The 57,671-nt window shown below is 50.7% G+C and carries 51 protein-coding genes (2 of these 51 cut by a window edge); 27 read left to right on the forward strand and 24 right to left on the reverse strand.

Annotation, left to right across the window (positions count from 1 at the left end):
- Both ACJJI1_RS09515 and ACJJI1_RS09520 read right to left on the reverse strand, forming a co-directional pair.
- On the reverse strand, nucleotides 1-150 hold the 5' end (the start) of the coding sequence (locus ACJJI1_RS09515) for an aldolase (protein ID WP_444911975.1). 645 nt of this gene lie to the left of the window's left edge; 150 of the gene's 795 nt are visible here — the first part of the coding sequence; its start codon is at nucleotides 148-150; its stop codon lies off the left edge, out of view.
- A 202-nt stretch (nucleotides 151-352) separates the two neighbouring features.
- Nucleotides 353-1,063: an iron-containing redox enzyme family protein gene (locus tag ACJJI1_RS09520; RefSeq protein ID WP_444918856.1), complete on the reverse strand. Its 711-nt coding sequence runs from the start codon at nucleotides 1,061-1,063 to the stop codon at nucleotides 353-355.
- Nucleotides 1,064-2,064: 1,001 nt separating this feature from the next.
- On the opposite strand from ACJJI1_RS09520, the gene epmB reads away from it, so the two are divergent.
- On the forward strand, nucleotides 2,065-3,105 hold the full coding sequence (gene epmB, locus ACJJI1_RS09525; protein WP_444959182.1) for an EF-P beta-lysylation protein EpmB: 1,041 nt from the start codon (nucleotides 2,065-2,067) through the stop codon (nucleotides 3,103-3,105).
- A gap of 381 nt (nucleotides 3,106-3,486) precedes the next feature.
- Nucleotides 3,487-5,574 (forward strand): GGDEF/EAL domain-containing response regulator, encoded by a 2,088-nt coding sequence (locus ACJJI1_RS09530; RefSeq protein ID WP_444959183.1) that lies wholly within the window; start codon nucleotides 3,487-3,489, stop codon nucleotides 5,572-5,574.
- Between the two features lie 69 nt (nucleotides 5,575-5,643).
- Here ACJJI1_RS09530 and ACJJI1_RS09535 read toward each other — a convergent pair whose 3' ends face one another.
- A complete protein-coding gene (locus ACJJI1_RS09535; RefSeq protein ID WP_444959184.1) occupies nucleotides 5,644-7,305 on the reverse strand; it encodes an alkaline phosphatase D family protein in 1,662 nt (553 codons plus the stop codon).
- Nucleotides 7,306-7,616: 311 nt separating this feature from the next.
- Between ACJJI1_RS09535 and ACJJI1_RS09540 the strand changes: the two genes are divergently transcribed.
- Nucleotides 7,617-9,560 carry a M1 family metallopeptidase gene (locus ACJJI1_RS09540; RefSeq protein ID WP_444959185.1) on the forward strand — a complete coding sequence of 648 codons (1,944 nt, stop codon included), beginning with the start codon at nucleotides 7,617-7,619 and terminating at the stop codon, nucleotides 9,558-9,560.
- Between the two features lie 427 nt (nucleotides 9,561-9,987).
- Here the strand turns inward: ACJJI1_RS09540 and serB are convergent, their stop codons facing one another.
- The gene (gene serB, locus ACJJI1_RS09545; RefSeq protein ID WP_444959186.1) at nucleotides 9,988-11,097 is read right to left on the reverse strand and encodes a phosphoserine phosphatase SerB; all 1,110 of its coding nucleotides are present in this window, start codon (nucleotides 11,095-11,097) and stop codon (nucleotides 9,988-9,990) included.
- Between the two features lie 310 nt (nucleotides 11,098-11,407).
- Here serB and ACJJI1_RS09550 point away from each other — a divergent pair, with 310 nt between their 5' ends.
- The 7 genes from ACJJI1_RS09550 (at nucleotide 11,408) to ACJJI1_RS09580 (ending at nucleotide 19,816) form a co-directional block, all read left to right on the forward strand.
- Nucleotides 11,408-12,520, forward strand: a complete 1,113-nt coding sequence (locus ACJJI1_RS09550) for a hypothetical protein (protein WP_444959187.1) — start codon at nucleotides 11,408-11,410, stop codon at nucleotides 12,518-12,520.
- A gap of 98 nt (nucleotides 12,521-12,618) precedes the next feature.
- Nucleotides 12,619-13,035, forward strand: coding sequence for a MerR family transcriptional regulator (locus ACJJI1_RS09555; protein WP_444959188.1), 417 nt, complete (start codon nucleotides 12,619-12,621; stop codon nucleotides 13,033-13,035).
- A gap of 110 nt (nucleotides 13,036-13,145) precedes the next feature.
- A complete protein-coding gene (locus ACJJI1_RS09560; RefSeq protein WP_108731530.1) occupies nucleotides 13,146-14,315 on the forward strand; it encodes an isovaleryl-CoA dehydrogenase in 1,170 nt (389 codons plus the stop codon).
- Nucleotides 14,316-14,433: 118 nt separating this feature from the next.
- The gene (locus ACJJI1_RS09565; protein ID WP_444959189.1) at nucleotides 14,434-16,041 is read left to right on the forward strand and encodes a carboxyl transferase domain-containing protein; all 1,608 of its coding nucleotides are present in this window, start codon (nucleotides 14,434-14,436) and stop codon (nucleotides 16,039-16,041) included.
- 72 nt (nucleotides 16,042-16,113) lie between these two features.
- Complete coding sequence (locus ACJJI1_RS09570; RefSeq protein ID WP_282934596.1) at nucleotides 16,114-16,911, forward strand: enoyl-CoA hydratase/isomerase family protein; 798 nt, start codon at nucleotides 16,114-16,116, stop codon at nucleotides 16,909-16,911.
- A 5-nt stretch (nucleotides 16,912-16,916) separates the two neighbouring features.
- The gene (locus ACJJI1_RS09575; protein ID WP_444959190.1) at nucleotides 16,917-18,917 is read left to right on the forward strand and encodes an acetyl/propionyl/methylcrotonyl-CoA carboxylase subunit alpha; all 2,001 of its coding nucleotides are present in this window, start codon (nucleotides 16,917-16,919) and stop codon (nucleotides 18,915-18,917) included.
- Nucleotides 18,917-19,816, forward strand: a complete 900-nt coding sequence (locus ACJJI1_RS09580; protein ID WP_444959191.1) for a hydroxymethylglutaryl-CoA lyase — start codon at nucleotides 18,917-18,919, stop codon at nucleotides 19,814-19,816. Before ACJJI1_RS09575 ends, ACJJI1_RS09580 begins: the two co-directional genes overlap by 1 nt.
- Before the next feature lie 50 nt (nucleotides 19,817-19,866).
- Here the strand turns inward: ACJJI1_RS09580 and ACJJI1_RS09585 are convergent, their stop codons facing one another.
- The 5 genes from ACJJI1_RS09585 to ACJJI1_RS09605 form a co-directional block, all read right to left on the reverse strand.
- Nucleotides 19,867-20,235 carry a hypothetical protein gene (locus ACJJI1_RS09585; protein WP_444959192.1) on the reverse strand — a complete coding sequence of 123 codons (369 nt, stop codon included), beginning with the start codon at nucleotides 20,233-20,235 and terminating at the stop codon, nucleotides 19,867-19,869.
- Nucleotides 20,236-20,359: 124 nt separating this feature from the next.
- Nucleotides 20,360-20,686 (reverse strand): hypothetical protein, encoded by a 327-nt coding sequence (locus ACJJI1_RS09590; protein WP_444959193.1) that lies wholly within the window; start codon nucleotides 20,684-20,686, stop codon nucleotides 20,360-20,362.
- Nucleotides 20,687-20,738: 52 nt separating this feature from the next.
- The gene (locus ACJJI1_RS09595; RefSeq protein ID WP_444959194.1) at nucleotides 20,739-21,047 is read right to left on the reverse strand and encodes a hypothetical protein; all 309 of its coding nucleotides are present in this window, start codon (nucleotides 21,045-21,047) and stop codon (nucleotides 20,739-20,741) included.
- Nucleotides 21,048-21,259: 212 nt separating this feature from the next.
- Nucleotides 21,260-23,167, reverse strand: coding sequence for a multicopper oxidase family protein (locus tag ACJJI1_RS09600; RefSeq protein ID WP_444959195.1), 1,908 nt, complete (start codon nucleotides 23,165-23,167; stop codon nucleotides 21,260-21,262).
- A gap of 116 nt (nucleotides 23,168-23,283) precedes the next feature.
- Nucleotides 23,284-24,198 (reverse strand): SDR family NAD(P)-dependent oxidoreductase, encoded by a 915-nt coding sequence (locus ACJJI1_RS09605; protein WP_444959196.1) that lies wholly within the window; start codon nucleotides 24,196-24,198, stop codon nucleotides 23,284-23,286.
- 209 nt (nucleotides 24,199-24,407) lie between these two features.
- Here ACJJI1_RS09605 and ACJJI1_RS09610 point away from each other — a divergent pair, with 209 nt between their 5' ends.
- From ACJJI1_RS09610 to ACJJI1_RS09620, 3 genes are all read left to right on the forward strand, one after another.
- Nucleotides 24,408-24,839, forward strand: a complete 432-nt coding sequence (locus ACJJI1_RS09610; protein ID WP_444959197.1) for a DUF4345 domain-containing protein — start codon at nucleotides 24,408-24,410, stop codon at nucleotides 24,837-24,839.
- A gap of 58 nt (nucleotides 24,840-24,897) precedes the next feature.
- The gene (locus ACJJI1_RS09615; RefSeq protein WP_444911992.1) at nucleotides 24,898-25,200 is read left to right on the forward strand and encodes a DUF1330 domain-containing protein; all 303 of its coding nucleotides are present in this window, start codon (nucleotides 24,898-24,900) and stop codon (nucleotides 25,198-25,200) included.
- Between the two features lie 80 nt (nucleotides 25,201-25,280).
- Nucleotides 25,281-26,135 carry an AraC family transcriptional regulator gene (locus tag ACJJI1_RS09620; protein WP_444959198.1) on the forward strand — a complete coding sequence of 285 codons (855 nt, stop codon included), beginning with the start codon at nucleotides 25,281-25,283 and terminating at the stop codon, nucleotides 26,133-26,135.
- A gap of 27 nt (nucleotides 26,136-26,162) precedes the next feature.
- Here the strand turns inward: ACJJI1_RS09620 and ACJJI1_RS09625 are convergent, their stop codons facing one another.
- From ACJJI1_RS09625 to ACJJI1_RS09635, 3 genes are all read right to left on the reverse strand, one after another.
- On the reverse strand, nucleotides 26,163-26,762 hold the full coding sequence (locus ACJJI1_RS09625) for a DUF1287 domain-containing protein (RefSeq protein WP_444959199.1): 600 nt from the start codon (nucleotides 26,760-26,762) through the stop codon (nucleotides 26,163-26,165).
- Between the two features lie 47 nt (nucleotides 26,763-26,809).
- The gene (locus tag ACJJI1_RS09630; protein WP_444959200.1) at nucleotides 26,810-27,748 is read right to left on the reverse strand and encodes an NADP-dependent oxidoreductase; all 939 of its coding nucleotides are present in this window, start codon (nucleotides 27,746-27,748) and stop codon (nucleotides 26,810-26,812) included.
- Between the two features lie 134 nt (nucleotides 27,749-27,882).
- Nucleotides 27,883-28,269, reverse strand: a complete 387-nt coding sequence (locus ACJJI1_RS09635; protein WP_444940161.1) for a hypothetical protein — start codon at nucleotides 28,267-28,269, stop codon at nucleotides 27,883-27,885.
- 680 nt (nucleotides 28,270-28,949) lie between these two features.
- On the opposite strand from ACJJI1_RS09635, the gene ACJJI1_RS09640 reads away from it, so the two are divergent.
- Nucleotides 28,950-30,194, forward strand: coding sequence for a DUF945 family protein (locus tag ACJJI1_RS09640; RefSeq protein ID WP_444959201.1), 1,245 nt, complete (start codon nucleotides 28,950-28,952; stop codon nucleotides 30,192-30,194).
- Between the two features lie 71 nt (nucleotides 30,195-30,265).
- Here ACJJI1_RS09640 and ppc read toward each other — a convergent pair whose 3' ends face one another.
- A complete protein-coding gene (ppc, locus tag ACJJI1_RS09645) occupies nucleotides 30,266-32,929 on the reverse strand; it encodes a phosphoenolpyruvate carboxylase (protein ID WP_444959202.1) in 2,664 nt (887 codons plus the stop codon).
- Nucleotides 32,930-33,251: 322 nt separating this feature from the next.
- On the opposite strand from ppc, the gene ACJJI1_RS09650 reads away from it, so the two are divergent.
- Nucleotides 33,252-35,126, forward strand: coding sequence for an MFS transporter (locus tag ACJJI1_RS09650; protein ID WP_444959203.1), 1,875 nt, complete (start codon nucleotides 33,252-33,254; stop codon nucleotides 35,124-35,126).
- 1,161 nt (nucleotides 35,127-36,287) lie between these two features.
- Nucleotides 36,288-37,595: an NAD(P)/FAD-dependent oxidoreductase gene (locus ACJJI1_RS09655; RefSeq protein ID WP_444959204.1), complete on the forward strand. Its 1,308-nt coding sequence runs from the start codon at nucleotides 36,288-36,290 to the stop codon at nucleotides 37,593-37,595.
- A gap of 562 nt (nucleotides 37,596-38,157) precedes the next feature.
- On the opposite strand, the gene ACJJI1_RS09660 is transcribed toward ACJJI1_RS09655, so the two are convergent.
- The 3 genes from ACJJI1_RS09660 to ACJJI1_RS09670 form a co-directional block, all read right to left on the reverse strand.
- Nucleotides 38,158-38,877: a cysteine hydrolase family protein gene (locus tag ACJJI1_RS09660; protein ID WP_413664181.1), complete on the reverse strand. Its 720-nt coding sequence runs from the start codon at nucleotides 38,875-38,877 to the stop codon at nucleotides 38,158-38,160.
- Between the two features lie 381 nt (nucleotides 38,878-39,258).
- A complete protein-coding gene (locus ACJJI1_RS09665; RefSeq protein WP_444959205.1) occupies nucleotides 39,259-39,612 on the reverse strand; it encodes a DUF4870 family protein in 354 nt (117 codons plus the stop codon).
- Between the two features lie 168 nt (nucleotides 39,613-39,780).
- Nucleotides 39,781-41,154 carry a response regulator gene (locus ACJJI1_RS09670; protein WP_444959206.1) on the reverse strand — a complete coding sequence of 458 codons (1,374 nt, stop codon included), beginning with the start codon at nucleotides 41,152-41,154 and terminating at the stop codon, nucleotides 39,781-39,783.
- A gap of 393 nt (nucleotides 41,155-41,547) precedes the next feature.
- On the opposite strand from ACJJI1_RS09670, the gene ACJJI1_RS09675 reads away from it, so the two are divergent.
- The 4 genes from ACJJI1_RS09675 (at nucleotide 41,548) to ACJJI1_RS09690 (ending at nucleotide 43,247) form a co-directional block, all read left to right on the forward strand.
- Nucleotides 41,548-41,763, forward strand: coding sequence for a hypothetical protein (locus ACJJI1_RS09675; protein WP_444959207.1), 216 nt, complete (start codon nucleotides 41,548-41,550; stop codon nucleotides 41,761-41,763).
- 56 nt (nucleotides 41,764-41,819) lie between these two features.
- The gene (locus tag ACJJI1_RS09680; protein WP_444959208.1) at nucleotides 41,820-42,275 is read left to right on the forward strand and encodes a hypothetical protein; all 456 of its coding nucleotides are present in this window, start codon (nucleotides 41,820-41,822) and stop codon (nucleotides 42,273-42,275) included.
- Between the two features lie 60 nt (nucleotides 42,276-42,335).
- Entirely contained in the window at nucleotides 42,336-42,506 is a 171-nt protein-coding gene (locus tag ACJJI1_RS09685; RefSeq protein WP_444959209.1) for a DUF5615 family PIN-like protein, read from the forward strand.
- Between the two features lie 297 nt (nucleotides 42,507-42,803).
- Nucleotides 42,804-43,247, forward strand: coding sequence for a hypothetical protein (locus tag ACJJI1_RS09690; RefSeq protein WP_444959210.1), 444 nt, complete (start codon nucleotides 42,804-42,806; stop codon nucleotides 43,245-43,247).
- 51 nt (nucleotides 43,248-43,298) lie between these two features.
- Here ACJJI1_RS09690 and ACJJI1_RS09695 read toward each other — a convergent pair whose 3' ends face one another.
- From ACJJI1_RS09695 to alaE, 4 genes are all read right to left on the reverse strand, one after another.
- Nucleotides 43,299-44,282: a PKD domain-containing protein gene (locus ACJJI1_RS09695; protein WP_444959211.1), complete on the reverse strand. Its 984-nt coding sequence runs from the start codon at nucleotides 44,280-44,282 to the stop codon at nucleotides 43,299-43,301.
- 452 nt (nucleotides 44,283-44,734) lie between these two features.
- A complete protein-coding gene (locus tag ACJJI1_RS09700; RefSeq protein ID WP_444959212.1) occupies nucleotides 44,735-45,547 on the reverse strand; it encodes a hypothetical protein in 813 nt (270 codons plus the stop codon).
- 462 nt (nucleotides 45,548-46,009) lie between these two features.
- Nucleotides 46,010-46,711 carry an aspartate/glutamate racemase family protein gene (locus tag ACJJI1_RS09705; protein ID WP_413664184.1) on the reverse strand — a complete coding sequence of 234 codons (702 nt, stop codon included), beginning with the start codon at nucleotides 46,709-46,711 and terminating at the stop codon, nucleotides 46,010-46,012.
- A 40-nt stretch (nucleotides 46,712-46,751) separates the two neighbouring features.
- Complete coding sequence (alaE, locus tag ACJJI1_RS09710) at nucleotides 46,752-47,249, reverse strand: L-alanine exporter AlaE (RefSeq protein ID WP_413664185.1); 498 nt, start codon at nucleotides 47,247-47,249, stop codon at nucleotides 46,752-46,754.
- A gap of 242 nt (nucleotides 47,250-47,491) precedes the next feature.
- Here alaE and ACJJI1_RS09715 point away from each other — a divergent pair, with 242 nt between their 5' ends.
- Nucleotides 47,492-48,037: a PadR family transcriptional regulator gene (locus ACJJI1_RS09715; protein WP_413664186.1), complete on the forward strand. Its 546-nt coding sequence runs from the start codon at nucleotides 47,492-47,494 to the stop codon at nucleotides 48,035-48,037.
- A gap of 96 nt (nucleotides 48,038-48,133) precedes the next feature.
- A complete protein-coding gene (locus tag ACJJI1_RS09720; protein WP_413664187.1) occupies nucleotides 48,134-48,622 on the forward strand; it encodes a DUF1203 domain-containing protein in 489 nt (162 codons plus the stop codon).
- 135 nt (nucleotides 48,623-48,757) lie between these two features.
- Here the strand turns inward: ACJJI1_RS09720 and ACJJI1_RS09725 are convergent, their stop codons facing one another.
- Nucleotides 48,758-49,903 carry a beta-ketoacyl-ACP synthase III gene (locus tag ACJJI1_RS09725; RefSeq protein ID WP_413664188.1) on the reverse strand — a complete coding sequence of 382 codons (1,146 nt, stop codon included), beginning with the start codon at nucleotides 49,901-49,903 and terminating at the stop codon, nucleotides 48,758-48,760.
- 159 nt (nucleotides 49,904-50,062) lie between these two features.
- Nucleotides 50,063-50,755 carry a ComFC family protein gene (locus tag ACJJI1_RS09730; protein WP_444959213.1) on the reverse strand — a complete coding sequence of 231 codons (693 nt, stop codon included), beginning with the start codon at nucleotides 50,753-50,755 and terminating at the stop codon, nucleotides 50,063-50,065.
- 180 nt (nucleotides 50,756-50,935) lie between these two features.
- On the opposite strand from ACJJI1_RS09730, the gene bioB reads away from it, so the two are divergent.
- The 3 genes from bioB to bioC are packed head-to-tail and all read left to right on the forward strand — an operon-like array spanning nucleotide 50,936 to nucleotide 54,716.
- Nucleotides 50,936-51,985 (forward strand): biotin synthase BioB, encoded by a 1,050-nt coding sequence (gene bioB / locus ACJJI1_RS09735; protein WP_413665834.1) that lies wholly within the window; start codon nucleotides 50,936-50,938, stop codon nucleotides 51,983-51,985.
- The gene (bioF, locus tag ACJJI1_RS09740; RefSeq protein ID WP_413664190.1) at nucleotides 51,982-53,175 is read left to right on the forward strand and encodes an 8-amino-7-oxononanoate synthase; all 1,194 of its coding nucleotides are present in this window, start codon (nucleotides 51,982-51,984) and stop codon (nucleotides 53,173-53,175) included. Before bioB ends, bioF begins: the two co-directional genes overlap by 4 nt.
- Nucleotides 53,172-54,716: a malonyl-ACP O-methyltransferase BioC gene (gene bioC / locus ACJJI1_RS09745; RefSeq protein ID WP_413664191.1), complete on the forward strand. Its 1,545-nt coding sequence runs from the start codon at nucleotides 53,172-53,174 to the stop codon at nucleotides 54,714-54,716. Before bioF ends, bioC begins: the two co-directional genes overlap by 4 nt.
- A 46-nt stretch (nucleotides 54,717-54,762) precedes the next feature.
- On the opposite strand, the gene ACJJI1_RS09750 is transcribed toward bioC, so the two are convergent.
- A complete protein-coding gene (locus ACJJI1_RS09750) occupies nucleotides 54,763-55,302 on the reverse strand; it encodes a L,D-transpeptidase family protein (protein WP_413664192.1) in 540 nt (179 codons plus the stop codon).
- Nucleotides 55,303-55,483: 181 nt separating this feature from the next.
- Between ACJJI1_RS09750 and bioD the strand changes: the two genes are divergently transcribed.
- On the forward strand, nucleotides 55,484-56,182 hold the full coding sequence (bioD, locus tag ACJJI1_RS09755) for a dethiobiotin synthase (protein ID WP_413664193.1): 699 nt from the start codon (nucleotides 55,484-55,486) through the stop codon (nucleotides 56,180-56,182).
- A gap of 65 nt (nucleotides 56,183-56,247) precedes the next feature.
- Here bioD and ACJJI1_RS09760 read toward each other — a convergent pair whose 3' ends face one another.
- On the reverse strand, nucleotides 56,248-56,847 hold the full coding sequence (locus ACJJI1_RS09760) for a 3'-5' exonuclease (RefSeq protein WP_413664194.1): 600 nt from the start codon (nucleotides 56,845-56,847) through the stop codon (nucleotides 56,248-56,250).
- 212 nt (nucleotides 56,848-57,059) lie between these two features.
- On the opposite strand from ACJJI1_RS09760, the gene ACJJI1_RS09765 reads away from it, so the two are divergent.
- Nucleotides 57,060-57,671 carry the 5' portion of an amino acid--tRNA ligase-related protein gene (locus ACJJI1_RS09765; protein ID WP_413664195.1) on the forward strand. It continues 420 nt past the right edge of the window, so 612 of the gene's 1,032 nt are visible here — the first part of the coding sequence; the start codon lies at nucleotides 57,060-57,062; the stop codon falls past the right edge of the window.

The raw sequence follows: 57,671 nt of genomic DNA on the forward strand, positions 1-57,671 counted from the left end.
GCCGGAGTCGTGGCCATCGTTAAATAAAATTCGGCAAGTCAGCGCAAGCTTTTCTCTCAGAGACCACTCGGGGGTGCTGAGGTGCTGTTTCATTGCTTCACTGGCTCGTTCAACCAGTTCGTTTTTTGCCAGTGATAGTGTTTCAGCCATTGTTATCTCCAATTCTCACAGCAAGTCATATTAATTCTGCGATATTTAATAAATTTTCCTTTTTTATTTTCTTATCGCAGAATAATTTTTAAAAACCTAACTCAAAATGATTCGATCTCTGTCGAATTTATGTTGGTGGCATTTCCCTATGCCCGTGCTTTCTCCAACAACACCTGTGAGTGGGTTGATAAGTGCTTGCTCATTAAGCTGTAACAGCTTCAGCTTTTTTATGTTTAGTGGAGTGGTAGGCGGTTTCAATAGAATCGAAGAATTGTAAGCGGGCCTCTACGAGGTGGCGCCCGGCTTCGAGCATTATGTCCAGTTGGCTGGGATCCTTGGAGCCGATATCTACCATAATATCGCGAATGGTTTCTGCATGGCCGTCATCACATTCAATATGCAGCAGGAAAAATTGCATTTCTGCATCGGTTACGCCGCAAGAGCGGAATCCGGCAACAATATCTGTATATAAATCGGGTACCAGGGCTTCGGCTCCCAGGCATAGGGCTCCCAATCCTGCGCTGGCCCTGAGGTCCCGACAGTTTTTGAACATGGTATCGATCAGGTGCTGAGTGCCTGGTAAAACTTCTGCGTTTTCCAGGGTCAAACCAAAATGCTCGAGGGTTTCGCGATAGATTTCTGCGTGGGGTTTGGGGCTGTCTGGCTCCAGGCCCAGCTCTTCCATTAGATTTTCGGCAAGCTCCAGGACTTCGTGGTTACTCGGGAGGTTTGCCATCATTGCACAGAGATATCTAACAAAGAATCCACTGTAGATACCTTGTTGAACCAAAAATATTTTTAATTCGTCCAGCGTAATGGAGCCTTCACGGCAACGCTTCAAGAAAGGATGTGCGCGAGTTTGCTCAATCAGTAGGTCTTTATTGGCTTCAAGCAATTCAAGCTGCATTTCCATTGGGTAATTCCTTTTTGTAATTCTAAACTTACTGTTTTAACACCTTTTAGGTGTTTTATTTATTTCTTGATAGTGCCCGCCTTTGGCGGGGTCGACAAAATGGTTTTCTTTGCCGGCGTTTAAATTAACACCGAATTATCCCTATTGTGAATAAGGGAATTATGAATTTTTTGATATTTGTTGATGGTTTTTGGAAGATGTTTTTTCTAGTGATAAAAATTTTATTAATAAATAATTTTTGCTTTGCTTTATCCTTGTTGGATTTATCAAAGAAAATGTTTTTTGCTCCCTGAATTCACTGTGGAAATGTCGACTGTGTAGATTTTCTTTATTGCAGTGGAGTGTTTTGTGGGGTAGGGGTTTTTATTGGTAGGTAGAGTGAATACTTGCTTCGCCGATAATGAGTCTACTCCTAAATTCAGGTAAAGAAGAGTTAAGGAGCCTCTGAATAACTCCATGATACCTCTGGCATGCAGAGCGGTTCACAATCAAGGCGCGGCTTCGCAGGAATGTCTAGACCTTTCAAGAAGTCGCAACGCGGAGTGTGAATCGCTCTGCAAGCCCTGAAGGCCACAGCTGCTGCGTTGCAGCTCTTGCAAAGGGCTACGGCCATTCGCGGCGAGCTGCGCCTAACATCTGCAGCCTTCAAGACCCGCAGAGGCATTACGGAGTTATTCAGAGGCTCCTTAAGGCTCTGGTTGCTTAAAGATACAGTCCAACTATCCGATATTTTTTCACAGAAGATTGGTGAAGATTTTTTGATTATGTTTATAGGGTTTCTGCAAAAATAAATTCAGTTTATGTAATTCCCTAGGGAATCGATTTGAGGGTTCAACTAACTCACTAGATAGGGTCTGAAACAGATGCCATTTCTCTAATGGGTTTGTACGAATTCCCATGTCTACCTGGTCACGGCACCCTTTGTGGGGCATCACTGTCAGTGGTGGCGGGAGATTGCAGTGGGGGATCTGATACAATCTCTTATTTTGTAGTGTATCTCCATGATGGCGTCATCATCGGCCCCCGGTATAGAGCTTATCGACACACAGGAATCCCGCTGTTGGCAGGATGAGTTGTCTGATCTGGTCACTGATCCGGCAGAGTTGATTCAATTACTACAGCTAGACCCGCGTAAGCTCCCGAAGGCCTTGCAAGCAGCTTCTGGCTTTTCCCTGCGCGTGCCGCGCCCCTTTGTCCGGCGCATGCGTTGCGGCGATCCCGAAGACCCATTGTTGTTACAGGTTTTACCCGGTGCGGATGAGTTGGAGAAAGTGCCGGGATTTAGTTCAGACCCTCTTGAAGAGGCAGAAGCTAACCCTCTGCCTGGAGTTGTTCACAAATACCACGGGCGCCTACTGCTGATCACTGCGGGCCAGTGTGCGGTCAATTGTCGTTACTGTTTCCGACGTGAATTCCCCTACGGTGACAACCACCTAACTCGCAGACAGAGCCTGGCAGCTCTAGACTACATTCGCGCGCGCACTGAGCTGCGCGAAGTGATTCTGAGCGGCGGTGATCCTTTGGTAATGAGTGACCGTCAACTGGCCTGGCTCACCGATGAGCTGGCCGAGATTCCCCATGTGGATAAGCTGCGAATTCACAGCCGCCTCCCGATAGTTACTCCCAGCCGGGTAAACCAGAAAATGTTGGATTGGTTTACCGGTTCCCGCTTGAAGCCCGTGCTGGTGTTGCACTGCAACCACGCCAATGAAATTGATAGTGAGGTGCGGGAGTCTCTGCAAAAGTTGCGAAGCGCAGGGGTCACCCTGCTCAACCAGGCGGTGCTATTAAAAGGCGTCAATGATAGTCGCGAGGCGCTGGGTGCGTTGAGCGAATCCCTCTTTGCAGCAGGAGTACTTCCGTACTATTTGCATCAGCTGGATCGGGTAAATGGTGCCGCACATTTTGAAGTCTCTGATGCGAAAGCGCTGGAGCTAATCGAACATCTCCGCCAGCAGTTACCCGGTTATCTGGTGCCAAAACTGGTGCGTGAAATCCCCGGCGTCCCATCAAAATCCCCGATAGTTGCTGAACATAGCTAAACCTCAGCTGATAGCTGTATGGGTTATCTTTGTGTATTCGACAGGGATTTTCATAAAGAGAGATAGGTTGGACGAATAAATACCGCCAAATTGATCTAGGCTAACCCCGTAACGCCAGTGCCAGATATAGTTGTCCGGTCGACCTATTCAGCAGCTGCTATTTCGCTTTATAGCGCTGTATTCAGGGGCTTCTTAGGTTGGGAAAGTTTGATTAGCGGCTGTGGTTTCGCAAATGGGAAAGGCGGAAGCTTTTATAGGGGAGCGTTGTGTGATTTAGATCACAGGTACCAGTTTGATCTACCCTTGTATGCCATCCTTGACGCCCCCTAAAATTACCGCCAGCGGTAGCTGTGTGCCGCCATTAAAAAAATAGAGCAAATAATGAGTAGCAACGACACAATACGACTTCTCCTGATTCACGATACCCCGTCGGAAGCCCAGCGCCTTGTGAGTATGCTGCACAACGCAGGCCGTCCCAACCGAGCACAGCATGTGGCCAGCGAGGCTGTGTTTAACCGCCTGCTCCAGGATAAAACCTGGGATTTAGTGATCGCGGCTGAAAGCAGTACTCAGGTGCCCCCCTCAGTGGCGTTGCGCACCATCAGCAAGCTGCAAAAAGATGTCCCGGTAATTATGCTGACCGAGCGCACCGGTGCCCAACCCGTGGTGGAAGGTTTGAAGCTCGGAGCCCGCGATGTCGTAGTGGTGGATGAAGACCAACACCTTCTCTTTGTGATACAGCGGGAGCTGGGGGCGCTCGCCAATCGCCGTCAGGCTCGCCTACACGACCGCCGCTATCACGCGACCCTTAACCGTGCCAAGGAGCTACTCGATAGCTCCAAAGATGCCATCGCTTATATATCTGATGGCTTGATCGTCTACGCCAATGACTCCCTTGCAGAGCGCTTTGGTTACGACTCTGGCGAGGACATCGAATACCAGCCACTGATTGATATGCTGGCTGAAAATGAGCAGGAAGAGGGGCGTGAATTCCTCAAAAGCTGCGCTATCGACAACAATGAGCTGGAGGCGAAAGAGTGGAAATTTACCGCTAAGACCGCCTCTGGCGAATCCCTGCCCACACGCGCAGAAGTACTCAGTACCACCTACGACGATGAGCGTTGTCTGCAGGTGCGTATTGCTTCGCGCCGGGGTGATACGGAGCAATTGGAAGCGCAGCTCAGCGATATCAAGAATCGCGATCCGCTGACCGGGCTTTTCAACCGTCAGCACTTCCTGCAGGTACTGGATTCCAGCATCAAATCTGCAGCGGACTCCCACAATACTGGCGGTCTGATGCTGATAGAAGTGGATCGCTTTGAAGATGAAGTGTTGAAAGTTGTTGGAGTGGCAGGTGCCGATGCTCTGCAAAAAGGCATGGGGGAATTACTCAAGTCCTGCCAACGCAGTGGCGATACCCTGGCCCGGTACAGTGAAGATGCCTTTTGCCTGCTCAGCCCGAATACAACTCCGGACAGCATCGAGCAACGCGCGCAGGATATATTAAAGAAGATTTCCGACACCATCTTCGATGCAGATGGCAAAACCCTGCAAATTACTGCCTCTATCGGTATTTCCCTGATGAGTGAGGCCTCCAGCGGTGCGCAACAAGTGCTGGACCAAGCGCTATCTGCTCACAAGCAGGCTCTGGGTGAAGAAAAGAAAGGTGGGAATTTTGCGCTCTACGAGCCGGATACTGAAGGTGGTGCCGACGCCGATACCTATCATCGTGCACGGGTGGTTCAGGCCCTGGAGGCCGGCAGCCTGAAGCTGCTTTATCAGCCAATTCTCAGTTTGCAGGGAACTGGCGAGCAACTGTACGAAGTATTGGTGCGTATGCTCGATGACAAGGAAGAGCTGGCGCCGCTGGCCTTCCTGCAGGAACTCGGCGATGCGGGCCTGTCGGCGAAAATGGATCGCTGGGTAATTATTACCGCGATCAAGGCCGCCGCAGCCGCCAGGGCTGAGGGCAAGAATATTTCTTTGATGCTGCATATCACCACTGCTTCACTGGTGGACAGCAGCTTACCCGGCTGGTTGGGGGTTGCCTTCAAAGCTGCCAAGGTGGCGCCGGGAACGGTGATCTTCCAGTTGCGTCAGGAGGATATCAACAGCAACCTGCATGCGGCCCGGGACTTTACCACTCAGGTCCAGCAATTGGGTTGTCGCGTTTCGGTCTGTCATTTCGGCACCGGACTCAATCCGTTCAAGGCTCTTGAGCATGTGAAAGTGGATATCGCCAAGATCGATCCTTCCTTCGTGCGTGAGGTCCAGGATGAAGGCGAGAGCAGTGACTCCCTGGCAGGATTGGTACAGCGCTTGGGTGAGGCGGATACCAAGGTGATAGTGCCCCATATTGAGCAGGCCAGTATGCTGCCGACTTTGTGGCAGACCGGTACTGATTATATTCAGGGGTACTATGTGCAGGCGCCGGCGGAGGATATGAACTTCGATTTCAGTCTCGAATAATTTCTCTCTGTAAGCTTTTTAAAAAACCGCACCGCCTTAACAGGGGTGCGGTTTTTTATTGTCTGCAAATCAGGCGTTGTAGCGGCTGCGTAGGGCGGCGATGGTATTGCGCGCCAGGGCGCCGTACTGCGGTGCCGGTGCCGGTACCAACTCATCAGCTGTGCTTTCACTCCAGGCACGCTGGATATGGTTTTGCCCCGCTTCCTGCTTATAGATCCTTGCCAGGCTGGCGTTGTAATTCTGACTGGTGACTGTATCCACGTGATACCAGTGGGCCTTGGCGCGGGAGTGGGAAACATCCATCAACAGGTAACCGCGCTGGGTGATCTCCACCCACTTGAGGTGTGGTATTAACCCGTCCATAGCAATCGCTGCAACATCCGTCAGGTGGGATTTGTCCAGGAAGCTGGAGGTTACTCCGGGGGTGACAAATTCTCCGCCGAGGGCGCCGCGTCCGGTCAGGCGCCCGTATTTCAAAATACTGAAAGGATTGCTGACCAGGTCCCAGGCCCAGGAGCTGTGGATATCTCCAGTGAGGACGACAAAATTGTCGATATTATTGTCGGCAATGTGGTCGAACAGGCGCTCGCGGGATGCGGTGTAACCATCCCACTGGTCCATATTCACAGACAAATCCCGAGCCAGGGTGAGTTGCGCCATCATTACTTGTTGCCCTAATACCCGCCAGCGTACGCCATCCGACTGGGACTGGGTCAGGCTACTGTGCAGCCATTGTTCCTGCTGGGTACCGAGGATGCTGCGCTCCGGGTCGTCGGCGGTCTGCTGATCGAACCAGTTGGCCTGCTCGGAGCGCGCGGCGATGCGGGTATCCAGCATCATCAGGTCCATCAGATTGCCGAAGCGGAAGCTGCGGTAGATGGCCCTGTCACCAAATAGATCAAAGATGCCGTTATCGCGGATGGGCATCCACTCGAAGTAGGCCTGGTTGGCTACCGAGCGGCGTACAAACCAGTCGCCCTCGCCATCTTGGACATTGTGGTTCTCAGCACCGCCAGCCCATGCGTTGTTAGTGGTTTCATGGTCGTCCCATACACAGATAAATGGGTGTTGGCGGTGTACCTCCTGTAAATCCGGGTCGGAGCGGTACTGGGCGTAGCGCAGGCGGTAATCCTGGATATCCACCATTTCCTTGGCGGGGATTGGCTCTCGCCCCAGGCCCGTGCCGGTACCGTAGCCACCGGGTCCGTACTCGTAAATGTAATCTCCCAGGTGCAGTACCACATCCAGGTCTGCACGCAGGGCAATTTCCCGGTAAACATTGAAGTAACCCATGGGATAGTTGGAGCAGCTGGTCACCGCAAAGCGCAGCTTATCCACATGGCCGATGGGCAGTGTGCGGGTGCGGCCTATGGGCGAGTCGATACCGTTAGAGTAGAAGCGGTAATAGTAACTGGTGCCGGGTTGCAGACCGCTGGCATCCACTTTGATGGTGTAGTCCACATCGGGCCCGGTAATACCGCTGCCGCTATTGACCACCATGGCCATTTCCGGGTCCAGAGCGACCTGCCAGGTGTAGGGCACCATGGACTGGAATTCTGGATCGGCGGACGGAGTGATACGGGTCCAGAGAATTACGCGATCTGCCAGGGGGTCACCGCTGGCTACGCCATGCTGGAAGGGCTCCTGGCCGGAACCGTAGGCTTTCAGTAGGGGCAGGGCCGCCAGGCTTGCGCCGGAAAATTGTAGAAACCGCCTCCGGGACAGAGACATGGGGTTCTCCTTATAGTGCTTGTTATAAAAGAGCCGCAGTCTGAATCTGGAAAGTGAACGATGTATTAATTCCCGGTCAGTATTTTTCTTCCCTCGCTGCTATTAGTCATGAAATTCGTCCTAAGGCGACGAAAGTGAGACATTAATCTGGTTTATTGGCAAAACGCGGCATGACCGTCGGTAGCTGTGGCTCGAGCGGGGGATCGGTGTGCCCGCTTACGGCGGGTGCAGAGTCCCCTATCGTTTCTCATCTGCGCTCTGTCAGGTATCCTGTGGCGCAAATTGAAAAGCTGAACTCAGGGAGTAGACCCATGTTGCCCCGTTTACTGTGTACCAGTCTGATCGTTGGCGGCCTTGCCGTTGCCGGTGGCTGTTCCAAGTCGGAGCCTTCCAAGGCCGAATTAGACAGTGCGAGCGCGCCGATGAAGGCGTCCGCTGTGATCGAGAAGAAGCCGGGTGTTGAAAAAGCGCCCCAGTCCGGAGTGGATTACCACTCTTTTGCCAACAGCAATGATTACCAGGTTCAGCACCTGGATCTGGACCTGACTGTCGACTTCTCCCGCAAGGTTCTTGAAGGTGAAGCCAAGTTGGACTTCAAGCGTCTCAACGACAAGAACCTGCCGATGGTACTGGATACCCGCGAACTGGAAGTGGTTTCTGTATCCGCTAATGGCGCGCCAGTAAAATTCTCCATGGGCGAGAAAGACAGTCACCTGGGCACTCCGCTGAATATTGAGCTGCCGGAAGATGCCGACAGCATTACTATCCGCTACCGTACAGCGCCGGGCGCCTCCGGCGTTCAGTGGCTGGAGCCTCAGCAAACTGCGGGTAAAAAGCATCCGTTCCTGTTTACCCAGGCCCAGGCGATTCACGCGCGCAGTTTTATTCCACTGCAGGACTCCCCGAAAGTTCGTATCACTTACAACGCCACTGTACGCACTCCGAAAGAACTGCGCGCAGTCATGAGTGCGAACAATGACCCGCAGGCGGCCAAAGATGGCGTCTATGAGTTTGAGATGCCCCAGCGCATTCCCTCCTACCTGATTGCCCTGGCGGTTGGTGACCTGAAGTTCAAGCCCATGGGCGAGCGCACTGGTGTCTATGCCGAGCCTTCCATGCTGGAATCTGCAGCGGCGGAGTTTGCCGATACCGAATCCATGCTGGAAGTGACTGAAAAGGCTTATGGCCCCTACCACTGGGATCGTTACGACCTGCTGATTCTGCCACCCAGCTTCCCCTTCGGTGGTATGGAAAACCCGCGGCTTAGCTTTATCACTCCGACGGTGATCGCCGGTGATAAGAGCCTGGTAGCCCTGATTGCCCACGAACTGGCCCACTCCTGGTCCGGCAACCTGGTGACCAATGCCAGCTGGCGCGACCTTTGGCTGAATGAAGGTTTCACCACCTACCTGACTAACCGCATTATGCAGTTCGTCTACGGTGATGAGCGCTACCAGATGGAAATGGCCCTGGGCTATGACGATCTGCAAGCGGATCTGGCTGATAAAGAGCCCCGCGATGAGATTATGGCGATCGACCTGCGCGGACGTGACCCCGATGAAGTCTTCTCCAATATTCCCTACGAGAAAGGCTCCCTATTCCTGTATGAGCTGGAGCAGAAAGTAGGTCGCGAAGCGTTTGACCGCTTCCTGATGGAGTACTTCAACCACTTCTCCTTCCAGAGCATCACCACCGAGGACTTCGTCAAGTATCTCGACAAGACCCTGTTGGTTGAGCACGCTGACAAGCTGGACCGCGATCGTATCCTTCAGTGGATCTTCGATCCGGGTATTCCCGAAGGTGCGCCGCATCCGCAATCCGATGCCTTCACTAAATTGGATCCAGTGCGTCAACAGTGGTTGGACGGCAAACTGGCGGCGAAGGATATCGATACCAAAGGTTGGACTTTCCACCAGTGGAAGTACTTCCTCGATGGTATGCCGGAGAAACTGACGGAAGCGCAGTTGAAGGAATTGGACGGCGCCTTTGGCCTGACCGAATCCCGCAATAACGAAGTGGCTTTCAGCTGGCTGATGATCGCAGTGCGCAACGACTACGAGCCGGCCTTCGAGCGCCTTGAGAATTTCCTCTCCAGTATCGGCCGCAACAAGTTCCTGCGCCCGCTATATCGCAATATGGTTGAGACCGGTAAAAAAGACGTGGCTGCGCGCATTTTTGAGCGCGCCAAGGTGGGTTATCACCCGCTGACGGTAAAAGTAAATAGCCTGGTTATTTACGGTAAGAAAGAGAGTTAATCGCTCTCTTTTCCCAGTTGTCGCAATTCCCATAGGTCAATATGAGAGTTGCGACAACTCTACCCTTTCTTTTTCCTTTCTACTTTGGCTAATGCTAAAGTTTGCTCCACAAAATATTTTTTATGGGCATTCTTTCAGTTTATTTTTATGGCTAAGTGAACTGGTACGATAGCGTGATTAATACGCCAGATTTCTGGCATAAAAATCATTAAACGGCTGTTCAAATGGATTGCCTTTGCGTACTCTGCTGCCCAGAGATTTTACTCAGGAAGGGAGGCACCTATGTATAAACGGGCTTTACTAATAGTTGTCCTGGGGCTTTTTCTTGCCAGTTGTGGGCAGAAACCCGGGCCCAGTGCTTGCACGGATCACAACAAGCGGCCGAGTTTCCCTTTTCCTCACGCGATGCTTTAAGAGCTAAGCCGGGTTATACCCCGAGCTTGGCAATTTGTTGGTCATTGAGACCAAATAAGTAGAGGGCGGCGTCCAGGCCAAACAGATTGATGGCCTGGGGGGCCTGTAGCCTCACCTTGGGCTTGGGGTGAATGGCGATACCCAGCTCCCCTAAATTCAACATGGGAATATCGTTGGCGCCGTCACCCATAGCAACCACACTTTCCAGTGCCAAATCTAAGCTTCCGGCAATTTCCTGCAGTAACTTGCGTTTGCGATCGCCATCAATAATGGGTTCCACTACTTCGCCGGTGAGGGCCCCTTCGGCAAATGTCAGTTCATTGGCATGGATATAATCCAGGGGCAGGCGCTCTCGCTGCAGGAATTTCGCGAAGTAGGTAAAGCCACCGGAAAGCAGTGCCGTTTTGCAGCCCAGTGCGCGCAAGGCTGCCAGCAATTCATAGGCCCCTTCTTTTAACGGCAATTCCCGAGCAATTTCTGCCAAACGCTGCTCTGAAAACCCTTTTAGCAGGGCCATACGCCGTTTAAAACTCTCGCAGAAATCCATGTCACCGGCCATTGTGGCCTGAGTAATGGCGGCGACCTGATCACCGATACCGGTAATTTTTGCCAGTTCATCGATAACCTCGGCATCGATGAGGGTTGAATCCATATCAAAGCCCGCCAGCTTTGGCACCCTCTGGGTAACAGAAGCCTGGATTGTCAGGTCTACTCCCAACTCATCGGCCACTCCAAGGCAGGCCAGGCGCGCGCTGTCAAAATCGAGGTCGCCATCAATTTGGAAGCGGATAACGGTGCGATCGCGTCTTTGTGCCAAAGTATCAGCGGCGAATAGGCTCCACTGTTGTTCATCAAAAAATCGCAGAAGGTATTGGAGTTGGGATAGGGAGGCAGAGGGGCTCAGCAGGGTGATACACCAAATGGCTTCAAGTGCACTCGGTTCTTCGGGGGGCGGGGTAAAGTCCGTAGCCTCACCGGGAAAAGGGGCTATACCGGAATACTCCAGGCCGAGCTTGGCGACTTGATCTCGATAGCTCAGGTAGCGCAGGGTGCCACTTCCTGAAGCCTGGGAAATCTGTTTCAGGGAGAGGTGGAATTCCTGTGAATTTATTTGATCACCCATAAGCTCTGTCCCGATTGAATTAAATGTCCGGCGCATTATAGCTCTTATGAGATTCTTCGCTAAAATTGCCGGGCTTTAATTTCATTGATTGCCGGTCAGCAGGGTTTTTAATGGGCTCAGTTCGAATGGGGAGTAAAATTCCTTTTCGAATTGTGCGAGTTGAATTGAACTATTTCGCCGTCTGCTTTACCAATCGCTCAGGAATTAATTGGGTATGCACAATTTTGGTGCCTATCGTTAAAATGCTCGCTGCTCCAAAACAGCTGGGGCAATAGTAAAAAAACAATACGCAAGATGTCTGCCGCCGTTTATGTCAGTTTCCATTGTATCTATTCTTCGCAAAATACCGGCTCAATTAGCACAGTTGTCCAAACGCGCCCGCCAGCGTTTATTGGCATTGGTTATCTGGCTAACACTGGCAATATTCTGTGCGGCGGCACTGGGGCATTTTTATGGTCAGCAGCGCACCGGCCAGATAGAGCGAGACAGAGTTACCGCGAAGGCGGCAGCGACTATTCTCGCGGGGCAGAGCCTGGAGAGTATTGTGGCCGGGGATCGTATCAGCTTACAGCTGATCGCTCGCCAACTGCTGGAGCTTCCAATGGTTTCCGGCATTTTAATTGAGGATGTGGAATCGAATTCCCTGGCCGAAGTGGGGGACCTGAAAGAGGGGGAGACGATCACCGAGCCAGTGGTCTTGCACGATAGTATTGCCGGCAATATTACCGTAGCGTTTGAGCCCGGTAATTCCGTTACCTTCCCTTGGGCCAGCTTGTTGCTGACCCTCGTTTTTGCCCTGCCATTTAGTGCAGCTGCGGCCCTTCTTACCGGTAGCTTGTCCCGGGAGCGCAAATTGCCCGCACAAGTTACTGAGTCTGCTCAAGCTGTAGCTGAAGTTACCGAGCCCTGCGTTGGGCTTTATCTTCGCCCCCTCAACTGGGCGCAGTTGGGCAACCAGTTAAGTCGCAGCGCCCTGGAGGGTTTGCAGCGGGAGCTAGATGGACGTATGCGTTTGCTGCAGCGCATATACGGTGCCACCCCCCTGAGTTGCGCCGGGCCACAGATCGGCCTGGATTTCTCTGGAACTGATGCGGCCTTCCGCGCAGTCTGCTGTGGTTTATTGCTGCGGGAGATGCAGAGCGTTAGCCGTGCGACCGGTTTGAAGCTGGCTCTGGCGGTAGTCCCATCCCAGCCACAGAGTCCGGATTTCTGTGCCGATCAGCTACTCAACCAGTCCCGCGGCTTGTTTTTGCACCCGGAACTTCTTGAGGACAGTTCCCTGGTGGGGCGAATTGAGCACCACGGTGCCGGTTGGGCATTGGAGGTGACCGGCCTAACCCCTTCCTATCAAAAACTTCTCAACAATCAGCTACAACAGCTGCTCGGCGCTGAGTCTACTCCCCACAGGACCCCCGTAGGCTAAGTGACTGGAAGTCCCTTAGGGTTCTTTTTTGGCGCGTGCTTTACGTTTACGTTAACGTAAACTCTTGCTAGGCTTGATGGCATCTTGAGGAAGTCGTTATGAAAGCAGAAGCAAGCCAAATTGAGCCCCATAGTTACAGCATTTCCGAGCTGGCGCGGGAGTTCGATATCACTACTCGCGCCATCCGCTTCTATGAGGACAAGGGCCTGCTCAATCCGGAGCGTCGCGGCCAGACTCGCGTCTATAGTCCCGAAGAGCGTGTGCGCCTGAAGCTGATCCTGCGCGGAAAGCGGCTGGGATTCTCCCTGGATGAGAGCCGCGAAATTATCGATATGTACGACCCGGCCCACGGCAATGTGGAGCAGTTGCACCGTCTATTGGAGCGGATCGCGCAAAAGCGTCTGCAGTTACAACAGCAACTGCGGGATATCGAAAGCCTGATGGAAGAGTTGGATGAAGCTGAATCCAGGGCCCGTGAGTCCCTGGCGCAAAGCGATGACAGCAGCGCTTCCTGAACAGATTTCGGCACTGCGCCAAGAGTGGCGCAGTTGCCTCATGTGGTATTGAACAGCCGCCAAGGCGGTTATTTGAATTAAAGACATTTTTAAATATCAGTGGAGCCGTTATGAACACCTCCTACCCAACCCTGAATTTCGGTCTCGGTGAAGACATCGATATGCTCCGTGACATGGTTTACAAGTTCTGCCAGGCGGAGCTGGCCCCGCGCGCGGCGCAGATCGATGAAGACAACTTGTTCCCAGCGGATATGTGGAAAAAGTTTGGCGAGCTGGGTCTGCTGGGCATGACCGTGGAAGAGGAGTTCGGCGGTTCCAATATGGGTTACCTGGCACACGCTGTGGCCATGGAAGAGATTTCCCGCGCCTCTGCTTCTGTGGGCTTGTCCTACGGTGCCCACTCCAACCTGTGCGTAAACCAGATCCGTAAAAATGGTACCCGCGAGCAGAAGCTCAAGTACCTGCCCAAGCTGTGTTCCGGTGAACATGTAGGCGCCTTGGCCATGAGTGAACCCAACTCCGGTTCCGACGTGGTAAGTCTGCAACTGCGCGCCGAGAAGCGCGGTGATCGCTTTATTTTGAATGGCAATAAAATGTGGATCACCAACGGTCCCGATGCCGATACCTACGTGATCTACGCTCGCACTGAGCCGGGTATCAGCTCCGGTGGTATCACTGCATTTATCGTTGAGCGCGGTTTCGCCGGCTTCTCCCAGGCGCAAAAGCTCGACAAGCTGGGCATGCGCGGTTCCAACACCTGTGAGCTGGTGTTCGAAGACTGTGAAGTGCCGGAAGAAAATATCCTCGGTGAACTGAACGGCGGTGTACGCGTATTGATGAGCGGTCTCGACTACGAGCGCACGATTCTCTCTGGAGGCCCTGTCGGAATTATGCAGGCCTGCCTGGATGTGGTGGTTCCCTATATTCACGAGCGCAAGCAGTTCGGCAAGGCCATCGGTGAGTTCCAGCTGATGCAGGGTAAGATCGCCGATATGTACGCTGACCTGAATGCCAGCCGCTCTTACCTGTACGCTGTGGCCCGGGCTTGTGATCGCGGTGAGGACTCGCGCAAGGACGCCGCCGCTGTAATCCTGTTTACTGCGGAGCGCGCAACACAGATGGCCCTGCAGGCTATCCAGACACTGGGCGGCAATGGCTACATCAACGAGTACGCCACTGGTCGTCTGCTGCGCGATGCCAAGCTCTACGAAATCGGCGCGGGCACTTCTGAAGTGCGCCGTATGCTGATTGGTCGCGAGCTGTTTAAAGAGACCCGCTAAGGCTGGGCATTTCTTCTCGCCGCCGGCGCCTGCCGGCGGCAGCTGTCTCCAGCCGGGCACTGCGGCAAAAAGCTGCGCCCTGTGGAGGTCTTTTCTCCGGGAAAGTGAATCGGACTTTATGAATCAGTTGCAGAGCAAAATAAACACGCGCGATACCACCTTTAGCGAAAACCGCGAGCAGATGCAGGCGCTGGTGGCAGACCTGCGCGAGAAAGTGGAAGCCATCGCCCAGGGCGGCGGCGAGCGCGCAAGGGAAAAACACCTGGCGCGAGGAAAATTATTGCCACGGGACCGTATCGATGCGCTGCTCGATCCGGGTAGCCCTTTTATGGAATTTTCCCAGCTAGCCGCTCACGAGGTTTACGGTGAGGATGTTCCGGCCGCGGGTATTATTACCGGCATCGGCACCGTTTCCGGTCAGCCCTGTGTGATAGTGGCTAACGATGCCACTGTAAAAGGTGGAACCTATTATCCCCTCACAGTAAAAAAACACCTGCGCGCGCAGACCATCGCCGAGCAGAACAATCTGCCGTGCATTTACCTGGTGGATTCCGGTGGTGCCAATTTGCCGCGCCAAGATGACGTTTTCCCAGACCGTGAGCACTTCGGTCGCATCTTCTTTAACCAAGCCAATCTCTCTGCACAGAATATTCCGCAGATCGCGGTGGTTATGGGTAGCTGCACCGCCGGTGGAGCCTATGTGCCGGCCATGGCAGACGAATCCATTATGGTGAAAGAGCAGGCCACCATCTTCCTGGCGGGCCCGCCCCTGGTGAAAGCGGCCACCGGTGAAGAAGTTTCCGCTGAGGAACTTGGCGGTGCCGAGGTGCACTGTCGCACTTCCGGGGTTTCCGATCACTACGCCAATAACGACGTACATGCGTTGCAGTTGGCGCGCCGCTCTGTAGCGCGCCTGAACCGCATCAAAAATCCCGGCCTGGATATCCAAAAGCCAGTGGAGCCGATTTATCCACCGGAAGACATTTACGGCGTGGTGCCTAAAGATTCGCGCCAACCGTTTGACGTGCGCGAGATTATCGCGCGGGTTGTGGACGGATCTGAGTTCGATGAATTTAAAGCGTTGTACGGCACCACCCTGGTAACCGGTTTCGCCCGTATCCAGGGCTACCCGGTGGGAATTGTTGCCAACAACGGCATCCTGTTTGCGGAGAGTGCGCAGAAGGGCGCGCACTTTATTGAGTTGTGCGCGCAGCGCAAGATTCCATTGGTTTTCCTGCAAAATATCACTGGTTTCATGGTGGGCAAGCAGTACGAGGCGGGCGGTATCGCCAAACACGGCGCCAAGATGGTGACCGCTGTCGCTACCGCCAAGGTGCCCAAAATTACCATCCTTATCGGCGGCTCTTTCGGCGCCGGTAACTACGGTATGTGTGGCCGCGCCTACGATCCCAACTTCCTGTTTATGTGGCCCAATGCGCGCATTTCGGTTATGGGGGGGGAACAGGCTGCTGGCGTATTGGCCCAGGTGAAGCGCGACCAGATGGCCGCCCGAGGGGAATCCTGGAGCGAAGAGGAAGAGCGCCAGTTTAAGCAGCCGATTGTGGATAACTACGAACACCAGGGGCACCCATACTACGCCTCCGCGCGCTTGTGGGATGACGGCGTTATCGATCCGGCGGATACCCGCCGCGTGCTCGGTCTGTGCCTGGCGGCGGCCAGCCACAAGGAACCGGAAGAGACCAAGTTCGGCGTGTTCCGCATGTAAGGAACCGTGGTTGCGGCGCCAGCGAAATGTTCCGGTGCCGCTTTTGATAGACGCCCCAATCGAGGAATTACAATGAGCGATAAATTGCTGTGCGAAGTGGATAGCGAGGGCGTGGCCACGGTCACCCTGAACCGGCCGGAAATCCACAACGCTTTTGATGATGAACTGATCCACGAGCTGGCCACCACCTTTGACACCCTGGCGCAAAACCCCGCTGTACGTGTGTTGGTACTGGCCTCCAATGGCAAGAGCTTTTCTGCCGGAGCCGACCTCAACTGGATGAAGCGCATGGCGACTTATTCAGAAGAGGAAAACCGCCGCGACGCAGCTGCGCTCGCCGCCATGCTGTACAAGCTCGACACTTTTCCTGCGCCCACCATTGCGCGAGTACAGGGCGCCGCTTTTGGCGGGGCCGTGGGCCTGGTGAGCTGCTGCGATATGGCCGTGGCCTCTGAGCGCGCCAGCTTCTGTTTGTCCGAAGTCAAAATCGGGTTGCTGCCCGCCACCATCAGTCCCTATGTCATCAATGCTATCGGCACTCGCCATGCGCGTCGTTACTTTGTCACAGCGGAACGTTTCCCCGCTGAACGCGCGGAACAGATCGGTTTGGTATCCGAAGTCTGTGCCGAGGCTGATCTGGACCTGCATGTGCAGAAATTAGTGAATGCCATTGCCGACAATGGCCCCAAGGCAGTCGCCATGGCCAAGCAACTGGCTATGTCCATGTCCAACCGGGTTATCAACGATGAATTGCAGGGCCAGACCAGCGCGCTGATCGCTGCCGTGCGTGTGTCGCCGGAAGGACAGGAAGGGTTGAGTGCGTTTTTGGAAAAGCGTGCACCCAGTTGGATGAATGGTAGCGAAGGGTAATTTTTATGATTCGCAAACTGTTAATAGCTAATCGCGGCGAAATTGCCTGTCGCATTATCAAGACCGCGCGCCGCCTGGGGGTGGCCACTGTCGCCGTTTATTCCGATGCGGATGCCGACGCTCTGCATGTGCAGATGGCGGACGAAGCGGTGCACCTGGGTCTGGCCCCGGCCAGGGATTCGTATCTGGATATCGACAAAGTATTGGGTGCTGCCAAGCAGACTGGTGCCGATGCCATCCATCCGGGTTATGGCTTCCTGTCGGAAAACGCGGAGTTTTGCCGCGCCTGCGATAGCAACGGCATTATTTTTGTCGGCCCACCCACCGGCGCGATTGAGGCGATGGGCTCCAAGTCCGCAGCCAAGCGTATTATGGAAGAGGCCAATGTGCCCCTGGTGCCCGGTTACCATGGCACCAATCAAAATGAAGAGCTGTTGGAAGGCCATGCCAATCGCATCGGTTACCCGGTATTGCTGAAAGCTGCTGCCGGCGGCGGTGGTAAGGGCATGCGCCGTGTCGACAGTGCCGATGAATTCCACGAAGCTCTGGCCGCTGCCAAGCGTGAGGCCATGAATGCCTTTGGCGACGACATTATGTTGCTAGAGCGCTATGTGGTGAGTCCCCGCCATGTGGAAATCCAGGTGTTCTGTGATCAGCAGGGCAATGGCGTCTACCTGTTTGAACGGGATTGCTCGGTGCAGCGCCGCCACCAAAAAGTAGTGGAAGAAGCTCCCGCACCGGGTATGACTCCGGAGCTGCGCGCCCGCATGGGTGAAGCGGCCCTGCGCGCGGCCCACGCGATTGGTTACGTGGGGGCCGGCACGGTGGAATTTCTGCTGGATGCCAGCGGTGCCTTCTACTTTATGGAAATGAATACCCGCCTGCAGGTGGAGCACCCGGTGACGGAAATGATCACCGACCAGGACCTGGTGGCCTGGCAGCTGTCAGTTGCCGCTGGCGATACCCTGCCAATGAGCCAGGATGAGCTGCAGATCAACGGCCACGCCATGGAAGTGCGCATCTATGCGGAAGACCCGGACAATGATTTCCTGCCGGCAACCGGCGTGTTGGTGCGCCACCAGCCCCCGGCGGAAGGCGAGGGTGTGCGGGTGGATACCGGTGTGCAGACTGGCGATGAAATCAGCGTGCATTACGACCCGATGATCGCCAAATTGATCTGCCACGGCCGCACCCGCAAAGAAGCCCTGGCCAAATTGGATCGCGCACTGCGTGATTATCAGATTGCCGGTGTGCGCCACAATATCGAATTCCTGCGCCGAGTGATCAATCACCAGGCATTTGCCAGCGGTTGTATTTCGACGCACTTTATCGAGGACTACGAGGCGGAAGTACTGCACCAGGAGCAGACACTGACGCGGCTGAAATGTGCTGCTATTGCCGGTTATTTGCAGCAGCGTGAAGAGCGCGATCTGCGCAATAGCGCACCTCAGCGGGATCCTTTCTCTCCTTGGCACAATGGTGATAACTGGCGCAATGCTCTGGCTGGCAGTCGCACCCAGACGGTGGACTACCGTGGCCAGCACGCTCAAATTCGCTTTGTTGCGGAGGGCGATAGCCTGCGCTGGACTTGCGATGCCTTGCCTGAGGAACAAAACAGCGGTGAGATTCGCCTGCTCCCGGGACGTGACTTGATGTTGGTGGATGGCCGCCGCATGAGTTTCTCCGCCGTGGATACCCGCGATGGCGGTGCTGTATTTATCGATGGCACCCAGGTGGAATTCAAGCTGTTGCCACCGGATATCGGTGAGAGCAATGACCAGGCCCACGGCCTCGATGCCCCCATGAACGGCACCATAATTTCGCTGCTGGTTGAGCCCGGCTCTACGGTGGAAAAAGACCAGCCGCTACTGGTAATGGAAGCCATGAAAATGGAACACACCCTGCGGGCTCCAGCCGCCGGCACCGTACAGCAGTTCTTCTGTGCCGAAGGTGAATTAGTGGATGGCGGTAGTCTGCTGGTGGATTTTGCCGGGGAGGAGCAATAATGACTTTGCCCAAACAGGTCAAAATCGTTGAAGTGGGCCCCCGCGATGGGCTGCAAAATGAAAAGCAGCCTATCTCTGTGGAGACCCGAATCGCTCTGGTGGACAAGCTCAGCGCCAGTGGGCTGTCGGTTATTGAAGCCGGCAGTTTTGTCAGCCCCAAGTGGGTACCGCAAATGGCCGCCAGCGAGGAAGTGCTGGCGGGTATCCAGCGCAAAGACGGAGTTATCTACAGCGCGCTCACGCCAAACTTAAAAGGCTATGAGCGTGCAGTGGAAGCCAAAGCGGATGAGGTCGCCGTATTCGGCGCGGCCTCAGAAGCCTTCACCCAGAAAAATATTAATTGCAGTATTGCTGAGAGTCTTGAGCGCTTCCGTCCACTGGTGGAAAAAGCGAAGCAAGACGGTATACCCGTGCGCGGATACGTATCCTGCGTACTTGGTTGCCCCTATGAAGGCGATATTGATCCGGCCAAAGTGGCAGAAGTTAGTGCCGCTCTATTGGAAATGGGTTGCTATGAAATTTCCCTCGGCGACACCATCGGTGTCGGCACCCCGGAATCCGCCAAGCGTATGCTGGAGCAGGTAATGACCCGCGTGCCTGTGGAAAAACTTGCGGTGCATTTCCACGATACCTACGGCCAGGCACTGGCCAATATCTACGCGGCCTTACAAATGGGTGTCGCAGTAGTAGATTCCGCCGTAGCCGGCCTGGGCGGCTGCCCCTATGCCCGTGGCGCTTCCGGTAATGTTGCCAGTGAGGATGTACTTTATATGCTCAATGGCATGGATATTGAAACCGGCGTGGATTTACAGTTGCTGGCAGAGGCTGGGAACTTTATATCTGAACAGCTGGGGCGGGAGACTAACTCCCGTGTGGCTAAGGCTTTGGCGCCTTGCTGAGGAATTTCTGGGGCGGTTAGAGCACCGCCCTGAAACTACAAACTTGAAGATCAGATATCTACCCGATAAATCAGAGGGTGGTTATTTCCGTTACCCTCTCTGCAACCCTCTACTCCAAAACCTACGGTATTAGATTTAGCAAAATATGCAGCCATAAGTGATGAAAATTGCTCTTTAGTGTCATTATTGTCTGTTCCATCATTGTGATCGAACTCTATGACTACATGGTTACTTGACCCAGATGAGCAGTCTTCCCCTAATTCGTCGCCGCTGGCATTTGGTGAGAATTTAATTACTGCATAGTATTTATAGGTAGTAATTCCTTCGATAGTTTTATTAGGCTCAATGGTACTTGATGCAAAACTGGTGCTGGATAGTAGCGTGAGTAGTAGTCCGGAGAATAAATTTTTCATTTTCATAAAAACTAATATTTTTTTGGTTTTCTGTAAATAGGATGGAAACTATTAAGTGGTTTTTCTATTCTGTGATATTACTTGTGCAAGTAACGTTATCTCTAATAATAGAATGGTCATCGGCAGCGGCTTATTTATCAGAGTAAATCATTATATAATTTATGTTGGCTAGTCCAGCTTCATTACAATTTGTGCCACTTTCCATAACTTGTACAATTTTCCCTGCCATCAACGCAGCAAGAGCAGTGCTATGCTGGGCTTCATTTACTATGGTAATTCTATCTTGTGCATTTGTGTTCTCACACATAGAGTTAGTTATATCGGTATCAAGATATAAAACATTATAGTTCTCTCCAATGCCTTCGGCCTGGATCTTTGTTATTTTTGCTGTCCAAGCAGCAGAGAAAGCATTTGCGGAGAATGCAAGTAATATAGTTGCAGTCAAAAATTTTTTCATCTGGATCTCTTGATTAGTTTTAATCAGAATGATTATATTTTGATTTGATGGTTTATATTTTAGTATAAAATAATTTTATGTTTTTGCATATAGTTTTCTCCTTTTTGAGATTTTGCTTGGTGGAACGTATGTCCAGATTTTGAGGGAGGTTGTGTCTTTTATTGCCCTCAATGCTGAACTGCTCTAGATGTTTTAATATCTTAAGGTTTAGTTTTCGTGGCGCTATTGGTGGAGATATCTTATTGTTTAGCAAATAATTGATATTTTTATTTTTTTTCATTATTTTCTGTAAATATCTTTGCAGGGCTGATTTCTCAAGTGCGGCTGATGAATTGTAATTGCCAGTGATGGTGCGTTTCATCGATATTTTATTTTTAAAAGTTCTGTTGTTTTAATTGGCTTTTAAGTGGTGGAAAATGTAGATGTAGATGTCGTTGAGGGAGTTAAGATTATTGTTGGTGTTATATTTATAATTTAATAGTTAAAGCCGTATTTGGATCTAACTGGCGGTCAGACATTTTTTGATTTATTTGATTTTTTGCTGGCCTAAGGCCTTGAATTAAGGTTGGTAGATTAGTTGCTATTTACTGGCTCTGATTCCATTACCCTAAATGGCCGCATCATATCGTAATCCTCATGGGATAGTAGATGGCAGTGCCATACATAAAGGCCTTCGCGGTCAAAGCGCGCAATTACCCGGGTCACTTGGCCGGGAAGCGCGATGACTGTATCTTTGGGGCCGCTTTCTTCTGGCTGTGGTGGAAGAGGTTTTCCCTGTAGAGATTCTATCTCCAGTCGTGCTCCCTGAAATACTTCGCCTGTGTGCATAAATCTCTGTGGTTTGGGGATAAGCTTTTCTTTAAAAGGCTGGCGGTTCAGCACCTGAAATTCCACCAAGTGAATATGAATAGGGTGGGCCGATACTGTAGGGTTGTATATCTCCCAGATCTCAACGGCGTTGTGTTGGATTATTTCTGTAGTAGGGTCTTCAAAAAATAGGGAGCCCTCCTTTACTGGACCTAGCATCAGCAAGTTACGGCCGTAAGGATCGTCTAACCGGTAGGTGGCAAGTTGTCGTGTGCGACTGGCTTGGTTAAGCCTATTAAGTGGGGCGCGCAAGGGAGTATTTAGGGTGAGTTTTAAATCTCCAATGGTATTTTTAATCTCTGATTTCTGTTTATTAGAAGTGGTGTTTATCGGTGTTGAAGCAATATGGAATTGTAGAATCTGGCCTGTAGTATTTGGATCGGTAGCTGGTGTGATGCCGCCGCGCCCATCGCTTAATACGCGTTTACCATCCGGGTTATAGACAAGTGGAATTGAACTCTTTGGATCATTGGCCTCTACAAATCCTTTAAAAGGGACATCCGGCCCAAAGTTCCGCAGTGTCAGTTCACGCTCTTCATAACCACTGAAATCTACTAAAACATCTGCTCGCTCTGCAGGTGCCAATATCAACTCGTTCAATTTTACAGGGTAATCGAGAAATCCGCCGTCACCGCCGACTTGTACAAAGGGTGTATTTTCGTCGATCCTGAGTATCAGTGTGCGGGTATCAGATGCGTTGAGTAACCGAAATCGATAGACGTGTGGAGTGACACTGACTTTGGGCCAGGTCATGCCGTTTACCAGAATAATATTGCCAAAAAATTCGTCGAGATGGGACGGATTGGGCCAATTGGCCTTAACCACCTCATGGGAAACCGGTGATGGAGGCTGGTCCCTCCAGCCAGGAAAATACAGCTGCCCATCGGAGCTAAACAAGCTGTCTGTAATAGCGGCTACAAAAGTGCGCTCTTCTGCAGGGAGCAGTTTCTCCTGTATCAGACGGTCTTCATTGTCATCGCCAACCAGGTAAAAACCGAATAGACCCGCGTAAACATTAAGGCGCGTCATGCCCAGGGTGTGGTCGTGATACCAGATAGTGGCGGCATCCTGGGAGTTGTCGTATTCGTAAATCTTTTTCTCAAATAATGGTCCCGTCTCACGATAATTGCGGGTGTACCAAGCGAGGGGGTTGCCGTCACTTTTCCACTCTGTATGCCCGCCGTGAAGGTGGATAACCATAGGTACAGCTTTTGGATCTTTTACGTCGGCGAGGTGAATGGATCGATCCACAGGAAATAGATGCGGACCCGGTAGCTCATTGGCCCAGTGTACAAATACCGGTTGGCCTTCTCGGGCGCGAATAGTAGGGCCAGGAGAGTGGATGCGACCTGCATATTCAAAACCCCAGGCTTTTGTCATTAAACGTTTGCCTTCCTTATCCCGTAGCCCCATCCAAACTTCAGTGGGGCGGGCGGGTAGTTTAATCGAGGCTGAGCCCTGAGGGCGGATTTCTACGGGTATTGGCAGTTCATTGACGAACTTATCCACAGTTGCTGGATCCAGCAGCCGCAGGGGAGTTGCTTTAGCTACATCTTCAGCAGCAGTCAGGGCAAGGGGAATTAACAACAGCAGGGAAAAGATTACCCGAAACATTGGCTGTTTTTAGCAGTAAGTATTTAACAGTCAAGTATAGGTAAACAAGCGGTTTCGGTGCGTTAACTTGGGGGCAGGGAAGAGTGTACAGGGCCCTTCCCTGTTGGGACCCTTCATTAGATAAAGCGATTGATCGCCGTTTTGGCATTGTCTTGATAGGTAGGATTGTCCAGGTCCGGGAAAAGCTTCCGCTGTTCACCAAGAGGTCCAGTCAATCCACGTTCACTGCCGTAAAAAATACCTGTGCGGAAGGATGTTGTATCCAGCAGGGCATCGATATAGCGCTTGGCGCCTATTTCTACTTTGTGGACTTTGCCCAATAGCAGCATAATCCGCATCATGCCCTTCATCATATATTGCTTGAATAACGACAGTGTATTGAAGCCCTCTGTGCCTACAGTAGCCCCGGGGCTCATGGTTACGAAGCGGATATGGGGGAATTCCCGCGCCATGGAAGACATCCATAGGGCGCCCATATACTTTATCGGACCATAGGGTACCGTAGCGTCTTTGGTACTGGCATAGAGCTCTCCTTCGCAGATCTGCATAAACTCCCCCACAGAGGCGCTTTTCAGGTCTGGTCGCTTCATACCCATCTCTTTTACACCGCGAGCGGCTTCGGAGCCGGCGTAGATAGCAGTCTGGGTTAATTTATTGGCTTTCAGTAACTCGTTAGTCAGTAGTGCATGCCCGAGCAGGTTGACGGCGAAAATTTGTGTGACTCCCTCGGGGGTCTTGTCGTAAAACTCTTTCCCCCCGGTACCGCCAGCATTCATAACCAAAGCATCAATCGGGGAGTCCAGGTTGTTAACTGCCTCTTTCACGGATTGTTGATCCGCGACATCGATCAGCAATACTTCGAAGATATTCCTGCCTGTTTCCGACACCAGATCGGCTTGGGCTTCCTTGGCTTTGTGCAGATTGCGGCAGCCGAGATAGATCTTGTTAATCTGCTGGTATTCCGCCAGTTGCTTGGCGCATTCCCTGCCTAAGCCTGCATTCGCTCCGGTAATCAAAACACTCTTAATCATCTTTCTGTCTCTGTGGATATTGGGAACTGGTGCCCGGATATGGATATACCCGGCTGTTGGAGAGAAAGATAAGCGGTTAAGCGCCTCGTCTTTTGACATTTCTTGCTGTCTTAGTGGGATACCAAGACCGCAAGAAATATCAAAAATAGGGCCTTACTGGCCAATATGATTAGGTCATCACTCCAAATACGGCAAACTAAGGTGACACTATGAATCAGGCGAGTTCTATAGAAAGAAAAATTTTCCAATTGTTAGTGGTAGCACTAGCGGTGATCTGTTTTGTACCCGGTGGTATCAGTGCATTTGGAGGGCTGAATGGCAGTGCTGCCCTGAGTGGTGGTGCTATGATTTTTGGCCCGGATAGCCCCTTGAGAGGATTTGGGGATAATCAATATCGATTTGCCTTTGGTGTTTTCTTTGCCCAGGGGTTGGTTCTACTGTATTTCCTGAGCAATATCGAAAAACATAAAGCATTGTTTTACTTCGTGGCTTTATCCCTCTTTATTGGCGGTCTGGGCCGCTTAAGCAATATTCTGGAATTTGGATTGGTGGATGATCAGGTCTTACCCCCTGCGATTATTGAGCTTGCGATAGTTCCACTTCTGGTTTTTTGGCATAGGCGAGTAGCCTCTCAAAGTTAGTTATTAGAAGCTTTTAGTTAAGCAACTAAAATTTATTTACACTTAAGAGGTTATTACTTTGTTACCAGTATTTTTACATATAGAGTCTTCACCAAACTTACAGGAATTGCAGGCTCTTCAGCAGTATATAGGTCTGGCACCGCAATTAATGCAACAGTATGGGGGGGTGCCTATTGCTTCTTATGATGTGGAAGAGGCCCTGGACGGGGGTCGGTCACCAAGGGCATTTGTTGTGGTATCTTTTCCGGGTCGGGAGGCGATCTATGCATTCTTTAATGATCCAGCCTATCAGGCGATTATTCCTTTGAGGGACAAAGCATTTGCCCATTTACGCTTTTTCATCACTAGTGAGCGAATTTAATTTAAAGGCATACTAAACCGGGAAGGTATTGTTCGAAAATTTCACCGTCCCAACGTAGACTGGCAGTAAAGGAGCCTCTCATGCAGCGATTTTTTAAAAGTATTAACTTCGTAGAGCAGCATCTATATGACAAAATTTCTGTTCACGAAATTGCTGCTGCCTCTCATTACTCCACCTACCACTTCAGCCGTATTTTTAAGACATTAGTGGGGGACTCACCGAAAGAGTATTTGCGTAAGCGCCGATTGACCGTCGCCGCAAAGAGGTTGTTGAGTGAACATATTGGTATTCTTGAGCTTGCCATGGAGTGCCAATTTGACTCCCAAGAAGCGTTTACTCGCGCGTTTAAAGCTTTATTTAACGTAACCCCGGCACAGTATCGAAAGCAGCAGGATCCTTTTCGGTTGTTATATAAGGATCAATTTAGCCCTCATATGCTGCACTTCTTGCAAAATGAGTTGTCCATGGAGCCACAAATTATTTCGCGGCCAGCGATGCAATTGGTGGGGGTAGCGCAGGAATACGACCATGAAAATCTCAGCTTGCCAAAGCTCTGGTCTGCATTTCGGCCCTACAGGGATAAAATCCCCAATCGTATCAGCGATGAATCTTTTGGTATCTATGAATGTTATGAGGAAGCGGGTGATGAAATTCAGTTTAAGTATGTCTGCTGTGCGCCGGTTGCCGACCTGACTCAGGTACCCGAGGGAATGGTGGCGCGGGAACTACCGGAGCAGCTATATGCAAAATTTGTTCACCGCGGATCTATTACCACCCTGGAACAGACATTGAAGTATATTTGGGGAAGCTGGTTGCCAAAGTCCAATTACGACTATATTGAGAGGCCAGACTTTGAGCTGTACCCACCCAGATATCAGGTTACCAGCCCGACAGCGGAAATGTTTCTCCATATTCCGGTCAAAGAAAGGCTGTAATCACTTGGCAATAGCGTAGTTTTTTCGCTACTCAATCTTTTCGGTTGCCTGGCCGGCGTTGTATCGGTAATGCCCGGTAATTTTAAAGGAAAACAGCATATCTTCGAGCACGGGTCCAGCCCCGATATTGTGTGCGACCAAGTACCGGTTGGTTTTTTGAGAGCGTTTCGCAGTCACAATACCGATATGTGGTAAATTACCGGGAAGCATCCAGGTAACGATGTCTCCTGGTAGATAATCCTCTGCCTTGTCATTTATTGAGAGCGATTGCCCTTTGCGAGTAAAAAAAGCCTGTAGATTGGGTACTCGCCGATGATCAATATTTTTATCTGGCCTTGAAAGTCCCCAAATGCGTTTAGACGGGTAGGCTTGAAAATGACCCGATATATCCTCGTGAACTTCTCTTTGCAAATCGATCCCCAGCTTCCTATATGATCGAATCACTACGTCGGTACAAACACCGGTATCAGCCGGCACATCTCCATTTGGATAGGGGATAGACACATAAGCAGGATCGTAGCGTACCTTATGATAGGTTCGCTCCAGAGCAGCTTCGGCCAAAGTTATATTTTGTGCATAACTGGCGGCAGAAATCAGGGTACCCAAAAATAGAAATATCCGTTTCACTAGGGCTCCAGTTTTTTTGAGTCTAGGTTGAAATCCTATACTATCGTTTATTTACCCTGCAACACATCAATAACTATTTTACCTTTGGCTCTTCCCTTATTTAGGTAGTCGAGTGCGGCTTGAGTTTCATGTATGGGGTAGACTCTATCAATAACCGGTTTCAAAAATCCTTTCTCAAGTAATGAAGCAAGTTCTGCGAGAGTAGTGCCACTTGGCCATGAATAGACTAGTTGGAGACGCTGCCTCATCTTTTCAATTAAGGTATATGACCCTTTAGCTTTGACGGAGACTGATACTAATAGACCATGTTTGTTAAGAACTTTGGCAGACCTTTCTAATACTTCTCCGCCTAAAGAGTCGAGTACAAGGTCATAATCCTCGAGTAATTCCTCAAATTTTTCGGTTTTATAATTGATAACAGTGTCGGCACCGAGCCGTTTGACTAATGTAAAGTTGGCATCACTGGTGGTTGTGGCTACGAAGGCGCCTATATATTTGGCAATTTGAATAGCGATAGTACCGACTCCGCCAGAGCCGGCATGAATAAGGACTTTTTGTCCTTTCTGTAACTTTCCCACTTCAACGAGAGATTGCCAGGCTGTTAAACCCACGAGAGGGAAAGCGGCACACTCATTGTTGGAAAGATTGCTGGGGCGGATAGCTGCGTCCATTGCTTTGATTGAAGTGTATTCGGCAATCGTACCCGCTTGATTTGTATCGGGGCGTGCAAATATCAGATCGCCAATTTTAAAATTTCTGACAGCGCTGCCAATTTCTACTACTTTCCCAGTAACATCGTACCCGACAATATGCGGCATTTTTACAGGCATTACATTTTGTAAAGCCCCTGATATTGCCCAGTTATCGAGGGGGTTGATACTGGCCGATTGAACCTTTACTAAAATACTATTTTTATCCGGTGAGGGTTTAGGCATCTCTGCCATTTCGATGGGATTGCCATAAGACCTGATAATAGCGGCTAGCATATTTCACAGCTCTAAAATTAGAGGATTGAAAGCTTAAGTGTGTTGAAAGACTTACTAGTTGAGTAACTGTAAAAAAACAAAAATTGAGAAAGGGGCCCGAAGGCCCCTTGTAGCAGTAAATATAGCCACAATGGCTAGCGCAAGTTACTGATACAGCGGTTATATTCGCGAATATAAATCTTACCACCTACCGCAGGGTTAGCATTTGCCATATCTGCAGCGGCATTCATACAGCCTTCTACCTGGTCTCTAGTCAGACCCCAAGTTTGGGGGCGGGGTTGTGAACCGCGGATATACATATCCCGGGGATTCTCATAGCTACGAATACGGGTGGGGGGCTGTACTCTGTAGAAATAGCGGCCCTGCTCGTTAAAGGCATAGAAATTATTACCACTTTGATAATAAGTCTTGCCGAGAATCTGCACGGGTTCAGCGTTGGATGGGAGGCGCGTCATGCGGTCATCTGCATAACTGAAACCTGCGAGAGAACACAAGAGCACCATTGAAACAAGATATCGCATAACGTCTTCTCCTTCTCCTAGTTTGGCCACAAGTCTACTCAAACTGGGGGAGTGTCCCAACGTGCGGTAATGGAAGTTTCGGTTGTTGTAAAGGTATCTTTTAAGATCCGATCGAGATAACGGTTATGAATTCAATAATTATTTTTTACATGAATAGGTAAAAAACAAAAAAATTTCCTAGATAGCGGTTTTCTTATAGTAATCAGGACCTTTATTTTACGGAGGTATTTGTAAGAAAGCTAAATCGTGGAGATAAGGATCTGGGTTAGATTGAAATACAAGAAAAATAGATTGTTACCTACCTTTTAGACGGCTCTGAATAAGGGGAAGTTAAAGGGTGGTTTTAAAAATTATATTGTTGTTTAAAACTGTCATCGAGCCATAAAATTACTCAGACGTGCCACAGGAGATCAAGAGACTTGTGAGGTGATCTCCAGCATAATGGTCAATTTCAATTTATGGCTGCTTACAAAGCCCTCTTCTTAGGCTTGATCAGAGCTTTTGAAATATAGATTTACTAATTTACAAGCCGAGATTCTGCTCTTTAGAAATGGGTCGTAGGTCCTTATGCCTTGGTTGATGAATGTTCAGCACTCGTACCAAGTAACGAGGCTCTTGTCGCACTAATAGCTGCATAATCTGATACCATCGGCGCAAACCTCTTCGCTAGATGATTTTTTATGAAACTACTGCGTTCACTTCTATTTATTGTGCTTGCCTTAATGGTGATATCTGCGCTGGCTGCGCCGGGTTTTATCGGCCCCAAAGTAGAGGAAATTTGGAAACAGCAGTTGGGCCGCTTGCAGGGGGGGAATTCCACGGGTTACGAACGCGGATGGTTTGGTGCTGAAACCAATACTGAAGTGGCATTGCCGGATGGCACTACCCAGCTCAATACCGAGATCCATCATGGGCCGGTGTTACTGACTTCCAAGGGGCCGCGCCTGGGTGTGGTTTATACCGAGACCCGGCTGGAGCTGGATCAACTACAGCCTGAATTGCGCGCTCAATTGGAGTCCATTTATGGCGCTTTACAGGCGAGTCCGGTAGTTCTGGAAACCCTGGTTACCGCCGACAACCGGGTGCTGAATACCCTGCGCTTAGACCCTTTCAAAAATACCGGCCCACTCGGGGAGCTGGAGTTTGACGGTGGGGAGGTTGCCGTATCTACGGATTACACCGGTGCTGTGCTGAACGGTGTCGTGGAGCTGGGAAGCTTGCGCCATATTCGCGAAGGTATCGAAGTACTGTTTACCGAGCCCCTTGAAGGCGAGTTTGAATATATGCCCGGCGAGGGCGGTAATGCGGAGCTGCGATTGTCGTTGCTGAGGGCAGAATCAGATTCCGGGCCGGTTCAATTGCGCGATGTTACCCTGGACCTGACCTTGGAAGAATTGGCGGCACAGACCCTGAAAATTATCAGTGACCTGAAGCTCCCCACCGTGGACTCGGCAACACCGATTACCTCTGTGCGCCAGCAGATGACCTTGCCGAGAATTAAGACTGCGGATCTGGGGCACTACCTGCGTGTATTGTTGCCGGCCCCTGAACGGAATTGGGCCCGTGAAATGAGTCGCCCGCTGCGCCTGGAGCAACAGCTGGCGATTCAATCTCGCAATGGCCCGGTGTTAGTAGATGCTGATATCGATTGGCGGGGTATGCGCAAATCCTCCCGCCGAGGTGCCAGTGAGATCGATCAGTGGCTCAAACCGCTGGTAGGTAGTATGACCGTTAGCGCTGCAGAGCAGGCGCTCTTGCAGTCCCCCCTGGTAGGTCAGGCAATGCTTCTGCGAGATTATGGCCTGCTGATCGAAGACAAGGGTGAGCTGCAAATGTACCTCAAGGTCAATCGTGGCCAGTTGGAGGTGAATGGAGAGCAGTTGCCGGCAGACCTGTTCGTGATGGCACTTACCGGCAGGTTTTGATTGCTTGGGGGCCTGCTATTGTGAAAAGAGCAGGCCTCAAATCCCTGTATCATCGCAGTTGCCGGGGTCTTTTAGCCCGTATTGCGCATGCCCGCTGCAATCCCCGCGATAGTGACCATCAACGCACTTTCCAATACCGCATCACTTTCCCGTTCGCGCAAACGTGCCATCAGCTCGGCCTGCAATAGGTGCAAAGGGTCAGTGTAGGGATCGCGCACGCGGATGGACCAACGCATCACGGGATTGTTATCCAACAAGCTCTCCCGCCCGGTAAGCTGTTTTAGGGCCTCTACGGTGTGAGCCAGTCGCTCTCGCAAACTGACACCCAGTTGGATTAGTTCTGCATCCTGGGTGAGTCGCTCCTCGTACCAGGAGGCAACGCGGGGATCGGCCTTGGCCAGTACCATTTCTAGCATATCCACAACGCCCTGGAAAAAGGGCCATTGGCGGCTCATATCCCGCAAGATATCAGTTTCATCTGCGTGCTTGAGGGCATTCTCCAAGGCGGCGCCAGTGCCCAGCCAGGCCGGTAACATCAGTCGTATCTGGGTCCAGGCAAACACCCACGGGATCGCCCGCAGTGATTCGACACCGCCACCGGGTTTACGCCTTGCCGGGCGGCTGCCCAGGGCCAGGCGGCTCAGCTCGGTTTCCGGGGTGACAGTGCGCAAGTAAGCCACCAGGGCCGGATCATCCTGCACGACTTCCCGATAGTTGCCGACGGAGACTTCCGTGAGCCGGTCCATCTCCGCGCGCCACTCCGAACGCGGCTCTGCCGGGGGCATCAGTGTCGCCTCCAGAGTTGCGGCGACATACTGCTCCAGGTTGTAGGCGGCTACAGAGGGACGGCCGTATTTGAAGCGAATCATTTCTCCCTGTTCGGTAACGCGAATACGCCCGGCTATTGATCCCGGTGGTTGCGACAGCAGGGCCATACGAGTAGGAGAGCCGCCCCGGGATATGGAGCCGCCCCGGCCGTGAAACAGAGTTAGGGGGATACCGTGGTTGCGGAATATTCCGGTGAGAGCTTCCTGTGTGCGGTACTGGGCCCAGGCAGCGCCCAGAAAGCCGGCGTCCTTGGCGGAGTCCGAGTAGCCGATCATCACTTCCTGGCCATCGAGCACACGCTGCTTGTAGAGGGGGATATTCAGCAGAGTACTCATAGTGGTAGCTGCACCATCGAGATCGTCGAGGGTTTCAAACAGGGGAACCACTCGCATTGGCACCTGCACCCCGGCAATTTTTTGCAGCAGCATTACTGCGAGAACATCGGAAGGTGTGGTTGCCATTGAGATAACGTAGGCACCTAATCCCTCGGGACCCTGTTCGGCAATGACCTTGCAGGTCTGTAAGACCTCGCTTACCTCTTCGTCACAAAAGTCACTGCGGTAAAAGCTTTCGTCCACCAGTGGGCGGCGGCTGTCTAGCTCGGACACCAGGAACTCCTGTTTCTCCTCTTCACTCCAACTGCTGTAATTGCCCATACCCAGATAGCGGGTAATGGCATCCAGGGTGTCAGCGTGGCGGGTGGATTCCTGTCGTATATCCAAGCGCAATAAAGTGATGCCGAAGCAGTTGAGTCGCCTCAGGGTATCTTTAAGTTGGCCATCGGCGATGGCTGAGAGGCCCACAGCGCGCAGGGAGCGGTCGATCAGTCGCAGCTCGTCGGCCAGCTGCTCGCTGCTGGTAAACGCGAGGCCGGAAGGCTCTGCGCGTCGACCAATGCGGGCCTCCATTTTTTCCCGGGTTATTTTGAGACGGTCGCGAACCTGGCGCAGCACCAGGCGATAGGGCTCGTGGCTGGGGCCAGTGCGCTGTAAAAGTTCTTCGCTGGCGCGATGCATGGACAAATCTGCGAGCAGGTTTTCCACATCGCGCAGATAGAGGTCGGCGGCCATCCAGCGGGCTAGGTGCAGGACTTCCCGGGTGACGCTGGCGGTGACATTGGGGTTGCCGTCCCGGTCTCCCCCCATCCAAGAGGCAAAGTGAATGGGAACCCAATCCACTGGTAATGGGGGCAGCTTGGCCAGGGCCAATTCACTGTCTATTTCCCGCATACTCCTGGGAACTGCCTGCCAAAGGGATTGCTCGATGGTGGCAAAGCCCCACCTGGCTTCATCAACCGGGGTGGGCCTGGAGCGGCGGATCTCGTCAGTGCTCCAGGCGGAAAGGATTTGCTCTTGTAGGTGGCGACGTAAATCCTGGGATTCTTCCGGGGTCAGGTCGGGTCTGTCCAGTGTGTTGAGCAGGTCTGCAACTCGATCGTATTTGCGAATTAGGGTACGGCGTGTCACTTCGGTGGGATGAGCGGTTAGGACCAGTTCTACGGATAACTCTTTTAGTGTCCCGTGGATTTCCTCGGGAGACTTCCCCGCTTTGCTTAACTCTGCCAGTACTTGTCGCAGGCCGCGGTCTGTATCGGGATCTCCGGGAAAGCGCTGGTGCTGGCGGTGCAGTCTCTCGCGATGGCGCTGTTCGGCAATATTGGCCAGGTTTAGAAACTGGCTGAATGCCCGGGCAACTTCCAATAGGGTCGCATCATCCAGGGGGTCGAGTAGCTCTCGCAAGTGATCGGCCTGCATAGCCCCTTTGCTGCGGCTTTCAACGGCCGCCTGACGAATATTCTCAACGGTATCAAATAGTGGCTCGCCAACTTGGTTTCGCAATACTGCGCCGAGCTCGTCACCCAGCAGGCGTACATCTTCCCGCAAGGGGGCATTCTGGTCCTGGTTCACGAATCTATTTCTCCCTGTTAACAACGCGGTGAAAGTCAATCGGATAGGCATATTCGCACACTTTGCGCTGAAGCATGCAATGTTGCAGCTGCAACTTTTGGCGGAAAAATAACGGGAAATATCGGTGCGTTAATGTCCAGCCAGATTGTGGCGGTTTTAAAGTGTCAACATTTCGGACAGTTTACTGAATTCGCTATATTCAGGTACAGATTCGGATTTCAGCCGATAGATCCATAGCTGCATAGGCATCATTGGATCTTTAAGCAGCAATCTATAGCGCCACAGCCACCATGCGGAGCATTGCCCACAAGAGCGATAAGTAATGGCTCAAAACCAGTTTAAGCTGCTCGGTACGCGGCGTTTTCTACCGCTGTTTGTAACCCAGGTTCTTGCAGTTTTCAGTCGTAATATGTACAAGAATGGGTTAATAGTTCTACTCGCATTCCGTATGGCTGAAGAAGAAGCTAACACGCTGATCAATATTGCCTTTAGCCTGATGATTCTGCCCTACTTCCTCTTTTCCTCCTTGGCAGGCCAAATCTCCGATAAGTTCGATAAAAGCAAGCTCATCAGAATCTACAAATTGGCCGAAATAGGCATAGGTATCGTGGGTATTATTGCTATGTTTACCCAGCATTATGCCCTGAGCATGGTGGTCTTTTTCTGCTATGGCACTTCCTCTACACTTTTCAGTGCGGCAAAATTTTCCCTGATACCCCAGCAATTAAATAGAAGTGAGCTACTCGCTGGCAATGCGTTAATCCAAATGGGGTCTTTTATTGGTACCCTGACCGGAACAATTGTCGGTACTATATTGGTCGGATTCACCCATCCCGGCCAACACGGATTGACATTTATCGCGGTCATTTTGGTATTCATGGCCGTCATTGGTTTTCTGGCAAGTTGTGCAATTCCCAAGGCCCCGCCTTCATCTCCGAAACTGCACATCAATTGGAACCCGGTGGCACACGTCGTACGTGTCATGTACTTGGCATGGCAGACACCTCCAGTGTTTTACTCCATTTTCGCTATTTCCTGGTTCTGGCTGACAATCACCGCATTCCTTGCGCAGATTCCCAACTTTACCCGCGATACTCTTGGTGGAAATGAAGATGTTATCACTTTGTTGTTGAGCAGCCTCACTGTGGGCACTGCCTTGGGGTCGTTGCTGTGCAACTGGCTATCCCGAGGTCGTATCGAATCGGGTTTAGTGCCATTGGGTGCTATTGGCATCACTTGCGCTGGATTGGCGCTGGGTCTCCAATCCAATAGTTTTCATACACTTCCCAACGCAAACCTGACTCAATTTTTTAATCATCATGGTTCCTATTGGATCCTTCTCAATATGGCGCTCCTTGGTATTTTTGGCGGTATTTTTACTGTTCCTTTGTACGCAATGATCCAAGACCGCTCAAGTGTAAAGATCCGCTCGCAGATTATCGCGATCAGCAATATGGTCAATGCACTGTTTATGGTGGCCGCTACTCTCGTGAGTATCACTTTCCTGGATATCCTAAAGATCTCTATCCCCACATATTTCATCATTATCGCTTTACTAAACCTGATTGTGGTCGCCCTGATTTTCGCCAAGCTACCAGAGTTCATCATGCGCGGGCTGCTATTGCTGCCTGCACGAATCCTCTATCGGGTCAGCCTAAAAGGATTGGATCAAATCCCCAGAGAGGGACCCGCCCTCATTATCAGTAACCACATCAGTTTTCTAGATCCAGTAATATTAGCGGACACCATCGAGCGTTATGTGCGCTTTATCGCACACCCTAATATCTATAAATCCCGCTTACTGCGATGTATATTGCATATGAGCGATGCTATTCCCATAGGTTTGGATCTCGATGATCCAAACAGCCGTGAACGCACTTACAAAACCATAGTGGAGAGTTTTGAAAATGGGGAATTACTCTGTATTTTTCCTGAGGGAAAAATCAGCGAAGATGGCGAGTTGCAGCCATTTCTGAAAGACCTTGAGGAAATTTTAAAGCGCAAGTCTGTTCCGGTTATTCCCATTGCCTTACATGGAGCCGGTTCCCAAGCCGAGAATTCAGTGCAGCAGTTTAAAAAGAAAAGAAAACGACGCTTATTTCCCGAAGTTCTTGTTATCGCAGGGCAACCGGTAGAAAGTATTAATACAGATTCGGAAAGCCTACAAAAACAAATGCGAGATCTTAAGGAAAATTAATAAGAAAGGAACGATAGAAACGAGAATGCGTACAGAGGCTTAGTTATTCTTAGCTCAGAAAATCAATAATTCCTTTATATTACCTGAAGCCAAGTTGTATATTTAACTGACTCATACTCACAGTAGGAAGCTACGCGCGCTCCTTCTATAGCATTCTCATGAGAGAAAGTGCTTTCTAGAGTTCGCCAATTTTCTATGTCTCGATCACTCTCATCACGGTGAAGCCACTTATAAAACTCCTGGGGTGAATCGCTCAAATATCTACATAGGTACCTGAAACCAATTCCCTACGGATTAAGGGCTGCCCACGCGAATCTTTCAGAAATACTTCCCACTTTTTAGGGAAGCTTCCTCCTTCTATAATTTCTTAACCTATTTTCTTAAACATTTTATCTCATTATCATCATTTTGAGATTGAGATTGAGATTGAGATTGAGATTGAGATTGAGATTGAGATTGAGATTGAGATTTCGCTGCCTTTGTCATACTTATTCTACGGCTGGGCCTCTCGACCAATTTGCCTTCTCTACTTTCAGTTGATTAATGAGAACTACCACTCTAACTTTGAAATCTCTTGTGTATTCAATATACATGTTCTTCACTCTGTATTTTCACCATTTTTTTCCTACCCTATCCAAAAGGTTGGCGTCTACTCAATAGAGATAGATTTCCCACGCCCACGCCATAGCGTTGTAAATGTGGGCTACTAACCCGTTGCTGGGCGCGCATCTGTATCGCGGCTTTTGAATAAAACCTGCAAGAATGGCAATCCCTGCGACATTGGGCCCTGTTCATAGATCCATAGGACTGTGGTGGCCTGTTCGCTGCAGAGGCGGCAGACAAAGTGGAGCCCTGTGTGTGCGCACTACCGTAGAGAGTTGCAGCCAAGCCTCTATCATTGATGTGATCAGTAGCAATGAGAAGCCACACCCAAAGGTAAACCTGCGTAGAAATGGCTAATGACGGCAGTTACTTACCCGCGATAACGAAGCGGAACACAGCCAAGTGTGATAATCCCGTACTAGCCTAAATTACTTTATCGCCGTTAATTCTGAGTTTTATGACGTCAAAATTCACACCGACAAGCACCTATATACAACAAGAGTTATAAAAAGATTAGTGAGTCAACTTTTTAAGTAATAAACAGGATGACCAACCTTCATGAAAAAGATTGTGATCATCGGTGGCGGAGCCAGCGGCCTTCATTTAGCAACTCGACTTGGACGCCATTTCAATTCTACTCGGATGTTTGGGCTTAAGCGTAAGGCCCCATCTGCTCAGATCACTTTAGTCGATAAGAATCGCACCCATATCTGGAAGCCCCTAATCTATCAGGTGGCCACTGGCACATTAGATACCAGCATGGATGCTCTTAACTACCAAATTCACGCCAGCTCTAATGGCTATGAATTCCAGCTCGGCTCACTACAATCCCTCGACAGGAAGCGCCAGATTTTGACCCTAGGGGCGGTGCTGAATGACAAAGGCTGCGAACTAATACCTCCGCGCGAGCTAGAGTACGACTATCTAGTGATCTGCGTTGGCAGCATAAGCGATGACTCCAATACACAAGGAGTGCGCGAGCACTGCATTCCTCTCGACAGCATTGAGCAGGCATACAAATTTCACAAGCAACTGCTCGATTACTTTTTATGCCTAGAAACACACCCCGATAGAACATTACAAATTGCCATTATCGGCGGTGGCTGTACTGGGGTGGAACTTTCTGCGGAGCTGATGGCTGCTAGTAGACAGGTTAGTCAATATGGGCGTATCCGAACCGGTGCCATTGACATTACATTAGTCGAGGCCGAGCCTCAGTTACTACCGGGATTACCGGCAAGATTAGGCAACAGCGCCGCGCGAGAACTATCTAAAATGGGGGTTCGTATACTTACCAACTGCCATATTAAGACTGCAAGTGCCAACAGCCTCACTACCGATGACGGCAAAGAGATCCCCGCAGCAATTCGAGCCTGGGTCACCAGGGTTAAGGCACCGGAGTTCCTCACTCAGTTGGATGGTCTCTTCACCAATCAACTCAACCAGATAGAGGTGAAAACCACCCTGCAAAGCAAAAATGACCCCCATGTCTTTGCTATAGGGGATTGTGCCAGCTGCATCGACGGTAACAAACGGCGTGTACCATCACGCGCACTCGCCGCACAACAGATGGCCAAGCTCTGTTCCACCAACCTGATCGCCCTGATAGAAAAAAAATCCCTGGGGCACTTCTATTACCGGGATCGTGGTTCGCTGGTTTCTCTTAGTACAAACACTGCTGTAGGAAACTTAAGGGGGTCTTTTGTAAGAAGAAACCTTACTCTTGAGGGCCGTATTGCCAGTTTGGCCTACCACTCCCTTTACCAAATGCACTTGGCGGCAATCCACGGCTGGCCCAAGGCCATACTGCTCTATTTACTTAGTCAAGCCAATCGAGCATTGAATCCCGGTCTTAAAATGCACTGATAAGGATAAATAAAAAACTATCACGACAAAAAGATGACTACACACCGAAGTCGCCCTGTTTAAGGTTAATCCTCACCGGGGGGCACTGAAGTAGTGACAATGCATAGGATACTGAGGCGCGAGCAGGGCAAAAGGTCTTCAGAGATCGGGGAGTTGGCTTATTAGTAATATCGACAGGAAGACAACCTCCCCATGAAAAAAATTATGATTTCTTTCTCCATACACAACTGCTTTACCTCACGTCGCAGGTATTGGTTCCTACAGCCTCTGCAGTCCTAGAAAATGAATATCCTTGCTCAGAGACTAGAGCTCAGACCCCTTTCTTGAATTCCAGCTTGAATTTCCTTCGTGTACTTTTTGTTTTCATACTTAACCTCGCTTGACAGTTTTACTATCTTAGCGAGATACCCGGAAGGGTCGAACCTTATTTTCCTCAGGGTCTACCCAAGGGCCGGCCTGTTTTACAGCCTAAAACTGCGCGAAATTTTTAGGATATGGCAAGCTATTCGAAATAGTTTAGACAGAAAACTAAATTCAAGATAAACCAACTCTAAAATATTGTTTATGGAGAGCCATGTGATACCCCCACAAAATACAAAATCTTGTGGTCAGCGATATAACCATAACCATCTTTAAATATTGAAAGTGCATGCTTAGCAAGCTCACAATTGGCACTCCAAACAGCATCTTCAAAAACATACGTCTTGAAGCGAAATGAAGCACTTTGTGCAGTAGCCAGGACACATATGTGTGTTTCCACACCGACAATAAAAACTGTATCAACCCCTAAACTTAGTAATTCCTCTTCCAGGGAGGTACCAACAAAGCCGTTATAAACATGCTTTTCAACTACAATTACCCCCTCTTCTGCCATCTGCCAAATAGGCTCTATAATTTCCGCACCCCAAGTACCTAACTTACACGGATAGTAACACCTACCTCTATTTTCCTCGCCACGAAGAAAAGAATTAAGATATTTATGATCTGGCTTAATAACTGTCTTTAACAGAAGAATAGGAATCTCTCTCTCTTTGGCAACCCTCATACATAAAATAATATTATTAACTACCTTTTTCAGATCATCACCTTTGCGGATGATCCGCGGACTCCAATCTCTACTTGGTGACGGAGTTTCAAGCTCAATATTGCTGGAACCCTGTCGCCTACGGTCGTAATAGCCCCCCGCGCAACAAAAATCGTTTTGCATGTCGACAACAACCAGAGCCGCGCTGATATTCGTTGACAGATAATTTACCACATTGTCATCTCCATCATCAGCCATACTCAAGTCTTAGTTGTTGGGGTTATCGATGAGACAAAACTGTTATAGCAGCCCCACAGAACCACAGCAGTACTATCTTGTAATTCTTAAATCGTAACACTTCGGAAGGCTTTATCCAGCTATAGCCCCGTAGTCACTATACCGTTCATAAATACTGGCAACTTTTCTGCATCTTAGACCTAGATCCAAGTCGTTGAAAGTTGTGTCCATGAGACGTTAGGCAATACCTGCCCATAATTCCTACCCATTTCATCTCTTAAAACTGTCCGAAGTATTGAAGTGTGAAAGTGGATTAAATATTCGAAGCGGGGAATTTATTTAAATAACTCAGAATTTTACAAGGGCCCACAATCACTCGGGCCCCAAATTGAAGGCTTACTTTTAATAGGTCGGACGTCTGTCTACCAGCATCAGCCAGCCGCGAATAACCCGATAGATTACCCACACCCAGTTAATTGCCAGAATCAGATAGCCCAGCCCCAGTACCCAAATGGTTAGGGAGCCAACAATGGTCCACAGCAGCCAAAACCAGAAGGTGCGAATCTGCCAGCGGAAATGGGACTCGGCCAGGGTTCCGCGAACATCGCTGCGCTTAAAGTAGTTGATTAATACCCCGATAAAAAATGGTACTGCGGTAAATAAGCTGATCGCCTGGATCAGGTAAACCATGATGGCCAGGTCGCGCCCGCTTTGTTCTCGGGCTTCGTGGTTGCGTTCGGGATACTGCTCTGACATAACTTGTTCTCTCTACTATTCACTCCAATATAGTGTGGTGCAAATAGTGCATTTCAACTTAGCTGCGCTGGGATGTGTTATTTGCGCGGTGGACTGCAGACGCCTCTTCCGCCCCATTGTTTCCCAGTAAGAGTACTGTGACTCGAAATCGGGCCACAGTAGGGTGGTTTATTTTAATGCCCACTCAGTGTGAACATTGCGCTCGCGCCAGGCCTTTAGTTGGCGCACAGATTCGCGCATAAGCTGTAGCAGCTCTGTGCGCTGTTGGCGACAGTGTTCTCTTTCACTATCGATAGAGAGGTTTGCGGCCAGGGTACGTAAGCGAGAAGCTATTGTTTCGAGGCCGACCTCAATAGCTGAGTGAGCCAGTCTTTGTGCCTGCTGTTCTGCATCAAGCCAGTGGCGTCCAGTAATAGCGCTGGTTAATGACGTTATTTGTTTTGGCAGGGTGGCGGTACGCTCGCTGAGTAATTCGGCAAACGTATGGTGGTCCAATGTATCCCGCAGGCGAAATAGGGTATTGGTATTAAGGAGTCGAGTGGGCTTTGCTCCCTGGGGGCCTGCAATGCCCTGGCTTCGGCGAACAGCCCAGCTCAATAATTGCATCAGCTGTCGGTCGCCGATCGGGTGGGTCAATACCCCGGTAAAGCCTCTGGCCTGGTAGCGCTCCTTATCGCCAGAGCTGGCATTTTGTAAAAGGGCAAAAATAGGTAGTTCAGCACCTCTCTCCCTGCGGATTTCCCGCACTGCTTCAACGCCATCCATCAACGGAAGATGGGTATCTGCCAAAATAAGATCGAAGTTTTTTTGCAGTGCAGCGCTGCTCCCATCGATCCCATTGCACTCCCGCTGTACGTTATGGCCCATGGTTTCCAGGGTGGGTTGAAGGGAGTCATGCTTACTGTTTTCAACGAGTAAAACAGAGAGCCGTTTGCCGGGCGCACGATGGCTTTCAGTGGGGAGTTTTAATTCTACTGTCTCAACATTACCGCACTGATGTAAGTTCTCCAGGGATTTAAGGGCGCTGTTTAATTGTCTTTTCCCGATTTCTACCAGGGCGCGCGTATTGTTGTCTTCGCTGCGAGCTAATAAATTCAAAGTGCCGAGAAGTGTATCCAGGGGATGCTGTAAATGGTGCCGGGTTATGGTGAGGAGATCAGATTTTTCCTGGCGCAATTGTTCAAGCTCACTAAGGGCATCAGCAAGTTGTTTTTCCAGTGCGACAAATTCGCTGTTACGACTGTGTACCTGTTGGAAAAGATTGCTATTTTCCTTGCTCAAATTTTTAAGCCGAGCATTGGTATCGAGGGTTAATTGGCGTAATTTAACTTGCCTATTTATTGCAAACGCACAAATTAGCAGTACAAGTACAGCGGGTATTCCCACCCAAAAGAGCGGGACCTGACTTTTTAGTGTGGTAATAACATCGGCCTGTGCAGTACTCGATAAAAATACCGAACCCGAGACCAATAGGCCGAGGCATATGGCACGTAAGAATACGTGACGAGAGGGAATCCCCCCAGACAAAGTGGTTTTTATCATCCTTGTAACCAACGTTATTTGAATTGGACTAAATCCTGCAGTCCAAAAAGGGTTTATACGACTTGTTGTAATGAATACCCAGGCACACCGGAGATTTTTGATACTGCAATAAGCCCGCTTTTGGTACAAGAAAAATTTTCCTTCTGCTGTGGGGGGAGCAGAGGCGCTTCAGTGAACGTACCAATAGAGAAGTAGCCTGCCAGCCCCGTCTGTCCTACCCTTGGATCGGGTAGCCGGCTTTTTGACAGGGAATTAATCCACAGATTGCATCTGATTACATAGAGGGATCTAGCAGCAATTTACTAGGTTGAATGGGTAGTTTAGCGACAGTTCCTGAACAAATTACGCCGGAGCTGTCGTGAGGAGCCAGCGCTACCAACTTCAACGGATATCATGTTAGCCGGCAACTGTGACAATGAGATTCTCTGCTATCTCGATGACACCATGGGCGGTAATATTGATATCGGTATCGATGACGAAATCCTTATGTGCTCCTATGGCGAACTCTACGCCGACGCGAAAAAGAACAAGCGCAAGATAAACCAGGATCTAGTGGCCCGCGCCCCTGTGCGGGTTTTGGTGGAGCTCCACCGCAGAGATCGAAACTAAGTGGCGACATCCCTTAATCCCCTGTTATTTTTGGGGAGAACCCGAGGAGATGCGCCATGGAATATGCCCCCGGTGATATAAGATCCCGCCAAAACATAGACTGCAATATTGTAATCGATGCCCAGGCAAACCGTGCATCAAAGGCACCTGTATCGCTGTGGACGATATTCTCGATATGGTTGCGAATGGCATGTCCATTGAAGAGATTGCTGATGATTTCCCTCACCTTAACCACGCCCAAATCTTGGCCGCGCAAACCCAATTCGCCACTAGCCTTTTGGGGAGGCGAGGCCCCTTCGTTGGCTGCAAACTATTTGATGCGCGATTTTTCGGAGCCCCTTGCGACAGCCTCTGTAGCTGCACGCTATCAGACTTTTGATTTTCAACTGCACTCATATTCAGGCAAAAGTATTCTTTGCATGGAAGATAATGCCACTCTTGACCTTTCGGTAGATACTAACAATAAGGATTCAGATAAAAGTGCTTCTCCTGGACGAGAACCTCTCCCATAAGCTTGCCTCCAGATTAGGAGAAATTATCCCGGAATAGTCACAGCAAAAGATGCCGAATTGTTGGGAAGGAAAGATCCGGGTGTGTGGAGATATGCCCACCAAGATAATCTCACTATCACCACCATGGACGGTGTGGATATGAAGGCCATGCAGTTAAGGCATGGCCATCCGCCAAAAATTATTATTTTGACCCTGGGAAACAGTCGCGTGGCACACATTAGGAGCTACTGAGGAGAGAGCATCCTGCCATTACAAAGTTTATGGATACGGAAACAAAAGGCTACCCAGACCTCTAGCCCCAGTGGCTACCCGCCCAAGAGCGGTTTATAAATCCAGCCCAGTTAAGAAGACCCCGCCTTATGCGGGGTTTTTCATTTCCGAAACTTTGCGAACAAGAATTTTCGAAAATAGAAATTTTGCGTACCTCTCCCTCCCCCGCTAGCGCATTAATCCAAATCTCGATACGCTGGCATTACCGGCCAAATTAGTGCCGGATCAATTATAAACTGACAGAAAAGGGATCTTGTCATGGTTGGGAAAGTCTTTGCAGGGTTGATTGGGGGGCTGTTCGTTGCCTTTCTGGGTTATTTTCAATACGGGATTATGGCCATCGATGTGACCGCCCAGAGCGAACCCAGTCTGGTGCCGTTCTTCGTGGCCTGGGCGCTGGCGATGCTGATAGCCTGCACCGCCAAACGCACGGGCAAAGCCTGGCGCCGTCTGCTGCTGATAAGCGCCATCTTGTGTTTCTTGCTGCCAATCTCGGGACTGATATTTACCGGCAATGCCGTGGTTGATACCGCCAACAGTGCCGAAGCAGCCGGTGCGGCCATTGGTGGCGGGCTGGTAAGCGGCTTTATGGGCTTCGTTGGCTTCTTCTTGGGAATTGTTTTCCTAATTATCGGCCTACTCACTGGGCGGGATAAACAGGTGATTGTGGTGCGTGAGGGTGAGGCTATTCCAGAGGCATAAATGGTGCCGCACGTTTGAAGTGGCTACCGCGGTAGCCACCTTACGTAAAGGTTAGGGAAGATCGCCACCACCGCCGCCACATTGGGCCACATTAAATCCAGTTTGGATCCAACCGCTATCAGCCCCATAGGCCGGGTCCGATGCCTTAGCTCTTATCTGTGCATAATCCCCGCCCCAAAATTGAGCTCTAACGGAAGAATTAGATCCTGTATAGATATTTGTCCAATTGTTTCCGACTTTTTTCTGAACCACAAAGCTAGTACCTGTGCGCCGCCAAGTAAGACGCATATATCTAAAGGAGCCACTACAAGAAGAAGGCTCAACATCAATCACCGGCGGGCGGGCTGGGCCTCGGACCCAGATTCGATCCACAAAGTCAGTTATGGAGTCATACTTACCATCATTAGAAGTAACACGCACATCATATTCACCTGCGTCCTTAAAAGAATGCACGGGGTTCTGGTTGGATGATGTGGTTCCATCACCAAAGTCCCATTTATACGTCAGAGAATCATTCGTTGCATATTGAGTATCAATCGTACCCGTTGCGTAAAATGGTATCGGATCATGAACAACCTCTGATCCATCACTGGTTGTATTGCCATTTACCGTCGGCCTGTCTTGAACGACAAAAACCCTATTAGTGCAATATCCACTAGACTTCACTACAGCGGCGTGATGACCACGTGCTCTCGGAGTCATCCCCTGAGTGTCATCCCCCTGCATATCCATTTTATCTCTATGAGTCGAAACAACCGTGCCAGGATTTATCCCTTGGAGAAGCTCCCACTCGGTAGTATGCCCCCAAGCTTGAATTCCATCTGTATCTTTAGCTTTCCAATAATGTTTTACATCTTTTAAAGCAGGAGAGCTAGTCGACGGTCCTAGCTTTATATACAGTTGTTTAGCATCAGATTTCCACCCTTCACATCCGATCACATCAGCAGACCATGCACTACTGGAAAACATTATCCCTAAAGAAATTGCACTTAAAGCTAAACAATTACTTAAATACTTCTTTCGTACCAACTTCATACATATTCCCTTATTTTTTAAAGCTTTGATAATCCAAACAGCTAGAAAAAAATACTATAAACTATATTTATTTACACTATTTATTCTATTTTTTTAGCTATATCCTATTGCGGTAATAGTCAAAGGTCTTGTGCGCATCTGAAAATCTAGTCACTACCAGCTTTGCGTAAGATTTCTTCTGCACTATTTGGTTAACCTATAACATCTTTTTATCTATTAATTACAGAATAATATTCCATCAATATATATGTAGCGCGATAAAATTGCGCCTTTTAACTAGGCTGCGGGGAGATGACAGGAATAGCAATGAGACAATTAAGTATGAACACTTTGGGCTTACTTAAGGCCGGAGATTTTTTATTTAAAAAGATTGCCAAGAAGTGGCTACTGAGGTAGCCACCTATTAGCCCCATGAGACGGGGATATCGATATCGGATTAACTTTTAATCCAATTAGGGCTCAAAATCACATGGAGATCTTGGGCAAGAGGTGCCACCACCGCCGCCACCAGTGCCGCCACCAGTGCCGCCACCAGTACCACCGCCAGTACTGCCACCCAGGATGGTCATGTACTTCCAGCTGCTGTAGTACTGTCCATCAAAACTTCTCGCTCGATATTGAACATCACATCTGGTGGAGTAACTGTAGCTATCACGATCACTAAAGCCCGCATTCTCCCAGGTTGCAGTTTCTTCTACCACATCACAGAAGTTTCCAGTCCAACGCGCAATGTCTTTTACCTGAACTTGATATTTAATAGGCACGCCAGCAACCGCATTCACTGAATAGCTTTTATCCATTGTCCCTAGCAAATCTACGAAACCAGAATGATACCCACCACTAGTATTGGTATCACTTTTAGCCATCGTTAACGTGGGCGCACTTTGTACCCGGATATCATTACAGTAGTTCACATAATCATTAAAGTCACCAGCAATTACCTTGGTGCCAATATGAACATAATGTCGGCCCCTGGTATTAAACTTTATCCCCTTCTTCGCTCTCCATTTAAAATCTTGGTAATTATAAGAATCGGTACCGGTATACCCTTCAGAATTGGTAAATGTAGCAACTTCGCCATCGTAACTGATGAGCTTGCCTCCATCCCTATAGTAGGTATTAGTTACACCAACTAAGGCATATTCTGGCCCCTTTGGGATCCCACCTATATCTATAAACCCAGAGCCCGAACAGGTTGCGGCAAATACACTAGAAGAAAAAATAGAGGCTACAGATAAAAGCCCTATACCTAAAATCTTATTCATTATTAATCCATTAATAACCCTAAAACGAGGAAGAATAATGTCATGGGATTAGAAAAATACAAGCCGATTTTATTTGTTATAAGTACCAATTATTGCTTATTTTATTTATGTGAATAGCTTCCTTGTGAAGCGTTTTTTTATACCTTATTTATCCGCCCCCAATAACTCCGCCAGCTGCCGCTGCGCTAATACCACCGCTTTTCAGCTGAATTTCATAGAGGTCTTTTACAAACTCCCTGGTCTTTCCCCTACCGCCGCCTGGCTCTGTAGGTCCAGGGCCCGCAGTCGCCACAGTAAACGCTGCAGGGGGCACGCTACCTTGGCCCCGGAGCTAAGTTAAGTGGGTTGTACCCCATACACCAGCAGGTTGGACACGCCAGAGTGCGCTACGCTGTACCGGCACATTCCGGCCCGCACTACTACGCACCAGATCGAAGCACAGCAAGCCGCGCTATATAGTATTCAGGCAGCCTGGGGGATGCGCTCTTGTAGCAATTGCAACATACGCTCTGAGGGAAGGAAAAGGCGAATGCCATCGCAGTGTGCGAGCAGTTCCCGATAAAAATAATCGAAATGGGTGCAGCCCAAAATCAGGATCTGTACGCCGCTTTTCACCAATGCCGCGACCAAGTCATCAAGGGCATGTTGGCGAACAATCATTTCTGCGGCGAGGCCGTCCTCGATATCTTCCACAATTTGCAAGTTGCCAATACCGATGACTTTGGCGGTTGTATTGCGCTCGAGTATTTCCCGCTCGATATTGGCGCAGCTCTGGCAGTTGGCGGCCAGCAGTCCAAAGTTGCGATAGCGCTGGGTAAGCTCAGCGTAGACCTCTAGAGGGGATACCACCTCAATGGGGGAGGAAGCTTTTACCGCCGCCATATCCACAGCACCGGAAAGTGAGTTGCAATAGATCATGGCCGCTTCTGCACCGGCCTGGTACAGCTGCTCTATGGCTTCGATCAATTGTTGGGTAAGGGCGTCGCGCTCCAGCGCCTGCAATTGAGTCTGGGCCTGGGGAGAGGAAGATAGGGACAGGCCCACGCCACGAAGTTGGCGCGCGGCGAGGAAGTCCAACCCGAAGCGGGTATCTGTGGGGGTGCCGGCGACCACGCCAACGGTCATGGAACTGTTTTCAATGGCGTTATCGGTCAACACAGTCATGTTCCTCTCTCGTAATGCCTAATCGAGTATCGGTGCCCCCTCAGGCAGCGCGTTTGCTCCACAGGGGGACAAGCGTATTAATCCACACTCGGCGCACCCAGTCGAGATAAATTCCGTAGGGGCGGCCAAGAGCTCCCGCGATGAGCATAAAAGTAATACTGGCGGTGGCAATTTCGTCCCAGCTGGCCCCACCGAGGCGCATATTGGCCATATATAGCGGGAACTGGAAGCTGAGGAATACAAAGGTGTCTACCAGATAGGCATTGATAAAGCCGCCACCCCCAAAACGGTTCACAATCCAGTTGCGATACATACTGAATGGACGGGCGATAAGGGTATTGAATACCAGGGCCATCAGGCGAACTTTCAGGTGTTCGTTCCAACTCATACCCGCCAGAACCAGCTCGATGGGGATCGCTACAGCCCAAGAGAAGCTATTCATGGCGAAGATGTCCAGCATAAAGTCCCAGCGGCGCGCACCAGAAGCCTTTTCATCTGGGGCATCTGGACTGGATGGGGATAGTGCGGGCGCGGACATTGGGCAAACAACCTCGTAGACAGTGGCCGCCTAAACGACTTTGGCGACAAGCCGGCGATTATATCTCCAATTTGCATAAAAGCTAGCCTTACATCTCGACTGTTAGTTTCTGTCGATACATTTGTCCTATTTTTTAATGTTTTATTAATCTAATTATCTTGCTATGAAAACCCGGCAGCTGGTCATAAATGGCTGGCTCCGGTTAATATGCAACTCTTTGCATAAGATGAGTTGGAGTTTTCATGTCTCTGCGCTTTGCCGTTCTCACCTTGCTGGATATTGAGCCCGGCAGTGGATATGACCTTAAGCGGCGCTTTGAGCGCAGCGTCTCCCACTTCTGGAGTGCCAGCCATCAGCAGATGTATCGCGAGCTGCACAAGTTACATGAGGAGGGCCTGCTGGACTGTGAGGAGCAAGCCCAAGAAGGCAAGCCGGACAAGAAGGTCTATAGCCTCACGGATCTAGGTCGCGCCGAGCTGCGTGACTGGGTCACTCAGCCCAGTGCGCCGCAGAAGATTCGCGAGCCTTTCCTGGTGCGTATGTTCGCCGGCCACAACCTGAGCAAGGATGAAATGCGAGATGCTCTGGAGGCCCAACTGCGCCAACATCGCAGCTCTCTGGAAAGTTACCAGGAGCAAAATGAGCGGGTATTAAAGAGTGATACAGCGCTCCAGGAGCGCTACTGGTTGGCACATCAAACCCTGCTTTTGGGTATTGAGGCGGAAAAGACCTGGATCAGTTGGGCGGAAGGTCTGCTGAGTGAGCTTGAAGAGTCCGTAAAAAAATAACCGCTACTCGCTTGGAATGACGCGCCCGAATCTGGCCAGCGATGCTGTTTGGTGTTCAGTAACCTCGCTCTTTTAGCAAGTGGGGTGACCTTAGCCATGACTTTTACCGTAACACCTATCCGCGAAGATTTTTTAGAAAAGGTTCGTCAAGCAGGTCTAGATGATCTAGGGCAGCCGGTACGGCAGCTGAGCGCCCAGGGCGGTGAGCCATGTCGTGATGTGCGACGGCGCGCACGGCCGGGGGAGAAAATCCTCTTGGCGAGCTACTGCCCTTTCTCTTTTGCCGGTCCTTACCGGGAATACGGGCCTGTATTTGTACTGGCGCAGCCGCAGCCGGAACAAGACTTCAGAGCACAGAATAGCTTCCCCCCGCTAAATAATAATGCGGAAGATTATTTCAAGAGTGGTGTGCCACTAGTGCTTCGCGCCTATAGCGCTGAAGAGCACATCGTGTCTGCGAAATTGGTGGGCCCTGAACAAATAAAAACAGAAGTGAGTGAATATTTTATGCAGGATGAGATTGATTTCGCTCTGCTGCGCTTCGCTGCTTATGGTTGCTATGCGCTGCGGCTGGATCGCGCATAGTTTTAATAGATATTTGTGAAGGCCAGGTCGCCGGTTAATAAAATCCTGGTGTCAGTGGTAGTGAGAACCACCGGTCTTTTTGGTGGTTGTTTCGGAGTTCAGTATTTATTCCCGAACTCCGAAAATATTTCAAAATTAAATGGAGATTTTTTCCAATACCAAGCTGCCAATGGAATAGCCCGCGCCAAAGGAACAGATAATTCCCCGGTCACCGACCTGCAAGTCATCGCTGTGTAAATTAAACGCGATAACTGAGCCGGCACTTGCCGTGTTGGCGTAGCGGTCCAGAACGATGGGCGCGCGCTCAACGCTTGCATTGTCACCCATTAGCTTCTTGGCGATCAGGTTGTTCATATTGATATTGGCCTGATGGAGCCAGTAGCGGCGCACGCTGTGAGGATCGGTGTCCGTCTCTTGCAGGTGGGCTTCAATATGAGACGCCGCCATGGGGCAAACTTCTTTAAATACCTTTCGGCCATTCTGGCGGAACAACTTACCGGGACCAAATGGGTCCACATCGGCGGCGCGAGCGGTGTAGCCAAAGTTCGAACGGATATTGTTGGAGAAAACGGTTTTCGCTTTGGTGCCGAGAATTTCCCAGGCGCTTTCGACAGTACAGGTTTCTCTGCGCTCGATAATGCTGGCTACGGCTACATCGCCAAAGATAAAGTGGCTGTCTCGGTCGGTGTAATCCACTTGTGGTGAGGCCAGCTCAGCATTGATGACCAGTACAGTTTTGGCTGAGCCTGAGCAGATCGCATCCACCGCACGCTGAAGTGAGAAGGTGGCTGAGGAGCAAGCCACTTCCATATCAAAGGCAAAACCATCGATACCCAGTGCACCTTGGATTTCAATAGCAATAGCGGGGTAGGCGCGCTGCATATAGGAGGCACCGACAATGACCAAATCAATGTCAGACGCCTGCTTGCCGGCTTTCTCCAGAGCTAGTCTGGCGGCCTTTAAGCCCATTTCGGCTTGTACACTCAGCTCGTCATCTGCGCGCTCGGGAATAAGGGGGCGCATGCGCTTCGGATCAAGGATGCCATCGCGGGTCACCACATAGCGGCTCTTGATGCCTGAGGCCTTCTCGATAAATTCTGCAGAAGAGAAAGGTTTTGCTGCGCGCTCACCGGCCTCAATCTCTTGAGCATGCTCAAGATTGTACTGCTCGGCATGGGTGTTATAGGCATCTACCAACTCTTCATTGCTAATAGATTCCGGTGGGGTCCACAGGCCTGTGCCGCTGATGACAATGCCCCGTGGCAACTTGTATTCACTCATCGCTGAATTCCTGGCCCGCGACAACAGAAATGCGGGCAATTTAGTCGCTGTTAGAACCTTAGCAGTGCTGGCAGATGAGGGACTGAGGCGCCAGAACGGCAAGGTAAGCTATTGTGACGTTGGGGTGACTATGGGTCTATTTGTAGTCGCGCCGAACAGTCATGGCGTTCTGGCCAAAACGAAGGCGCTGACCTGTTTTGCCCCGGCTGTGAGTAGCTGGCGAGTGATGATTTCAAGGGTCGCTCCCGTGGTTACAACATCGTCTACCAGGCCGATATGGGCACCCGATATTTCTCCGCGCACGGCAAAGCTACCAGACAGGTTTTTCAGCCGTTGGTTGCGGCTGAGTTGAGACTGGGTTTTGGTGGAAGTTGTTTTGCGCAGTAGTTGCAGATCTACTGGCAGGCACCAGTTTTGCCCCAGCCCACTGGCAATAAGTTGAGCCTGGTTGTAACCGCGTTGCCAATAGCGACGCCAGTGCAGAGGAACCGGGGTAAGTATGTCAGGCATATCCTCTGGAAGCCCCAATTGGCGGGCCGCTAGCTGTATAAGGCTGTGTCCGGCGGCCAGGTCCCGGTGGTATTTGAAATGTTGGATTAGGTGGTTGATTGGGTAAGCGTATTGCCAGGCAGCACTGATCTTCTTTAAGGCGGGTGGCCTCTGTAAACAGGCCGCGCAAATATTATCTTTTGCCGCCGCCAAGGGTAGGGCGCAGTAGCGGCAACCACGGCCTAGCGCCGGTAGTTCCTGAGTGCAGGCAGAACAGATTCCAACCTCTCCCGATGCTCCGCCGCACAGCAGGCAGCGGGCCAGACTTTGGGCAAGTTTTCTACTGAAAAGCTTGTAAACCATATCGTCTCTTCCGAGTTGACAGCGGTTTGGCCGTGGCTAAACTGGCCAGTCTGGTGGATTGAACGGCAGACGCTGAATTAGAGCCCGCTGATCGATTCCACTAGAGCCTGCTAACAGGCTGTGAGTATCCGATTTTAATAAGCAACAGAGAGAGTACGCCCTGTGACTGCCGCCCAGCAAATGCCCGCCGCAGAGATCCGCCACGACTGGACCCGCCAGCAGGTACTGGACCTCTTCGCCATGCCGTTTAGCGACTTGATGTTTACCGCGCAGCAAGTGCACAGAGCTTATTTTGACGCCAATCGGGTACAGGTCAGTACCCTTTGCTCTATCAAGACCGGTGCTTGCCCTGAGGACTGTGCCTACTGTCCCCAAAGTGCCCGCTATGACACCGGGCTGGAGCGGGAAAAACTGATGAAGGTTGAAAAGGTGTTGCAGGAGGCAAGGGCAGCTAAGGCCGGCGGTGCTACCCGCTTCTGCATGGGGGCCGCCTGGCGCTCCCCCAAGAAAAAAGACATGCCTTACGTGACCCAGATGGTACGTGAAGTAAAGGCGTTGGGTATGGAAACCTGTATGACCCTGGGCATGTTAAATGATGATCAGGCCCAGGAGTTGGCGGATGCAGGCCTCGATTACTACAACCACAATTTGGATACTTCGCCGGAATATTACGGTGAGATTATTACCACTCGCACTTACCAGGATCGCCTGGAAACCTTGGGGCGAGTGCGCTCAGCGGGAATGAAGGTCTGTGCTGGTGGCATTGTGGGAATGGGTGAAGGCGATAAAGATCGCGCCGGGTTATTGATGCAATTGGCGAACCTGCCGGAGCACCCCGAATCAGTGCCCATCAATATGCTGGTAAAAGTCGCAGGTACCCCGCTGGAAGAACAAAAGGACCTGGACCCCTTCGAATTTATTCGCTGCATTGCTGTGGCCCGTATCATGATGCCGAAATCCCATGTGCGCCTATCCGCCGGTCGCGAGCAGATGAGCGATGAGATGCAGGCAATGGCCTTCCTCGCCGGCGCCAACTCTATTTTCTACGGTGAAAAACTGCTGACGACTGCGAATCCGGAAGCTAACGAAGATATGCAGTTGTTCAGTCGCCTGGGTATTAAGCCAGAAGAGTATCAGCAGTACGCCGATGAGGCTGAGGTGGAAGCGGAATTGAACGCGCAGATCACCGAACAGCAAAATGATGCCTTCTTCTACGACGCGGCCAAATGACCCTGAATGAAGTCCTGCAACAGCGCCTCGCCGAGCGCCGCCAGCAGAATCTGTACCGGGAACTAAAAACCCTCGATCGCGCACCCGGGCCGCGAGCCCGGGTCGATGGGCGGGAGCTACTGGTATTTAGCAGTAACGACTACCTGGGGCTTGCCAGCCGCGAGGAAGTCATCGCAGCACAGAAGGCGGGAGCAGAGTGTGGTGCAGGCGCCACAGCCTCTCACCTGGTTAATGGTCACCTGGATATTCATCACCGCTTGCAGCAGTGCATCGCCGAAGTAAGTGGGCGAGAAGCGGCGCTGATATTCTCGAGTGGCTACATGGCGAATATCGGCACTATTTGTGCCCTGTTGGGGCGAGCCGACAATATTGTTTCGGACAGGCTTAATCATGCCTCACTGATTGACGGTGCCCGCTTGAGTGGCGCCAACAGTCTGCGCTTTGCCCATAACGATCTCGCTGGCCTTGAACGCCAATTGCAGCGCGCTACTAGCCGGGGTGGCGCTACTTTAGTAGCGGTGGATGGCGTTTACAGCATGGATGGTGATTTGGCCCCTCTGGCTGAGATTGCCACTCTGTGTAAGCAATACAACGCCTGGTTAATGGTTGATGAGGCCCACGGCTTTGGCGTAATGGGTAGTGAAGCATACCCGCTGGCGGGCAGCTGTGCCCTGGCGGGGCTGACCCAGGAACAAGCCCCGGTTGTGATGGGTACCTTGGGTAAAGCGGTTGGCAATGCCGGTGCCTTTATTGCGGGCTCCCGGGCACTGATAGATTTCCTCACCCAGTTTGCGCGGCCCTATATCTATACCACCGGAATGACGCCAGCAGTGGCTGCCGGTGCCTTGGCTGCTATCGAATTGATTCGCGATGAGCCTCAGTTACAAGGGCGCTTGCGGGTAAATATCGCTTATTTCCGCCGCAGGGCACTACAGCTCGGCTTACCTCTACAGGCGTCGGCCAGTGCGATACAGCCGCTGGTGTTGGGCTGTGAAAACACCGTGATGGCGGTTGCCAGAGAATTGCAGGAGCGTGGATTCCTGGTGGGTGCCATTCGCCCGCCTACAGTGCCGCTGGGCACTGCACGCTTGCGCATTACCCTGAGCGCGGCTCATCTGGCCGAGGATATCGATGAGCTACTAGGCGCACTGCAGCAGATTTTGCAGGGCGCAGGGGTACTGGATAAGTGACACGGGTTGAACACTTGGTTTTCCTGCACGGGTGGGGCGGGAGTGCAGACCTTTGGCAGCCGCTTATAGAATCCCTGGCGCGTCGTACAGAAGTGCAACTCCACTGTATTGAGTTACCTGGATTTGCTACACAAGGTGCTGAAGACTGGCCCCCACTAGAAGCTTTGCTGCAGAAGCTTTACCAGGAACTTCCCCCTAGCTGTATCCTGGTTGGCCACTCCCTCGGCGGTATGCTGGCCGTTCGCCTGGCTTCTATAGCGAAGCAGGACAAAGTTCTGGGTTTAGTGACCATAGCTGCCAATGCCTGCTTTGTGGAACGAGACGGCTGGCCAGGCATGGCCGAGAGCACTTTCAAGGCATTTTTCGATGCTTTTACATCATCTCCGGAGAGTACCTGGGAGCGTTTTTGCTCACTACAGGCGCGGGGTGATAGCTCCATGCGCTCTTTGCTTAAAGACCTAAAGGCACAAAAACCACAAATAAATAGTGATGCCTGGCGGGGAGCATTGTGCTGCTTGGCAGAGCTGGATAATCGCCAATACTTGGAACATCTGTCCGTGCCGGCACTGCACCTGTTTGGTGACAGGGATGCCCTGGTTCCCATTGAAGCTGCTCGGTCCATTGAGGCGTGTGGGGGCACCGTCAAAGTCATACCCGAGACGGGCCATTTACCCCATTGCACCAAAGCTGACATCGTCGCTGAATATCTATTCGAGCTTCTCGAGTCTATTGGAAATCCCCCGGCTGAGCCGTTTGATAAGGCTGCGGTAGCTCGCTCTTTTACCCGGGCAGCACAGGGCTACGATGATTGCGCCCATCTGCAGCGGGCAGTCTGCCGGCAACTGTTGGCCCAAGCCGATGACAGCTGGGCACCCCGTACGATCCTCGATTTGGGCAGTGGCACCGGATTCGGTACTGAACTGTTACGACGGCATTTTCCTAAGGCGCAAATTATTGCCCTGGATCTGGCGGAGGGGATGCTGAAATTTGCCCGGACGCAAAGACCAGAAGCTGATGGTTACGTTGCGGCCGATGCCGAACAGTTACCCCTGGCGGCGGGTAGTATTGATTTGGTGTTTTCAAGTATGGCGCTGCAATGGTGCTACCGCCTGCCGCAATTGTTTGCTGAGTTGCAGCGAATACTGGCCCCTGAAGGGCGGTGCTTGGTTGCCACCCTTGGCCCTAAAACCCTGGTGGAATTGAAACAGAGTTGGGCTCAAGTGGATGGGGGTGTACATGTCAATCAGTTCCTGCCCGCCGAGCAATGGCGTGAAGCGGCACTGCACAGTGACCTCAGCGGATTGGTTACGGATGAATTGCGCCTACTGCACTTTGATAGCCTGCGGCAGTTGATGCGGGAGCTTAAGGAAGTGGGTGCACACAATATTAACCGGGCGGCGGATAAAGGTATGACAGGTCGTCGCAAACTGCAGCACTTGTCCGTAGCCTATGAAAATAAGCGGGAAGAGCGAGGATTGCCGGTAACTTACGAGGTGATCTATATGAATCTCACCGCTTGCAGGGCAAAAAAATCCGGCTGACCTGCGCCTATCGCAACGCAGGGAGCCGGGTGCAAGATTGAAGAGATCAGGGGTAGATGTCGATAGGGATTGGCGTCTTCACCAGAGCCCAGATTTCGTCCATTTCACGGTTGGAGGCCACCGCGATGCAACCATCGGTCCAGTTGGTGCGGCGCAGATGTCTTTCCATATAGGACCACTGGGGCTTGATACCGTGGATCATAATGTCACCGCCGGGACTGACCCCCATTTTGGCTGCCCGTGCACGGTCCTGCTTGTTGGGATAGGACACGTGGATTGAACGGTAAAAGCGGCTGTTGGGATTCTTCCAGTCCAGTGTGTAGCGGCCTTCAGGGGTTCGCTCGTCCCCCTGGCGAACCTTGTGTCCCCTAGGGTTATCGCCAAAAGACACGGTATAGCTTTTCACGACACGGCCGTCCCGTATCAGCTGCATGAGTTTCTTGGATTTATAAACCACGACGTGGTCAACGGGATCAACTTTCGCTGAAGCAAAGATTGGCACCAGCAGGAGCAGGGCAAAGGTCAGGTATCGCATGGTCTTTAAGCAGTTCGGGTAGTTGTCGGTTATTTCGCAATGACACCGCATCCCTGCTGTCTGTCCCCTTTAAAAGGGGGTTATTGTGTGAGCGCAACCCCGTGCCTTCTTATCGATGTACGGCTTGATTTGTTCGAAATTTGCGCTACCCGGTTAATTTATCACCATCTGAGTGGCGTGAAAAGTCACGTTATGAAAAAAGTTAACTTTTATTGGAGGAGGGAGTTAGGCCTTGGCAAAAACCTATTTTATCGCCGGTACTGACACCGAGGTCGGCAAGACATATGTGAGCGCCGCACTGTTATCGGCAGCGGCGGAGGCAGGCTTGCAAACGGCGGCAGTGAAGCCTGTGGCGTCTGGGTGTGAGCACACGGATGATGGCCTGCGCAATGAAGATGCCCTTTTGCTCCAGGAAGCGATGACTCTGAAGCTGCCTTACCAGCAAGTAAACCCTTTTGCCCTGGAGCCCGCTATTGCTCCGCATATAGCGGCCGCAGAGGTGGGAAAGCAGTTAAATGTTGCGCGGATGGCTGGCGTCTGCCGGGGAGTGATGTCTGCAGGGGCCGACCTGGTTTTGATTGAAGGTGCTGGTGGCTGGCGCACCCCGCTGGGCCCAAGAAGCTTTCTGTCCCAGTTGCCCCGGGAACTAAACCTACCGGTCATACTCGTGGTGGGAATGCAACTTGGCTGTATCAACCATGCATTACTCACGGTAGAGGCAATCCGCCGTGATGGGCTTCCGTTAGTGGGTTGGGTAGCCAACTTTGTACGTGGTGAGGGTATGGCTCGCGCAGAGGAGAATCTGCATACCCTTAAGGCTCTACTGCCGGCTCCTCTTCTAGGCTCCCTTCCATTCGATAGCGCCGCGAACTATCGCAATGCTGCCCAGTACCTGGATATCGATGGGTTAATTGCCCAAGCCGATCACTGATGGGGCGGTAGGGTTAGGAGAAGACGCAGAATGCTGTTCTTACAAGGTGATATTACTAGGCCTGATTATATCTGATTTAAAAAACTAGTTCGCAGGGCGATATCATTTTCCAGAAGTTGGGCGATATTTCGTGTGTCATCGATACCGGAATGCTGTCGCCCTTTAAATTTAAGCCCCGATAGTTGAATAGCCTTGGCTAGGTCGACGCGGTATCCTTTATTGTCAGCGAATATTTGCTTCACATTAATGTGAGGCAGGTATTGTAAGGGGTTTACTATTTCCTTTCCGCCTGTTTCCATGTGCAATTGCCATGCATCAAAATTTCCCCAGCTGCCCCATGCGGCTAATTCATAGTTGGAAAGCCAATCTTTGAATTTATCCAGTACCCCGGGTAACAACGAGGCCTTATCAACCTGCTCCTGAGTAATACCCGTTAATTCCGTACAAAATAGTGTCAATTCTCTGTGAATAGTGGGTTTTACGTAAAGCTGCCTTTCATCTAATTGAACAAAAGCTTTTTGTGTCAAACTTCCCACTATCGCACCCAACTCTATGGTTTCGGCTTCCTCTGGAGGGAGGGGCGGCTCGTTATCACAAGTACATTCGAGATCAACCAAAAGAATATAAGTTTGATTTTTCATCTTTAATTGAGAAACTTTTTGCAAGAATATTCATGGCAATGTTTAATTTATAGTCTATGTAGTTATTCTGATAAAACTGTCGTGATTTTCTCTAATTTTTCATTATTTCCTTATTCGGCTATTGCAGTTATTGAATTTTTAAAGGGGGAGCTAAAATACGCAGCAAAAATTTGTATCACCCGGCAGTAAAAAGTAGATGGATATATTCTTATGGGGATATCTCTCTGATTGGGGTTGTGAAATTGACTACGAATGGGCATACAAATGGCTGGCAACCACCGATTCTTGAAGATCCCAGCAGATATTTGAAACTCGCAAATAATCCTTGGTTTAACTTACTGGTAGATTTACAAGACATACTTACTCGAGAGACAGCTGTGTTTTGGTGGAACCAGGGGATTGGCACCGTTCACTTACCTGTTACGACTGGCAGTATTTCAAGTCCAGTTGGGCTGGGAAGTGACTCAATTCCTGTATGTATTCAATTAAATGGTCAGGAAACATATTTAGCCGACTCCATGCAGTTTCAGCTTGAGTTGTGTTGTCGAATGAAGCCCCGAGGCGCTTATTATCTAATGCCGTCATTTCGTGGGGAGGACTGGGACGCTACACATCTCTGCCAGTTTATGCACAGCGAGGTAGAAATTAGTGGGGACTTGGCTGAGGCTATGTCTTTGGCTGAAGGGTATATCCGCGCGCTCAGCAAAGCGATGCTTAGGGAGCAAGCTGAGTCGATTACACGAGCAGCCGGCAGTCTAAGTCACTTAGAGTCAGTGGCAAACGGAGATTTAACTTTTAATTCTGTTACTTTTGATGAGGCCGCCAAGCTTCTTCAGGACAAGCCTGAG

Source organism: Microbulbifer maximicatervae (SeqCode), from assembly GCF_052467065.1.

Coding starts and splice junctions, on each gene's coding strand:
- ACJJI1_RS09520 (WP_444918856.1), bottom strand. CDS start 1,063: ATGGAAATGCAGCTTGAATTGCTTGAAGCCAATAAAGACCTACTGATT.
- epmB (WP_444959182.1), top strand. CDS start 2,065: ATGATGGCGTCATCATCGGCCCCCGGTATAGAGCTTATCGACACACAG.
- ACJJI1_RS09530 (WP_444959183.1), top strand. CDS start 3,487: ATGAGTAGCAACGACACAATACGACTTCTCCTGATTCACGATACCCCG.
- ACJJI1_RS09535 (WP_444959184.1), bottom strand. CDS start 7,305: ATGTCTCTGTCCCGGAGGCGGTTTCTACAATTTTCCGGCGCAAGCCTG.
- ACJJI1_RS09540 (WP_444959185.1), top strand. CDS start 7,617: ATGTTGCCCCGTTTACTGTGTACCAGTCTGATCGTTGGCGGCCTTGCC.
- serB (WP_444959186.1), bottom strand. CDS start 11,097: ATGGGTGATCAAATAAATTCACAGGAATTCCACCTCTCCCTGAAACAG.
- ACJJI1_RS09550 (WP_444959187.1), top strand. CDS start 11,408: ATGTCAGTTTCCATTGTATCTATTCTTCGCAAAATACCGGCTCAATTA.
- ACJJI1_RS09555 (WP_444959188.1), top strand. CDS start 12,619: ATGAAAGCAGAAGCAAGCCAAATTGAGCCCCATAGTTACAGCATTTCC.
- ACJJI1_RS09560 (WP_108731530.1), top strand. CDS start 13,146: ATGAACACCTCCTACCCAACCCTGAATTTCGGTCTCGGTGAAGACATC.
- ACJJI1_RS09565 (WP_444959189.1), top strand. CDS start 14,434: ATGAATCAGTTGCAGAGCAAAATAAACACGCGCGATACCACCTTTAGC.
- ACJJI1_RS09570 (WP_282934596.1), top strand. CDS start 16,114: ATGAGCGATAAATTGCTGTGCGAAGTGGATAGCGAGGGCGTGGCCACG.
- ACJJI1_RS09575 (WP_444959190.1), top strand. CDS start 16,917: ATGATTCGCAAACTGTTAATAGCTAATCGCGGCGAAATTGCCTGTCGC.
- ACJJI1_RS09580 (WP_444959191.1), top strand. CDS start 18,917: ATGACTTTGCCCAAACAGGTCAAAATCGTTGAAGTGGGCCCCCGCGAT.
- ACJJI1_RS09585 (WP_444959192.1), bottom strand. CDS start 20,235: ATGAAAATGAAAAATTTATTCTCCGGACTACTACTCACGCTACTATCC.
- ACJJI1_RS09590 (WP_444959193.1), bottom strand. CDS start 20,686: ATGAAAAAATTTTTGACTGCAACTATATTACTTGCATTCTCCGCAAAT.
- ACJJI1_RS09595 (WP_444959194.1), bottom strand. CDS start 21,047: ATGAAACGCACCATCACTGGCAATTACAATTCATCAGCCGCACTTGAG.
- ACJJI1_RS09600 (WP_444959195.1), bottom strand. CDS start 23,167: ATGTTTCGGGTAATCTTTTCCCTGCTGTTGTTAATTCCCCTTGCCCTG.
- ACJJI1_RS09605 (WP_444959196.1), bottom strand. CDS start 24,198: ATGATTAAGAGTGTTTTGATTACCGGAGCGAATGCAGGCTTAGGCAGG.
- ACJJI1_RS09610 (WP_444959197.1), top strand. CDS start 24,408: ATGAATCAGGCGAGTTCTATAGAAAGAAAAATTTTCCAATTGTTAGTG.
- ACJJI1_RS09620 (WP_444959198.1), top strand. CDS start 25,281: ATGCAGCGATTTTTTAAAAGTATTAACTTCGTAGAGCAGCATCTATAT.
- ACJJI1_RS09630 (WP_444959200.1), bottom strand. CDS start 27,748: ATGCTAGCCGCTATTATCAGGTCTTATGGCAATCCCATCGAAATGGCA.
- ACJJI1_RS09635 (WP_444940161.1), bottom strand. CDS start 28,269: ATGCGATATCTTGTTTCAATGGTGCTCTTGTGTTCTCTCGCAGGTTTC.
- ACJJI1_RS09640 (WP_444959201.1), top strand. CDS start 28,950: ATGAAACTACTGCGTTCACTTCTATTTATTGTGCTTGCCTTAATGGTG.
- ACJJI1_RS09650 (WP_444959203.1), top strand. CDS start 33,252: ATGGCTCAAAACCAGTTTAAGCTGCTCGGTACGCGGCGTTTTCTACCG.
- ACJJI1_RS09655 (WP_444959204.1), top strand. CDS start 36,288: ATGAAAAAGATTGTGATCATCGGTGGCGGAGCCAGCGGCCTTCATTTA.
- ACJJI1_RS09660 (WP_413664181.1), bottom strand. CDS start 38,877: ATGGCTGATGATGGAGATGACAATGTGGTAAATTATCTGTCAACGAAT.
- ACJJI1_RS09665 (WP_444959205.1), bottom strand. CDS start 39,612: ATGTCAGAGCAGTATCCCGAACGCAACCACGAAGCCCGAGAACAAAGC.
- ACJJI1_RS09670 (WP_444959206.1), bottom strand. CDS start 41,154: ATGATAAAAACCACTTTGTCTGGGGGGATTCCCTCTCGTCACGTATTC.
- ACJJI1_RS09675 (WP_444959207.1), top strand. CDS start 41,548: ATGTTAGCCGGCAACTGTGACAATGAGATTCTCTGCTATCTCGATGAC.
- ACJJI1_RS09680 (WP_444959208.1), top strand. CDS start 41,820: ATGGAATATGCCCCCGGTGATATAAGATCCCGCCAAAACATAGACTGC.
- ACJJI1_RS09690 (WP_444959210.1), top strand. CDS start 42,804: ATGGTTGGGAAAGTCTTTGCAGGGTTGATTGGGGGGCTGTTCGTTGCC.
- ACJJI1_RS09695 (WP_444959211.1), bottom strand. CDS start 44,282: ATGAAGTTGGTACGAAAGAAGTATTTAAGTAATTGTTTAGCTTTAAGT.
- ACJJI1_RS09700 (WP_444959212.1), bottom strand. CDS start 45,547: ATGAATAAGATTTTAGGTATAGGGCTTTTATCTGTAGCCTCTATTTTT.
- ACJJI1_RS09705 (WP_413664184.1), bottom strand. CDS start 46,711: ATGACTGTGTTGACCGATAACGCCATTGAAAACAGTTCCATGACCGTT.
- alaE (WP_413664185.1), bottom strand. CDS start 47,249: ATGTCCGCGCCCGCACTATCCCCATCCAGTCCAGATGCCCCAGATGAA.
- ACJJI1_RS09715 (WP_413664186.1), top strand. CDS start 47,492: ATGTCTCTGCGCTTTGCCGTTCTCACCTTGCTGGATATTGAGCCCGGC.
- ACJJI1_RS09720 (WP_413664187.1), top strand. CDS start 48,134: ATGACTTTTACCGTAACACCTATCCGCGAAGATTTTTTAGAAAAGGTT.
- ACJJI1_RS09725 (WP_413664188.1), bottom strand. CDS start 49,903: ATGAGTGAATACAAGTTGCCACGGGGCATTGTCATCAGCGGCACAGGC.
- ACJJI1_RS09730 (WP_444959213.1), bottom strand. CDS start 50,755: ATGGTTTACAAGCTTTTCAGTAGAAAACTTGCCCAAAGTCTGGCCCGC.
- bioB (WP_413665834.1), top strand. CDS start 50,936: ATGCCCGCCGCAGAGATCCGCCACGACTGGACCCGCCAGCAGGTACTG.
- bioF (WP_413664190.1), top strand. CDS start 51,982: ATGACCCTGAATGAAGTCCTGCAACAGCGCCTCGCCGAGCGCCGCCAG.
- ACJJI1_RS09750 (WP_413664192.1), bottom strand. CDS start 55,302: ATGCGGTGTCATTGCGAAATAACCGACAACTACCCGAACTGCTTAAAG.